We start from the raw sequence: 56,626 nt of genomic DNA, 5'->3' as shown, positions 1-56,626 counted from the left end.
TTAATGATGATGCCCCTTCCACAAACGGTAGTATGTCATCTATATGATATTGCTTCACAGCAACAAATATATAATCTAAATTTTGCGCTACCATACTTTCTATCGGTAAAACAGATGGATATACTGTTTCACATCTTCCATCTCTAATACAAGTTACACCTGTTTCCTTCAATTCTTCCGCCTGCTTAGCCGTCCTAGTAAACAACGTAACATCTTGGTTATTTTTTTGTAAATAAAATGTATACAATAGACCAATAGCACCTGGTCCGACAATTCCAATTTTCATTTTCACACAAGGAATTCACATTAAGTGCCCTTGCCTTCCCCCCTTTATATCTTTTTAAAGCACATGAGCACGCCCTATAATTCCGCTGTCCTTTGCCCAACAAATACACTCTCATTTTTCACTATGTATGTACTACCTATTAATACACTTCTACTCTTAGTTTAGCAAATCCTCAAAAAAATAAAAAAAGAAATATACTATCTTCTTCATAAAAATAAAAAAATGAGTTATAATATTATTGTAAATATTTTTACTTTTCTGCATTCAACGAGACAAGAAAAGGATGTGATGTAATGGGATTCCCAAAAGTTGAGCGCTTGCTCATCAATTATAAAACGTTAGATGAATTCAAAAAATTTAAAGGGTGCGGAGCCCAGGAACTATCTATGCTGGAAGAATTACAAGCAAACATTATTGAAAACGACAGTGAATCTCCATTTTACGGTATTTATTACGGTGGATCACTAATTGCACGTATGAGTCTATATATGAAAAGAAATGGCGGAGAACCATTCGAAATTACAGGTTCCTACCTCGAACTTTATAAACTTGAAGTATTACCAACTTTTCAAAAACAAGGATTCGGGCAAATGCTTGTAAATCATGCGAAACAAATGCAATTCCCTATTAAAACGATAGCACGTATTCATTCAGCTGGTTTTTGGGATAAATTAAATTTCAACCCCGTATCAGTAACTGATGGAGATTTTTATATTTGGCATCCAGAAGCAAATTTGAATGCGGTTACAAACGAAGAATCAGCTTAAGAAATAAAAAAACAGCTGTATAACAGCTGTTTTTTTATTTCTTAAGCTTCTCTAACTTCTCATTCGAGCGAGCATTGTTTCTTTCCGCTACCATTACACTTCTTTTTTGATCGATATAATCAAGTAATGTTCTATACTCTTCTTCATATACTGATAACCGCTCCAGAAGACGCTCTCTTTCTGTTTGTAATGATTCAACTTGTTGTTGCAACACCGTTAAAGAGTTTTCATCTTTATAATTTTGCAAGAAATTAATAACATCATTCAACGTAATTGACGTAGGTTCTAACACCTTTGTCTCTTTCACTTCATAATTTTCTACTTTACGAAGTTGCTTTGCTTCCTCAATACGTTCTTTAAATTGCTTTCTTACGTAAGAATTCCATCTAAACCCACATGCTGCTGGTGTACGAGATAAATTTTTTCCCACTTCCTTAAAGGCAGAAAGTTGTGTTCCACCTTCTCGAATATGCCGGAGTACTACTTCTGCCAGAAGCAAATCTTCATCATCAGTCCAAGCATCTTGTCTTGTTGTCGCCATCTCTCTAGTCCTCCCTATGCATTTTTTATTAAGCATATGCAGTTACTAGAAAAGATAGAATACAACAACTAAAGATTAAGACAAAAAAAATAAACGCAGAAGATATCTTCTGCGTTTATTTTCCCGCAATTACTTGCTGATTACTTCTTTACCTTTGTAAGTACCGCATGCTTTACATACACGGTGAGCTAATTTCGCTTCACCACAGCTTGGGCACTCTACCATACCAGGTACTGATAATTTGAAATGCGTACGACGCTTTCTTTTTACTGTTTTAGAAGTTCTTCTAAAAGGTACAGCCATTCTTCCCACCTCCTTAAAAGAAATAGTTATTTTCATATGAAGGCCTGAACCAGTCTTCCGATTATTTGTCAAAAAACTTTGCAAGTCCTGCCAATCTTGGATCAACAGTCTTTTCTTTGTCTTCTTCCGAAATCACTTGCCAGTCTTGACCTTGCGTCGGTGCTCCACCAGAAACATCATCACTGAAAATTTGCATTGGAATCTCCAAAAGTATATTTTCCTTGATTACGGGCAGTAAGTCAAGTACTTCTCCTTCTAAAGAGTGAATTTCAGCTTCAGTTTCAAATTCTTCTTGTGAAGTTTGGAACACCTCAGTTGTTTTAATGTCAAATGGTAATGTCACATCTACTAAAGAGCGAGAACATGGTAAAACCATGCTTCCAGTTATATGTAGATGAAACGTAAACTTACCGGAGCCAAAATCAACTCTTCCCGTTACATGAACAGGATTAATTTCACGAATATCTTTCTCGACCTCTTTTAGCTCACTTACATCTACCATCTCATCCAATGTCAATCCTTTATTTCTCAATTTATTCAATTGATGGATGGACCATTTCATATCATATCACCTCAAGGCAACAAACAAAATTATAGCTAGCCATTTTATATTTGTCAATGTTTTTTCTTTACACTATAATGAAGTCATCATAGTAAATAATATATAGAGTATCACGTTTTTCAAAAAGATGCTACATCGAAAGGAGAGATTACCATAAAAGCTGGTGGTATTGTTGTTGAATATAACCCTTTTCATAACGGTCATCTTTATCATGTGCAACAGACAAAAAAGTTAACACAATCGGATATAATAATTGCCGTTATGAGTGGTCCTTTTTTACAGCGTGGTGAGCCCTCACTCATTTCCAAATGGTATCGCACTAAAATGGCCTTAGCAAACGGCGTAGACCTTGTTGTAGAGCTTCCATACGTCTTTGCAACACAAAAGGCTGAAACCTTCGCAAATGGTGCTATTTCCATTTTAAATGCTCTACGTGTTTCTGAAATTTGTTTCGGTAGTGAGGATGGACAAATCGAAAATTTTTATAATACCATCTCCGTACAAAAAAACGAAGAAGAGACTTTTAACTGCCTTGTAAAACAATTCATGGGCGCTGGTAATAGTTATGCAAAAGCAACATCGGATGCTTTCTCACACATTTTAACATCCGAAAAAAACATAGATATGTCACAACCAAATAATATTTTAGGCTTCCAATATATGAAAGCAATCCTGTCACAAAATAGCTCTATACAAGCTCAAACTATAAAAAGATTTGCCGCTCATTATCATGATGAAACATTTAGTGACCAACATATTGCAAGCGCGACAAGCATCCGAAAACAACTCTTTAGCGAAGAAGGATTATTTACAGCAATTGAACCTTTTCTCCCACAGGCAACCACTTCGCTTTTAGCAAATTACAAACAAAACTACGGGATATTACATAATTGGGAACAATACTTTTCATTTTTCAAATATAAACTCATGACGATGTCTCCAGGGGACTTACGACATATATATGAAATAGAAGAAGGTTTAGAGCATCGTATTTTATCAAAAATACAAAACAGTTCCTCCTTCTATTCATTCATGGAAGCATTAAAAACAAAACGTTATACATGGACTAGATTACAAAGAGCTTGTACACACATTTTAACAAACACAACAAAAGAGGAAATACGTAGCGCAAATATAGAACAACACGCACCATATATTCGCCTGCTAGGCATGTCACAAAAAGGACAAACTTATCTTTCAAAAAACAAGAAAAAAATCGAACTTCCAATCCTTACTCATACAAAAACATTTGACCATGCCGCTTTAGATATAGAGAAAAAAGCAAACTCTGTATATTTCTCCATCATGCACGAACCGTTACGCACGCAACTATTAAAACAGGATATAACACACCATCCTATTCGCTATGATGAAACATCTACAAAATTCCTATAAAAAAACCTCTCTATTTCAGAGAGGTTTTTCCTTATCCATCTTTTCTAAATATGTTAACGCATCATCCAGCGTATCTACTGGTACAATTTTCATTTTTGTTTTAATATCCTTTGCAGTCTCAAGTGCATCTTTATAGTTCGATTTCTCCGCACCTTTTTCATTTGGCGCAAAGAACACTTCAGCCCCGGCATCGCTAGCAGCCACCACTTTTTGATTTATACCACCAATCGGGCCCACTTCTCCTTTTTCATTAATTGTACCTGTTCCAGCTATTTCATGTCCTTTGGTTAAGTCTTCTTCCACAAGTTGATTATATATTTCTAATGTGAACATTAAACCTGCAGATGGTCCACCAATTTCATGAGAATTAATTTTCACTTTCGGATCGACCACTAATTCTCTTTCCGTAACGATAGAAACACCTATACCGACACGTCCATTCCCATTAGGAATCGTCTTTACATTTAAATTCTCTTTCAATTGTTTTCCATTTCTCATGTACTCAATACTTACAGCATCGCTTTCTTTTTTTCCAGTCATATATTCAATAAATTGCTCCGTCTTTTCAAAAGTTTTTCCATCAACAGCTATAATAACATCACCAAGCTTAAGCTTTCCTTCTGACGGCATTCCTTTTGCCACACCAGCAACTAATACACCTTTATTTTCAAAAGATACTGAGCGATTTGCACGTTTATATGCATTATAAATTGCTGCATTTTGTGAATCTTTCATCGCATAATTTTGGCGAAATTGATATTCTTCATCACTCTCACCTTTTTGCAATATTTCTTCCGCTTTCGAAATATGTGTATATTTATTAAACTGTGCCGCTATTAAATTCACCACATTTGCTGGTCCCATTGAAACCGTAACAAGCATAAAATCACCAGATTCTTTCGTTCCACCCTCAACTTGAACGTAAGGCTCTAATTTGGCAGCCATTCCTGGTTTTGTTACATAATACGGTAAACGTACGTAAACAAGTAACATCGCCAATATAACCCCTATTAAGATTGCATATATAAACCGAAAACGCTTAAACATTATGTTTCTCCTTCCACTGCTCAATTAATAAATAAATATTTGAAACATGTTTTTCTGCTTCTACTTCTCCAACTCGAATAATATCTTCAATGTTTGTAAAAGCACGTGAACTAAATTGCTCTACAGCTGGTCGCATCATTAAATCCGATGCAATTTGCCGATTCATTACAAGCTCATGCTGCATAATTTCAATACTTTGCATGATTACGTCATAAATGGACGTAACATCGCCATTCACCTTAATTGGAGATACATCAACAGCGATAACAATATCGGCCCCTAACTCTTTCACAACCGATACTGGGATGCGATCAATGACTCCACCATCCACTAATAATCGTCCATCTATTTTTTCTGGTACAAACACTCCAGGAACAGATATGCTAGCCCTCACCGCATCTGCAACTGGCCCACTTGTAAAAACCACTTTTTCCCCCTTCAATATGTCAGTAGCCACAACAGCCGTCGGGATATCTAACTCTTCTAAATTTTTATTATATGTAAACATTTTAATCATATCTTTGACACGTTTTCCAGCAATAAATCCCATTTTCGGTACCGTGAAATCTAAATAATACTTCCGCTTAAAAACAGATGCCAATTTATACAATCTTTCAACGTTACTACTTGCCGCATAAAACGTACCTATTAACGCCCCCATACTACTTCCTGCAATCATGTGAATAGGGATACCCGCTTCCCTTAAAACCTTTATTACACCAATATGAGCAAACCCTTTCGCTCCTCCAGACCCAAGTGCTAAACCAATCTTTGGTTCTTTCATTTTTCTCACCCTTTAATTTTTTTCATTCCTTTTTCATACTTATGGTCTAAATTCACTACGTATCCACGTATACTGAAATGAACGTTTTTTGGGACAAAGGGGGATTTACTTACATGTATGAAAAATGGAAAACCGCTTTCCTTACCATATCAACGCTATTTTTAACCTTTTCTCTTGTACTCCACCCCCAAGCCGCTTTGCAAGCTTCTATTCGCGGGTTAAATATATGGTGGGAAGTTGTATTCCCTTCACTACTACCGTTTTTCATCATTGCGGAACTTCTAATTAGTATCGGTGTTGTAAAATTTATTGGCGTTATATTAGAACCACTCATGCGCCCACTTTTTCGCGTTCCAGGGATAGGCGGATTTGTTTGGGCGATGGGAATGGCTTCTGGTTTCCCTGCAGGCGCCAAATTAAGCGCTAGACTACGAAAAAGCAATCTTTTAACTCAGATTGAAGCGGAGCGCCTCGTTTCTTTCACAAATTCTTCTAATCCACTTTTTATTTTCGGTGCTGTTTCTATCGGTTTTTTTAATAATCCGAAATTAGGAATTATATTAGCCGCTGCCCATTATTTCAGTAACTTTGCTGTCGGATTAATTATGCGTTTTCACGGCGATAATACCGCTTACAAAAATAATACACACACTACAAAAAAACGTCGTTTTCAAAACCCTTTTTTAATTCTCCACGAGACGCGCTTACAAGAAAAAAGACCAATTGGTAAATTACTTGGGGATGCTATTGTTTCTTCTATTCAAACATTACTTATGATTGGTGGATTTATTATTTTATTCTCTGTGTTAAATAAAATGATTACTGTATTCCACATTACAGCAGCTCTTTCTTTTATTATGCAATATATTTTATCATTCTTCCAACTAAGTACAGATTTTAGTATCCCTATATTATCAGGTATTTTCGAAATGACACTCGGAAGCCAAATGATTAGTCAAATAAATGAAACACCGCTCTTACAACAAGCTATGGTAACAAGCTTCATTTTAGCATTTAGCGGTCTTTCTATTCAGGCACAAATTGCTAGCATATTAGCTGAAACAGATATCCGATTTAAACCCTATTTTTTCGCACGAATTATTCAAAGTATCCTTGCCCCTATTTTTACATTTGTATTTTGGACACCGTTTTATGAGAAAGTGAGTTCTTTCTCACCTATGCCACAAGATATTCCTGTATTTTTATCCAAGCACCCTTCTATACTACATGAAATTTGGACATCTTTTATACATTACGGACCAATTTTCACATTATTTTGTCTATACTTATATGTAATTTTATTATTTTTGCGCACGTATAAAGAAAAACCCCGTTCACTTTAACGGGGTTTGAAACTTTTCTTTTAAAGCACGCTCTACAATAGGAGGTACAAGATCTACTACACTTCCTCCATACCTCGCAACTTCTTTCACAATACTCGAACTTAAAAATGAATATTGGTTGTTTGTCATAATAAAAAATGTTTCAATATTTTCATCTAATTTTCGATTCATAGAAGTAATTTGCATCTCATATTCAAAATCAGAAACTGCTCGTAAACCACGTAATATTGCATTTGCATTACGCATCTTTGCATACTCTACTAATAGCCCACTATGCGAATCTACTTTTACATTCGGGATATCCTTTGTCGCTTCTCGAATTAGTTCTAATCGCTCTTCAACTGAGAAGAATGGTTTTTTTGATGAATTGTTTAAAACGACTACGTACACTTCATCAAATACTTTTGCTCCCCTTTTAATAATATCCAGATGCCCAAGGGTAATTGGATCAAAACTTCCTGAAGAAATAGCTATACTTGTCATTCTGTCCCCTCACCTTCATACTTATAAATCGATATTGCAGTAATCCCATAATTCTCAGCTCGTACTTTTACAAGCCTACCTATTGAATTAGGTAAAACCACATCATTACCATGCTCTGCCATAATTAATCCATCACTATGCAGCAATCCATGTTGATCCATTACACTAATTAAAGATACAATTTTTTGCTCTTTATATGGAGGATCTATTAATATAAGATCGAATGACATTTCACGTTTTATTAACGCCTTTACTGCACGTTCCGCATCATTTCGATATACTTCAGCTTGTTCCTGTATTCTACAACTTTCTAAATTTTGATGAATTACTTTTATCGCTTTACTATCCCGATCAACAAAAATTGCTTTATCGATCCCTCTGCTCAAAGCTTCAATTCCAAGACCACCGCTACCACCAAATAAATCAAGGGCGATACCACCATCAAAATAAGGACCTATCATATTAAAAATAGATTCTTTTACTTTATCTGTCGTTGGACGTGTTGTATTACCAGGAACCGCTTTAAGTGGGTGTCCTTTACATTTTCCTGAAACTACTCTCATCTGTTGTCACTACCTTTATTTCAATCTATCGAGGGATTATTGAAAGCCATTTCCACTTCGGTAACCGCTAACAAACCACATTCACCTAACTATAGGAAAACTCGGCCTTAAATAACCTCTCGTTATTTATATATATTCATCTCATCATTCACTAATATGAACCCAATATGTATATTAGTTCCACTTTATCTTTTTTATCCTATCACAAAATAAAAAAAAGAAAAATAAAAAGCCCAACATAAAATTTAATTTCATTATGTATATCTTCATTTAGATTGGACATAAATAATTATAACAACATCACCTTCGATGTTGTTGCCAACCGCGGAGAAGACTTACGTTTCCCCATAAGTTCTTCCTCCGGTTTCTCCTCTCCCTTTGCCTTCTTACTAGTACATGCTAGTATAAGAAGGGCCCTGCTATGCAGGGTTTTTTTTCTTTGTGTGCTTTTCATTTAAAAAGTGAAATGGTACAGTAAAAGAAAGAGGAGGAAAAGATATGATTCAACGCTTTATAGAACTTGGAGAAGGCTACTCTGATTTATATGAATTACTTGAAATTGCCAAAACAAATCAAGAACGTATAGCACATATGTTACAATTTGAAACGATAAAAAACGATAAAAAAGTGTGTTCGCTTGTTGTAATATTAAAACCAACTACTACTGGTGATTTCCAACCATTATACATATGTCGTGAAGGCATTCCTGTATTTGAAAATAAAAAAAGTAAACGTGTCATTTTATTTGAAGAAACGGCAGAACAACTTGGGAAAAAAGTGGCTACCTTTACTGTAAAACCATCTACAACTTTCCCAGAAAAAGAACTATTTTTTAATCATTTAATTGGTATTTTACGAATGAACAATTTCATTCCTCCGATGAAATAACACGTTATTTCAAGTGAAAAATCCCCCGCTAAATTTAGCAGGGGATTTTTTCTATTAGCTATAATCGTATTCTTTTGCTCGATCAGGACGGGAATTTTCAAATTCCGTTTTTAAATACGGGCGATACGACTGTTCTATCTTTTTCACAAAAGGAAGTTTGTTCAACTTATGCATCATATGCTCAATTTGTTCCATATCACAATATACTACAGCATATTTTAATCGTTTTGATATGTAATGTATGTTACCATATTTCCTTAAAATCTTGGCATGTTTCAATGAATGTAAATAAACAATCATACTTTGTCGTTGCCCGAACATAATCTTCTCCATCTTCTCCTTTTAAAAACATATATTTTATATTCTATGAAAACCGATCAGAAATTTATAACATTACAGGACAAACTCTGTATACGTTTTCTTCCAACTTCTAAAAAACGGGGTACATCACCCCGTTTTTTTACAACCACAACCTCCGCCAGTACCACAACCTCCACCACAGCCACCAGCATCAAAGAATGGATTTCCTGTTGGCACTTTAATGGAAGCAGACACTTCCGAACCGATTGCTACACTAACTTCGTCTAATAACTTCTGCAAAGCAGTTTCTGCTCTTTTAAAAGCTGCAACCTTATCATGTAAGTCCACAGAACGCTTTAATTCTCTCATTTTCATCGAAACGGTAGTATAGTCAGGATGGTATTTTCCAAAACGCTGTACTTCCTCATACCGTTCTTTCATCGCTGTAAATTGCTGAATTAGCTTCTGAAGTTCCATATCTTCATGTAATTCTCTATAATACTTACGATAATCTTCTGCTATATCTGAACAGATAATCGCTTTTGCAAGCTGCTCTGCCTTATCTAATATTAATACGCTTTCTAGCGTCGCTACAATCATGAGAGACACCTCCGAGTATCCATCATACCACATTTAGATTAGAACTACTAATTGAAGTGACTTACTCAAAAGAAAGATATAATGAAACTATTTTTACACTATATCCGTACACACTTATACATTAATATGTTCCGCTATATTATATTTAAGAACATCCCATTTTCCACTATTTTGTTTCACATAACTAATGCACGCATTTTTTAATGGTGTCTTAAATGTAATTTCATCTGGTTCAATGGCATGTAAAATCGCTTTTATCGCGTGTGAGTGAGCAACAATAATAATACGTTTGCCAAAATGAGTTGTCGCAACATCTTCTAAAGCAGCAAAGCAACGAGCTACAATCTCTTCATCTCGCTCCATACCTTCTACTTTACCTTCAGCAATCAACTCTCTAACAGCCGCAACCGGCTTCCCTGAAGCTTCCCCAAAATTCCGTTCAACAAATCGCTCATCTAATAAAATCGATTGTAATCCAGCTGCCTTTGCAATTTCATTAGCCGTTTCTTGCGCTCTAATTAACGGGCTACTTATAATGATATCCCACGTTTCTTTTTGTAAAGCAGCTGCACTTTGACTCGCTTGCTTCTTACCAACTTCATTAAGCGGAATATCTTCTCGTCCCTGAATAATTTCTTGAAAATTCCAATCAGTTTGTCCATGTCGTACTAAACAAATTTCCGTCATGCTGCAACTCCTTTTTAAATAATCAATCTCTATTGTAACAAAAGTTCTGCATGACGGACATATTTTTCACTTCCAATTAGGTTGCATTTTGTTGCTTCATATACTGAAACATATCAATCATAATCGAAGCAACGGCCAATTGATTTTGAAACTTTTCCACTTTATCTGGTATTGTTTTTTTGAAATGTTGCATCGCCGCTAACTCAAAAGCCTCTTTTTCTTCAGGATTTCGTGTTAATTTTCTATACCAGTATGGTTGTTCTCTAATATAGCGAGATAAATCCTCATCAGCCTTTATAAACTCCATAATTTCTGCTCTCATCATCTTTCCCCCTAATCCTTTTGAAAGAAAAACGGGTTATTTTCTGAAGTACTTTGCTCTTGCTGCGTACGGTTACCTTGAAATTGCTGAATAACTTGTTGCACGCTCCCAATTGCACTCGTCACATTAGCTAAATGGTTCTGCATTTGTTCCACGTCCAACTTTTTAAAAAAAGAAAGCATTTGCCCCATCACATCAGCAGTTTTTTCCTCTTCAGTTCGATTATCTTTTTCTTTTTTATTTTCTTTTACCGAAGAAAACGCAGGCGCTCCATCCGGTCTATACGTTGCCCATATTGGGTCCTCTTCACCAAGTAAGTACCATTCTTCATAAAATTGTTGCCATGTTTTGTGACCACTTCTAACCTCATGAACCATTTTAGGGTGATGGTTTACAAATTCTTTAAACTGTTGAACCGATGGATGTAACGGTCCTTTTGTTGTTGGCATAATCCTCACCTCTCCATGTATATCTACTATATAGTAAGAAAAAAAAGGCGCATGGTTCGCCTATTTTTAGACGATTCATGCACCTTTTTTTCTCCTATTTGCATACGGTCAGATTCCCACCTACAATTCAGTGAATACGAAGTAACTAATTTGGTGATGTAACACCCCACCGCTTACAGTTTCGCTTTATTTTCGAATAAAGTTTTGTGTATAAAATTTATCGTATACACCAACACCTAATCCTGTAAATTGTTCATTTAATAAATTCTTTCTATGCCCCTCACTATTTAACCACCCTTGCACTGCCGCAATTCCATCACTATGTTGCGCCGCTATGTTCTCACCAGCAAGTTGAAATCCTACTTTCCCGCGCTGCAAACGATCTCCTAGCGTACCTAATGTAGGTGAGTCATGAGAAAAATAATTATTGTCTTTCATATCTTTACTGTGACCAACAGCAACATCTGCTGTTTCCTGATCCCATGTTAGTAATGGTAATTTATGACGACTTCGAATGATATTTGTTAAATCAAAAATTTGTTGCATATTCCCATTTTCTACTTGTTTTATTTTTTCCGGAGTCAATGGTTGTTCTGCTATTAATTCACCTGAATAAACGAGCTGATACGGTCTTTGGCGTAATAAAGTTTCATCATCCATATAACGAACACCAACAAGCTCATGTGTAAATTGATCAAAATACAATTGCGCCCATCCATCTTCTACAGGTATTAACGGTTGTTCCATGACTTCGGTATCAGATAGCTCAAATTGATAACTATTTTTCCCTCTTTTTAATGAAATTTCATGCGAAAGCGGACTTTTTTTATATACTTCTTCATATTTTTCATTTATATAATAAGGTAGAACCTTAACTTGTTCACCAGCTGCGTACGCCGTTACAACTTTACGTTCAGAAACTCCAAATTGAACATACTGAGTTAAATCCTGGTTGTATACCCACCATTCATATCCGTATGCAGATGGCTCTATTCGAGAGGGTTCTCCCCACTTCGCTAATAAGTTTTCAGAGTCTTCACCAATCATATTTAAAACAGTATCTGGGGAGTCTTCCTTCATTTGCTTTTTCTTTTTCACAATTTTATTTTCTTGCTTTGATTGAGATGGGGTTAATATATATTGTGAAACGAGTAATTTCCCGTATAAATCAACAGCTAAAATTAAAAATGTAATCATTACGATACGCAATAATTTCTTCAAACGATATACCTCCTGAACAAAACATAAAATTGAGATATACACAAATCCATTTCTTTCTTTTTGTGTGTACCGTACTCTTTTCACTATATCATATTTTTGTGAAAAAAGTCTGGATTATCCCTTTTCTCTCAATATGAATTGCACTTTCTTATTATTCATACTATTATAAAAATAATGGTGTAACATTAAAAAAGGAGGTATTATATGCAATTTACAAATACGAAATTTAATGGAGCCGTCGTTGAATTAACTCTTTTAACTGAAATCATGGAAAACAACCACTTCGTACTTGCTGGACAGTGGGATTATGAACGGGTTACATACGATTATAAATTTGAAATATTAAAGGATGTTTATTATTTACGAGTACAAGGAGTTGCTATTGAAGGTGACATTGGCAGTAGACATGCTGAAGTAAAACTACTTCCCCCCTTATTAGGAAAACATTATTATCCTCACGGCGTTGAATATGGTGATGATGAGACTTTCCCAACGAATGTACTTCAAAAAAGCGAACAACTCCTACAAAATGTCGAAAAAGAGTTAAAAGAATTTCAAATTATTGATTAACAAAAATAAGCGCATCAATATGATGCGCTTGTTTTATTTCCCTTCCCTAAGAATGAATCGTTTTTTTTACTGGATATCCATAAATAGATCCATCTTTTACTTTAATCTCCTCTTCCCAAGGAACCTTATATTTACCTTCAGCTAAATCTTTTACAAACGTATATGGATTTTCTTTCACCCCACCAGGAGTTGCTACATATCCTCTTGAACCTAGATTATATATATTATTTTCCAATCCCCATCCTAATCTAGCTTGATCTGCTAGTTCTGGATATACTTCAGCAGTAACAATCTCCCAAGGATTTCGATGTCCCTGTACTAAAGTAGTCCCATCAAAATTACATACTTGTCCTTCACCAAAGTAATAAAATACACCATCATAACCCGCTAAGTTTACCGACAATGTATACATTAAATTCTGCCATGCATTTGAACGATTGGTTAGCATCCATTGTTCACTAACTTGTGTACTATATCCAGAAATACGAATTAAGACATTTGCACCTTTATAGGCCGCTTCACGAGCTACTTCAGGGAACATACCATCATGACAAATACAAACAGCTAATTTACTTCCTCCAGGTCCATCACAAACAGGTAAGCCTAAATCTCCAGCTTTCCAAGGCTCGACTGGCACCCAAGGATTTAGCTTACGATACTTCAAAATCATCTCACCTTGTGGATCAATAATAACTGCGGTATTATATGGCTCTCCACCATCAGGATTTTTCTCCATTATTGAAAAAACACCATATACTTTAGATTCTTTACATGCCTCAGCAAATAAGTCTGTTTCCGGCCCAGGCACTGTACATAAAAATTCTTCTGTAGTCCATTTTTTTGTATTTAGCCCTTGTGTACTATATTCAGGAAATACTATCAATTCTAATCCAGGGTAACCTGATTTGGTCGAATGAATTGTTTTTATGATTTGTTGAATTTGTTTATCAATGTCTGCACGTGACTCTACTACTGGTACTGGATATTGAATTAGTGCTGTCAAAAAAACACTAATCGGCTTTACCATACTTCCACTACTACCCATTTAAACTCCCCCTTAAAATAGTTCGTATTTATTAAATATAACAATATATATTTGTAACTCTCTAAAAAACTTGCACTACACATGGAATTATTACGCATGAAAACTAGTAGTAAATTTTATATCCACTTTTAGTACGCGCCTACACTAACTTAACATTAATAGTTAGAAAATTCAATCTTTTTAAAGTGACTAAGTAAAAAAGCGTATGGAATCCCATACACTTTTTTACTTAGTCTGTAAATATGGCGGCAATTGTTGCAACTGCTCCTTATCCTTTTCACGTTCTCTACGTGCCCATCTAAAGAATACATAACCTATAATTGTACCGTACACTATTTCCTGGACAATTTTCATTATGATACCACCAGTTTGCTGGTCTTGTACGACTGGCATCCAGTGCAGAAATTCTGGTCCCGTTATATTTAAATCAGATAAAGTACCCGCTGGTACACATAGTTCCATCGCTTTCATCCAAGCAGCCGGATCCGTATACGTTGCAAATAGAGGGGCTGTTGCAAAAATGATTAACGCACAAGCAGGCGTTAATAATATGCCGTTAGCAAACATATAACCAAGTTTCTTTATATCACTTAATGTTTGATATTCTGGTAATGGATTTAACATCGGCCACCACATCATGATTGCTGTAAAAAACAATATAGCGAGACAAATAGGATGAGCTATTTGACTTTGTTTTACTGTATCAAAAACAACTGGTAAATGATAAAAAGAAAACAGGCCGTTAAATACAAACAACGCAATAAGTGGTTTAGCAAATGCCTTTAATATAACTTGAACGAACTTAAAAGAAGTAATATAACGATATAACCAAATTGGTATACCAAGCAACAGTAACGGTGGAACCGCAATATACATGACTGCCATTTCAAACATATGAGCACTAAATATAATATGGCCAATTAAATCAATAGGCCCTCCCTTTACAAAATACAAAAGAACAATACCAGTCGTAAAATAAAAAATTTGCTTCTTACTTACCTTCGTCGCATTTTCAAATCGCATTCTATATGGCCCAATAATTAAGAAGTACCCAATAAGAATCGAAAGCATAAATAATAAAAAGATTGGACTCCATAAAGCCTGAAAACCAAATATCCACAAGTTACTCATTTTCACACCGACCTTCGTAAGGTTATCTCATAATATGAAGAGGGAGCTGTGACAACACAAGCTCCCTTATTTTTCACTTTTCAAATCCACACGATTGTCATAAAAGCTAAAATTGTAATTAACCCTATTAGCAGACCAGAGTAAAGAAAGAAACTTGCTGCTTCATGTCCTTTATGACTCATATGCATAAAATAATACAATTGAAAAATTACTTGTACCACTGCTAATAGTAAAATAAACGGTACAGAGAAAGTCGGACTAAAAGTTTTTGGATACGCCACCGCTACAAATGCAACTAATGTTAAAAAAATCATTAATGCAAACGTAATAACTTGATGCCTCATTTCCTCCGCACTTTTTCTCTTCCGATAAACAAGATCAACTTTAGGATTATTCGTTTGCTTTATCGCCATTGTTTATCCCACCATTCCCATTAAATATACTACAGTGAAAATAAACACCCAAACTACGTCAATAAAGTGCCAATAAATCGATGCAACATAAAACTTCGGTGCATTGTATAAATTTAGACCTCTCTTCGCATTTCTAAAGATTAATGTTAAAATCCAACATAACCCAAACAATACGTGGAGTCCATGTGTACCAACAAGAGCATAAAACGCAGAGCCAAAGGCACTACTTCTCATAGTATGCTTAAATTCATGTGTATAATGATAAAACTCATATATCTCAAACCCTAAAAACCCTAAACCTAGCAATACAGTTACTAGTAACCAAAGTTGCATTTTCTTAAAGTTAAAGTTTTTCATGTGATACATCGCATATACACTCGTTAAGCTACTCGTTAATAAAAGCATCGTCATAATAAAAACGAGTGGCATTTGGAACATCTCTTGAGATGTTGGTCCACCATTTGTAGAATTCTTTAACGCTAAATATGTGCCAAATAAGGAAGCGAACAACACTGTTTCGCCTCCAAGAAATAACCAAAAACCGACAAACTTATTTTTCCCTTCAAGGGTTGCTTTTTCAGGCTCTGCTGGAAATGTTTCATTCGTTAATTTTTCATCTACATGCATTATGCCTTGCCCCCCTTATCATCTAAATCTTCTTTATGAATATGATATCCATGATCATCGATTACTGAACGTAGGAACATTGCGCCAAATGTAATGATTAAACCAATAATTGCTACTAATAACCAAAACTTATCTTTTCCGCCCTGCATATACATCGCACCAAATGCCGCTATAAACAATCCGAAAGAAATGACAAATGGTGAAAACGAAGGATTTGGCATATGAATATCACCAACTGGTTCCGCTGCTGTCATCTCTTTATTACCTTCACGTTTTTCAATCCAAAACGGATCTAATCCGCGAACAAATGGTAATTGTTTAAAGTTATATTCTGGTGTCGGTGCCGGCATTGTCCATTCTAATGTACGTGCATCCCACGGATCACGACCAGCTTTTTCTTTTGATACTGTCGTTTTAATTACATTGAATAAAAGAACAATCGTTCCAAGAGCCATAAATACCGCTCCGATAGAACTAATCATATTCCCCATTTCCAACCCTTGCCCTTCAAGATATGTGTAGTAACGACGCGGCATACCAATCAAGCCAAGGAAATGCTGAATAAAGAACGTTAAATGGAAGCCGATAAAGAATAGCCAAAACGTTATCTTTCCTAATGTTTCATTTAATACTTTATTAAACATCAGTGGCCAATAATAATGAGCTCCTGCAAGTAAACCAAATACAACACCGCCAACGATTACATAATGAAAATGCGCTACTACGAAATAGTTATCATGAAATTGATAATCAGCTGGTGCAGATGCTAGCATAACCCCTGTAACTCCACCCATTACGAATGATGGAATGAAAGCTACTGCCCACATCATTGGTGTCGTGAAGCGAATACTTCCGCCCCACATTGTAAAGAGCCAGTTGAATATTTTAATACCGGTCGGAACTGCAATCGCCATTGTTGCAACTGAGAAAATAGCATTTGCAACTGGACCAAGCCCAACTGTAAACATATGGTGAGCCCATACCATAAATCCTAAAAATCCAATTAATACTGTCGCAAACACCATCGACGAATAACCGAATAATCGTTTTTTCGAAAATGTCGCGAAGATTTCCGAGAATATTCCGAAAGCTGGAAGTATAAGAATGTATACCTCTGGATGACCAAAAATCCAGAATAAATGCTCCCATATAATTGTATTCCCGCCCAGCGCTGGATTAAAGAAACTTGTTCCAAATAAGCGATCTAACATTAAAAGTCCTAATCCTACAGTTAACGGCGGAAAAGCAAATAATATAAGCGAAGATGTTACAAATGTCGTCCATGTAAACATCGGCATACGCATATACGTCATCCCTGGCGCACGCATATTAATAATGGTTACAAGGAAGTTGATACCTCCAATTAATGTACCAATACCTGAAATTTGCAAGCCAAGTACATAGAAATCAACCCCATGACCTTTAGAGGCTAAAGCTAAAGATGCATAAGATGTCCATCCTGCATCAGGTGCTCCACCTAAAAACCAACTTAAATTTAAAAATACTCCACCAAAGAAAAATAACCAAAATCCAAGTGAATTCAAAAACGGGAACGCAACATCACGTGCACCAATTTGAAGTGGTACAGCGGCGTTCATAAATGCAAACACGAGTGGCATAGCTGCGAGGAAAATCATTGTTGTACCGTGCATCGTTAATACTTGATTATAAGCATCCCCAACAAGAAAAGCGTTGTTAGGAATCGCTAATTGAAGGCGAATAAATAGAGCTTCTATTCCGCCTATTACAAAAAACAATCCACCTGCAATTAAATAGAGAATGGCAATCTTTTTATGGTCTACTGTCGTTAAATAATCCCATATGACAGCACCCATCCCCTGTTTTTTTGCTACAGAACTCACGTTTTCAACCTCCCCTTCGCGAATAATCCCTCTTTACTTTTCAACTTTTAACGTTTGTAAGTATGCATTTAATGCATCAATTTGATCATCCGTTAAGTTGCCATATTTGCCAGTCATTTTGTTTCCTGGCTTCATATTTTCAGGATCTTTCAGCCATTTTTTTAAGTTTTCTTCATTGTTTTCGGCAATACCGGCAACCATATCGCGATCCGCAAAGTTTGCTAAGTTTGGTGCGATACGAGCGGAAGGTGGTCTACTATCATTAGATCCAACTGCGTGACAACCAATACAGCTTTTATTAAATATTTCTTGGCCCTCTTGCGCCTTTGTTGAAGCTACTTCTTTCTTCCCATCAATCTTCTTCATATCAGCAAGCCATTTTTTGTACTCGCTTTCATCTAAAGCTTTCACTTTAAATTGCATTAAAGAATGTGATGGACCGCAAAATTCGGTACAAAAACCATTATAAGTGCCCGATTTATCTGCCTTTAACCACATTTTGTTCACATTGTCTGTATTTGTATCCATTTTCCCTGCTAAAGATGGAACCCAAAATGAGTGTTTAATATCGGCACCCTTCAAATTTAAATACACTTTCTTACCTGTGGGGATGACCAAATCTTGCGAAGTTACTATCTTTTCTGATTTGTAAGAAAATTCCCACCAATAAAGATTCGCTGTTACATCAACAACGATAGTATCTTTATCAATATTCTTTTTCTCCATCGCACTTACATCAGCAAGTTTGAATGTATATGTAACCGTTGGAACAGCTAAGATTAGTAAAAGAATAATCGGAATAACTGTCCATATAATTTCTAGCTTGTGATTCCCTTCAACTTGCTCTGGAATATGATCTTCCTGGCCTTTCTTTTGGCGGAAACGCACAATTACATACAAGAAAATAATAGTAACTACTAGCACTACTCCTACCATGATTGCACTCGCCAGTAGAAGTAAATCATATTGCATTTTTGCTACTTCTCCTTGCGGAATTAAAGTAGATTGAAAGGCTTTACCGCATCCCCCTAACAGTAAAGCCAGCAGTGAAACGAACGAAAGCAGTCGCCACTGTTTCTTCATACAAACAACCCCCACTTTCCTTGTGAATTAGATTGTACTTTATAGTTAAGTAAAGTAAATCTCAACGTAAAGAAATCCAATTATGTCGTTGTCTTAGAAGAATGTAACTACAATCATTGATACAAATAAGATTGTTAAATAATTTAGGGAATAAACAAACATTTGCACGGACCATTTGATGTCATCTTTCTTACGGAAGCCATAAAATCCTAAAACGATCCATCCGATGTTAAGCAGTGTTGCAATTACCATAAATGTTATCCCTAGTCCACTCATATAAAATGGTAGTGGTAATAAACATACTGTCCAAATCATAATTTGGCGTTTCGTAATTTCAAATCCATGAACTACAGGAAGCATTGGAATTCCTGCATTTCGATATTCATCAACACGTTTCATCGCTAATGCAAGGAAATGTGGGATTTGCCAAATAAACATAATTAAAAATAACATCCAAGCAATTGGATGACCTAAAGATGGATCGATTGCTGCCCATCCAATTAAAGGTGGAACTGCTCCAGATATACTACCTACAACAGTATTTAGTGTATACTTTCTCTTTGTCCATAAAGTATATAGGACAACATATGTGAAAGCACCAATAAATCCCATTAAAACTGCCATTGGTGTTGTTAATAATAAGAATACAAATCCAAGAAGTAATATAACTAGTCCAAATGTAAGTGCAAATCCTGGTTTATACTTTCCAGTAACCGTTGGACGTGTCTTTGTTCTTTCCATTAACGGATCGATGTCTCTATCGATGTAGTTATTTAAACAACATACCCCCGCCATAATTAATCCTGAACCAACGATTGTAAAAAATAGCTTATCCAGATTGTCCATCACACTTAATCCATTAAAGTGTAATGCCAACCAAAATCCTGTAAATACAGTAAGTGTATTTGAGTTTACAATCCCCATTTTAACGAGTGCTGATAAATCTTGTAACCGAGTTGTTTCCGGTACACTTGTAACAGCGGACTCATCATGCAGCTCACTTGTTGCATGGTTCATCACTCTAACCCCCTCTTAAAACTTTCATCTTTCTTTTTGCGCCTATTTCAAATGAAATAATTCGCTTCTATATAGCAATATTATTACAGTAGAAACATTGTTAACCCATTCTACTACTAATCTACGCCCATACTCCAATATATTAAATCATATTTCCCGAACATTTTGTGAAGAAAACATGAACTTTTTGTGTCGAATATAAAAAACTTCATTCTGACTTGTCCTTATCATAACATGATGTTACCTTCTATAATAAACTATTTTGTCCTATTTAACACGTATTCTCCCCATTTCTTTTCAAAATAGCCTATTTTCCAACCAATTTTTTCCTTGTGAACCCTGTTTTTACACCTATTTTCTCTCCCTTTCCTTCCCCCTCCATTTCTTTGCTATTTTATTATTTTTTATATATCATAGGAACTAGCGCGTTTTATTCTATACATAATGGAATGAAAATATTTCGCAATAACTTCATAGCAGAAAGATGGTGAAAGAGATTGCAACGCTTTATTAAATGGTTAGCAGTCATTACAAGCCTTGATTTATTAATAGTTTTATTAGGAGGCGCTTTAGTTACAAAAACAGGTTCTGGTCAAGGTTGTGGTAAATCATGGCCACTTTGTAACGGTGAATTTGTTCCATCTAATTTATCAATGGAAACTATTATTGAACTTAGCCACCGATTAACATCCGGATCAGCTGGAATTCTTGTCACACTCCTTTGTATTTTGTCCTGGAAATATTATAAACATGTGCGTGAAACAAAAACGTTAGCAATTTTATCCTTCGTATTTTTAGTTGCACAAGCATTAATGGGAGCAGCAGCAGTTGTTTGGGGACAAATGCCAGCTGTACTTGCTATCCATTTCGGTATTTCCTTAATTTCATTTGCTTCTGTCATTTTATTAACGTGTCTTATCTTTGAAATTGACCAAAAATTTGATGCACGTTCACTTATTATGGACAAAAAAATGAAATTTCATATTTATGGTGTAACAATTTACAGTTATATCGTCGTCTACACAGGCGCTTTAGTACGTCACGAACGAGCTAGCTTAGCCTGTCCAGACTTTCCTTTATGTAGCAAAAACAGACCTATGCCAACTCAACTACATGAATGGGTTCAAATGGGCCATAGAGTTGCAGCGATGTTAATTTTCGCTTGGATACTATACGCGATGATTCTCGCTATCCGCCATTACAAACAGCAACCTGTAGTATATTGGGGATGGATCATTTCATTTATCCTTGTTACACTTCAAGCTGTAGTAGGAGTTTTAGTTGTATTTACAAACGCTAGTTTAGCAATGGCATTGTTACATTCTCTATTCATTTCTTGCTTGTTTGCCGTACTATGCTATTTAGTTATGTTAGGAACAAGAAGTAAAGTGAATGCAAAAGAAGCCGAATCAACTTCTAAACAAACAAAATAATTTAAAACTAAAATCCCTTGCCAATTCGGCAAGGGATTTTTTGCAATAAGAAAAGAGCTGTATTTACACAGCTCTTTTCTTATTTTAGTGATCTAATTCAATAAGTAAATCACCTGTTTGAATTGCATCACCATCGTTAACATATACTTTTTTCACTTTACCATTAAACGGCGCTTGAACTGTCGTTTCCATTTTCATCGCTTCTGTAATTGCCATAGAATCGCCTTTTTTCACTTCATCGCCTTCTTTTACAACTACTTTAATTACCGTTCCTGGCATCGTTGCACTAATATGATTTGGATTCTCACGATTTCCTTTCACACGTTGTGCAACTGTTGCTTTTACACTCTCGTCTTTCACGATAATTTCACGTGGTTGACCGTTAAATTCCAAGTAAAGAACACGGTGTCCATCCGGCTGTGGTTCTCCAATTGATACAAGTTTAACCATCAATGTCTTACCCTGTTCAATTTCTACATCAATTTCTTCACCTAGTCTCATACCATAGAAGAACGTCGGTGTATCAAGTACAGATACATTTCCATAAAGTTCAGCAACTTTTTCATAGTCCATAAATACTTTTGGATATAAAGCATATGCAACTACATCAAAAATCGTTACTTCGCGTCCAATTTTATGGAATAATTCTTCTTTTAACGCTTCAAAGTCTACTGGCTCTAGTAATTCACCTGGTCTTACTGTTAATGGCTCTTTTCCTTTTAAAATAATCTTTTGTAATTCTTTCGGGAAACCACCGTACGGTTGACCTAAATCACCCGAGAACATTTCAACAACAGACCCTGGGAAGTCCATCGCATGCCCACGCTCTAAAACATCCTGTTCTGTCAGATGGTTTTGAACCATAAATAATGCCATATCACCAACAACTTTTGATGATGGCGTTACTTTTACAATATCTCCAAACATGTCATTCACACGGCGGTACATTACTTTCACTTCATCGAAACGATCTCCTAAACCAACCGCTTTCGCTTGTTGCTGAAGATTACTATACTGCCCACCCGGCATTTCATGCATATATACCTCTGTATGAGGCGCATTCATACCACTTTCAAACGGTGCATAGTATTTGCGTACATCTTCCCAATAATGAGATAGTTTTTCTAAAGAATCTATATTAACATCTGGTTGTCTTTCGTTTCCGCCTAACGCATAGTATAGCGTGTTCGCACTTGGTTGTGACGTTTGACCAGCCATAGAACTCACTGCTACATCGACGATATCAACACCTGCTTCAATTGCCTTGGTATACGTTAATATACCATTTCCACTCGTATCGTGCGTGTGCAGATGAATTGGAATCGACACTGTCTCTTTTAATGCAGAAACTAAATCATATGCTGCATTTGGTTTTAGTAAGCCCGCCATATCTTTAATACCTAAAATATGAGCTCCTGATGCTTCTAACTCTTTTGCTAAATTTTTATAGTAATTTAAATCATATTTACTACGCAGTGGATCATGAATATCTCCTGTGTAGCACATTGTTGCTTCTGCAATTTTACCAGTGTCTCGTACAGCATCAATTGCAACTCTCATGCCTTCCACCCAGTTTAAGCTATCAAAAATACGGAATACATCAATGCCAGCTTGAGCAGAACATTCCACAAATTTTTGGATTAAATTATCTGGATAGTTTTTGTATCCAACTGCGTTTGAAGAACGAAGTAACATTTGGAATAACACGTTCGGCATTTTTTCACGAAGATCTAGTAATCGTTCCCATGGATCTTCTTTTAAGAAACGATACGCAACATCAAACGTTGCACCGCCCCACATTTCCGCTGAGAATAGGTTCGGTAACATTCTCGCTGTTGGCTCCGCAATTTGATGTAAATCTTTTGTACGAATACGAGTTGCAAGTAATGACTGGTGTGCATCACGGAATGTTGTATCCGTTAAAAGTACACGTTTTTGATCCTGTACCCATTTTACTAATCCGTCTGCTCCACGCTCGTCCAAAATTTGTTTCGTTCCATTTTGAATTGGCTCTGAATGTTTTAAACATGGAATACGAGCATCTGGGAATATTGGTTTTTCTTTTTTCCCTACTCCTGGGAAACCATTTACTGTTACTGTGCCAATATAATTTAACATTTTTGTTCCACGGTCTTTACGTTTCGGGAACAAGAACAGTTCCGGTGACGCGTCAATAAACGACGTATCATATTCCCCTGATAAGAAGTTTTTATGTTTTACTACATTCTCTAAGAATGGAATATTTGTTTTAATACCACGAATACGGAATTCTTTTAAGTTACGTTCCATTTTTGCAGCAGCTTGCTCAAAAGTAAGTGCCCAAGTTGTAACTTTTACAAGTAAAGAATCGTAGTACGGTGTAATAACTGCACCTTGGAAGCTATTTCCTGTATCAAGACGCACACCAAAACCACCGCCTGATCGATACGCCATAATTTTTCCTGTATCCGGCATAAAATTATTTAGCGGATCTTCAGTCGTTACACGAGATTGAATTGCAAATCCATGCACAACTACTTCCTCTTGCTTCGGCACACCTACCATTTTGCTATGTAATGAATGTCCATCAGCTATTAAAATTTGTGATTGAACGATATCTACTCCTGTAATCATTTCTGTAATCGTATGTTCTACTTGAACACGTGGATTTACTTCAATAAAGTAAAACTCATCATCTTTTACAAGGAATTCTACTGTTCCTGCATTTAAATAGTTTACATTTTTCGTTAACTTCACAGCAGCATCACAAATACGCTGACGCAAATCATCTGAAAGTGATACACTCGGTGCTATTTCTACAACTTTTTGATGACGACGTTGTACAGAACAGTCACGCTCGTATAAATGAACAACATTACCTTCTTCATCTGCTAAAATTTGTACTTCTATATGTTTAGGTTTTTCAACGAATTTTTCGACGTAAACTTCATCATTACCAAAGGCTGCTTTCGCTTCTGATTTCGCTCGATTATATGATTCTCCTAATTCCTCACTAGTACGCACAATACGCATACCACGACCGCCACCACCAAGGGACGCTTTAATAATAATCGGGTAATCATACTTTTCAGCAAATTTTTCGACTTCTTCTAATGAATCTACTGGACCATCACTACCAGGTATAACTGGAATTTGTGCTAGCTGCGCTTGTGTTCTTGCTTTCACTTTATCTCCAAACATATCTAAATGCTTACTTTTTGGACCGATAAAGATAATTCCTTCTTCTTCGCAACGTTTCGCGAATTGAATATTTTCTGACAAGAAACCATATCCAGGGTGGATTGCATCTACATGATTACTTTTTGCAATCTCAATAATGCCTTCAATATCTAGATAAGCATCAATTGGTTTTTTTCCTTCCCCAACTAAATAGGACTCATCGGCTTTATAGCGATGATAAGAACCACTATCCTCTTTAGAATAGATTGCAACTGTTTTTAATCCTAGTTCCGAACAAGCTCGAAACACACGAATTGCAATCTCTCCACGGTTAGCTACCAATACTTTTTGAATACGTTGCAGCTTTGTCATGATTTTCCCCCTCTACTTTCCTACCACTCTAGAGATAAAATATATACACACCTTAAAAAGCGTGAAGTTCTTCACTTTCCACATTATATTATACTTAGAAAGCTTCACTTTATTTTTATCCATCATACCTTATTTTTTAACAAATGATAAGTTTTCTGTACAATTTGTTTCACAAAAATAGTATAGCATACCTCCTCCTTTTCTAACAACTTAATTGTATATCACATTAAACTTAATGTGATATATTTTTTAACTGAAAGATATATTAATACATCACATTTAAAACTACTTAAAAATAAAAAACACATCATGCTCTAAGCACAATGTGTTTTTATTTTACAACTACAAGATGTGGTCCATTTTGTTCTCTTTCTTTCATTACACCATTCTGTTGTTTCTCTTGTCGTTTCACGTGACTAGCAATATTGAGTAGTATTCCCATTGCAAGTAGATTAGCTATTAAGGAACTCCCGCCATAACTAATAAACGGTAAAGGTACTCCCGTAAGCGGTATTAATCCAGACATACCACCAACATTAACAAAAGTTTGTACTCCTATTAAACTTGCAATTCCGATTGCAATTAAACTTCCAAAAGGATCGTTACATTTTTGAGCAATCCTGAATGAACGAATAATAATAAGTAGCAAGCAAATTAAAATAATAGCTACACCAATAAAACCTAATTCTTCAGATATAATAGCCATAATAAAATCTGTTTGCGGTTCTGGTAAATATCCATATTTTTGCACACTATTTCCTAATCCTCTACCATTAAGCCCTCCTGAAGCAATTCCAATAAAAGAATTTACTAATTGGAATCCATCATTTTGAGGATCATTGAATGGATCAAGGAAAACTGAAAAACGTGCCTTTTGGTATCCACTTAATTTATAATTAGCCAAAAAATATAGAGCTGGAATCCATACTATAGAAGTTAAAACAATTCGTTTAATCCATAAATTAATCCGTACTCCTGAACAAAGAAACATAATCCCTACTGTTGCTGCAATTAACAAATCGGTACCTAAATCATTTTGCTTTAAAATTAAAAACATTGCCATTCCAACAAAACCAAGTGTAAGTCCCGACCCTTTAAAAACAGGTGTATTTGTCTCTTGTCTCCTTGCAAAAAAGCGAGCTAATATAATAATAATCGATAGTTTAACAAATTCAGCGGGCTGTATACCTAATATCCAACCTTTTGCACCATTTATTTCCTTACCAAAAATCAAGGCTGCTGCTAGTAAAGCAATACTCCCTAGCCCCATCGCCGATAAAATTATTCGTTTCCTCCAAAACTTATAAGGTAACGAAGCTACAATCACTAACAATACCGTTCCGATAGCTAAAGTTATTAATTGTTTTTTAAAAAAGTAATTTGCCGGCCAGTTATGCCTCGAAATCGCAACAATGGAACTAGAACTATATACCATTATTACTCCCAGCACACATAAGATAACAAGAGGAAGTAATAATGAATAATCCATTGATTTCCATACTTTTTTCATTTCATTTCCTCTTTCTGTTTCAATTTAATTATTGTTGTATTCCATATGTACATTGATTCTTCCTGCTTTATTATACAAATAAAAAGCTCAAACTAATTTAGTTTGAGCCCCCTTATTTGAACCCGTTATTGTTGTTTGTTTGTAAACGCTTCATGAAGTGCAGATAACTCACGTTCGAGCTCACCTAACATTGCTTTCCCTTGTTCTTCTGCAATAAGACCAAGGCGAACTGCAAAATCGACCTCGCGGGATAGTCCAAACATTTGTGTGTCTAACACTTCTTCATATAATGGACATTGCGGCATTGTAAGATGGTCCATTTGCACCTTAATAAGTCTTAAAATCTTCTCTGCATCCGCTTGTAGAAGGGCTAGTGCCTTTTCCTGATGATTTGCTACTGTCTCAGACGCCAAATTGATTCCCTCCGTTTCCGTCCTACTCTCCTATATCCTATCTATTAATATTAGCGATAGTTTTAATAAATTGCAATAGAAACATTTTTTGTGACAACAGTGTCTAATACTATTATACTGAAAAGTGGGAGTATAACACAAATGGGGGAACAACAATGAGCGAAATTTTATTTATTAACGGAAAAGTACGTTTTCCAATTACTATTGATCCAACTGTTTGGATCTTTGATGATCGAAAAGTAGATTTGACAACTTACTTTGATGAAACTAGAGAAAACACGTCTGAACTAGAAACTTATTTAAAAAACACTTCAGAACATTGGGATCGCGAAATCCGTGATGGTGCCGCTTTTCCCCCAATACAGCAAAGTGTGAAGAAATATAAAAAAGAACAGCTGATTACTGGAACATTTGGTATACCACTTCATCCATTCCTTGCTAACGCTGAAATTTTAGAGGACGCTACGCAAGTTGAAATTGAAACAGTAGAACAAACATTAATACTTCCATTAGAAACTGTCGAAAATGCTATTCTTGGTTTTTCAAAAGAAGGGAAGCCATTAAAAGAGGATGGACCTGTTCATCTATATTACAATGATGGATCTAATAGACAAAATCCAATCCGTAACATCCGTAAATTTACAATTATTTAAAGAAAAGGAGTGAGCTTAAGCTCACTCCTTTTTACAATAAATCTGCTGCTAGTTGAGCTAAATTAGATCGCTCCCCTTTAACAAACTTCACATGACCACTAATACGCTGTTCTTTAAACTTCTCTACAACATACGTTAAGCCATTATTATATTCATCTAAATATGGGTGATCAATTTGCTGAGGATCTCCCATCAATACAATCTTACTCTTTTCCCCTACCCTAGTTAATATTGTTTTCACTTCATGCTTTGTTAAATTTTGTGCTTCGTCAATGATAATGAACTGATCTGGAATACTTCTCCCGCGTATATAAGTAAGGGCTTCTACTTCAATCGAACCCATTCCAGCTAAAATAGCATCTAACTCTCCTGGCTTTTTCGTATTAAATAAATACTCTAGGTTATCAAAAATTGGCTGCATCCATGGTCTTAACTTTTCTTCTTTTTCTCCTGGTAAATAACCGATATCTTTTCCGACTGGAACAATTGGTCTTGCCACAAGTAATTTTTTATATAATCCTAAGTCTTCTGTTTGCATAAGTCCCGAAGCTAACGCAAGTAACGTTTTTCCTGTGCCGGCTTTCCCCGTTAACGTTACAAGCGGAATATCTTCACGAAGCAACAATTCTAATCCCATAATTTGCTGCACGTTTCGTGGTCGTATCCCCCACACTTGTTCATTGTGAAAAATAAGTTTCTTTACCTTTTTACCTAAGTGATCCACAATGCCAAGCGCAGAACTAGAGCCTCCCAATGCATCTTTCATTACTACAAATTGATTTGGGTAAAAAGGATGATTCGCAATTTCAGATAGAGGCAATTCACCTTTCTCATAAAAATAATCCAATTGTTCTTTTGATATATATCCTTCTAAAAAGCCAGAATATATATTTTCTACTTCAATTACGCGATCACTTAAATAATCTTCAGCCTTCAAACCAATTGCATCAGCTTTTACCCTTACGAGTACATCTTTACTTACTAAAATAACAGACTTCCCGTCCTCTTTTTCCTGTTCTTCTAAAGATAGATTTTTTGCTACAGCTAAAATTCGATTATCATTTGTTTTTTCTACAAAAATATCTTGTAGTTGCACAAATGAACGATGGTTCAATTCAATACGAAATGTTCCGCCGTTTTCTAGCGGGATACTTTCATGCAGCTTTCCTATTTCACGAAATTTATCTATTAACTTAGATACATAACGAGCGTTTCGTCCTACTTCATCCATATAACGTTTTTTCGAATCAACCTCTTCTAATACAACTGCTGGAATCACTACTTCATTGGTTTCAAATGAAAAAATAGATAAAGGATCCTGCAAAAGTACATTCGTATCTAACACATAAATTTTATCCAACCTGTTACCCCCTGACTCCACTTTTAAATTTGTAGAACAAGGGTTTCATCCATAAAATATGGACGAACCATTGTTATAATTATATGTACCGTGTAAACGAGGTAGAATCGAAAATCATAGTCATTAAACCTTTTATTTATTCTTTATTCATTTCTATTCAATATATTACTTTTTATTATAATTATTAACGTTAAATCACAATAACCGATTACAAAAGTGAATAAACGAATTTCCTATTTAGCACCTTTATAATTCTCTTATCCCTACTAACACTTCATTATCCAGCTTTTTCGCTGCCCGAAGATCATAAGTTTTTTCATATGTTGGTTCAATTGCAAGTTTCGCTCCATAAAACATAACATCACGCACTTCTTGCACATTTACTTCTATTACAGTTAATTTTAGAGAAATACCTTCCATTCTATCTGTCAAAATTTCACTTGCACCACTTATAGAAAATACGGATTCATTCGCCATTATAGTCAATACCACACCTGTATTATGACGTATATTTTCCACAATACGTGAACGTTGATCTACTGCAAATCGAATACTAGTTTTACTCACTGCATACACCCAAGAAATAGCACTTACGTTAGGAACTTGTTTTTCGAAATCTGTCGTTGCTATCATAACAATACACTCTTTACGCAACGTTTGTACTAAATCCTCTGTTAAGGTAGGCTCTACTACATTCGCCATATTTTCACCTCCAAACATACTTGGTATATCCTTATCATAACTTATTTTTTGAATTGCGAAAATATTATTTTTTCCCGCTATTATTCAAAAACATTATACTTCCATGATATACTTATACTGATAGAATTCGTATTGAGGTGACGAAATGAGAGTCAAATGTATGATTTGTGATAAAAAAGATATGTTAGATGATGAAAATCCTATGGCAAAAAAACTGCGTAATCGCCCTATTCATACATATATGTGCATGGAATGTTCGGAACGAATTGCAGAGCGTACAATGGAACGTCATGCAAGTGGTAATTTCCGATTATATCGTGATAAAAAAATCGAAGATGATTGGTAAAATGTAAATAAGTCCTTACTCATATAGATAAGGACTTATTTATATTTTTCTGGTTCACGATTCATCTGATCCAAAAAACAATCAATGGCTTCTAACGGAAACCTTGCAGATTTCCGTTCTCCATTTATTTCATATGTAATTAAATACATTTCCTCGTTCTTTTCGACTTCCACATTTCTTAATTTATGTTCTTCATATATCATATTTTGAAATAACAAATATGTTTCTTTTGCAGCACTATCATTTGGACGTGCTTCCGCAACTGTTTTAATTGTTAACCAATTATATAGTGCATCTTGTACTGAACGCATGAAAACTCCCCTTCCTCAGCCTGCTTTTTGTTGTTTCGCTTGACGCAAACGCAATCTATAAATTCCAAGTACAATTGCCGCTACAACTAGTCCTTCTCCAACAGGTAAAAACACAGCAAAAAAGGTTAATACTGTACATCCAATTGCTAATGATATGTATATCACAATATTTTTTAGTACAGACAACTTTCTAGCAAATCCTAAATTATAAACGAGACCACTTAATATAATAATCGTCCCATAAAGTAACCACATTCCTAACTCTGGATTTTCATCTACCTTACACAATTTTGCAAAAAAAGACATCCTTTCTAACACACTCTTCCCCCCTAGCAGTAAAATGCAATTTTCTTTATATACTTAATACAAGAGTAACTCGCAAAAAAAATACTGTCCACAAAAATGAGTAAATATTCTAAAAAATAAACAAAATAAAAAAACAACGACCTTTATAAAGGTCGTTGTTTTTTTATTTTTACGCTTCAACAGATTTCTTTTTCTTAGCAGCTCTTTCGCGCTCACTCTTATCAAGAATCTTTTTACGTAGACGAATTGATTCTGGAGTTACTTCACAGAACTCGTCATCGTTTAAGTACTCTAATGATTCTTCTAAAGTCATTAGGCGTGGTTTCTTCATTGTTGAAGTTTGATCTTTCGTCGCAGAACGAATGTTAGTTTGTTGTTTCATTTTCACAACGTTAACTGTTAAGTCGTTCTCACGAGTGTGTTCTCCTACAATCATACCAGCATATACTTCTGTACCTGGTTCAACGAAGATTACACCACGGTCTTCAACTTGCATAATACCGTATTGTGATGCTTTTCCTGTTTCAAGTGAAACTAGAACACCTTGACGACGTCCACCAACTTGTCCAGCGTGTACTGGTTGGTAGCAATCGAATGTATGGTTTAAAATACCGTAACCACGAGTTAATGTTAAGAATTCTGTTGTGTAACCAATTAAACCACGTGCTGGAACCATGAAAGTAAGGCGAACTTGACCGTTTCCGTTATTCACCATATCTAACATTTCACCTTTACGTGCACCCATAGATTCCATAATAGAACCAGTGTATTCTTCAGGTACATCGATTTGTACACGCTCTACAGGCTCACATCTTACGCCATCAACTTCTTTAATGATTACTTCTGGCTTAGATACTTGTAATTCATAACCTTCACGACGCATGTTTTCAATTAAGATAGATAAATGTAGTTCCCCACGTCCAGATACGATCCACGCATCAGGAGAATCTGTATTATCTACACGTAAACTTACATCTGTTTCTAATTGTGAACGAAGACGCTCTTCAATTTTACGAGATGTAATGTATTTACCTTCACGACCTGCAAATGGGCTATTATTTACAAGGAACGTCATTTGTAGTGTTGGCTCATCAATACGTAATAATGGTAACGCATCTTGATGTTCAACTGGACATACTGTTTCACCTACGTTAATGTCTTCCATACCAGAAACGGCTACTAAGTCCCCTGCTTTTGCTTCTTCAATTTCTTGTCGTTTTAATCCCATGTAACCGAATAATTTCGTTACGCGGAATTGCTTCACGCTTCCGTCTACTTTCATTAAAGCAACTTGTTGTCCAACCTTCATTGTACCGCGGAATACGCGACCAACTCCAATACGTCCAACGTAGTCGTTGTAATCAAGAAGTGCTACTTGGAATTGAAGTGGCTCTTCGCTGTTATCAATTGGTGCTGGAATATGTTCGATAATTGTATCAAATAATGATTTCATATTCTCTTCTTGATTTGCTGGGTTTGAATCTAAGCTTGCTGTTCCGTTCATTGCTGATGCAAATACAACTGGGAACTCTAATTGATCTTCGTTTGCACCAAGCTCAATGAATAAGTCGATTACTTCATCAACTACTTCATCTGGACGAGCGAAGTCACGGTCAATTTTGTTTACAACTACGATTGGAGTTAAGTTTTGCTCAAGAGCTTTCTTTAAAACAAATCGTGTTTGTGGCATACAACCTTCATATGCATCAACAACAAGTAAAACACCATCAACCATTTTCATGATACGTTCTACTTCTCCACCGAAGTCAGCGTGACCAGGTGTATCTAAAATGTTAATTCTTTTATCTTCATAGTGAATCGCTGTATTTTTCGCTAAAATTGTAATACCGCGTTCTCTTTCTAGATCATTTGAATCCATTGCGCGTTCTTCAACGTGTTCGTTCGCACGGAAAGTCCCCGCTTGACGTAATAACTGGTCAACAAGTGTTGTTTTACCATGGTCAACGTGGGCAATAATTGCTATATTACGTAAATCTTGTCGTTTTTTCAACATGTCCAACTCCTAATGTCTTTTTAATCCTTCTCTATTATAAGAGCGAAGGGGATACAATAGCAATTAAAATAAAAGCAAGAATGAAAATATAGTTGTATTCTTACTTTTGTGAAAGTAAAATGAGATTGGAGGGTGAAGAAATGGAACACATTCAATATCGCTTTTTATTAACTGCAATTATCGGTGTTATTTTCTTAATCGGTATCGGCATTATGATTGCTGAAAATAGTCCAATCGGTATTATTATTTGCATTATCGGCACATTTGTTACAGTTGGATACGGTTTTGTAACAAAAAGAAAAATGCGCAAATCACAATAACGCTAAAAAGTAAGAAGCTTATACACAGCCTCTTACTTTTTTTGTTGCTCTCATATAAACGATAACACTTCTTCATACACTCCTGGTTTTGCAACTAACACACTGCTCTTCTCTATGATAGAAAGTGGCGCTCCAGAGAATGTCGTCACCTTACCTCCAACTTCTTCTACAATTATCTGTCCTCCGCCAAAATCCCATGGTGATAATCTCGGCGTTATATATGCATCTATTCTTCCTGTTGCAACGTATACCATCTCTAACGCTGCACAGCCATATGATCTTGTGCCCCTTGCTTTCTTAACAAGTGCCATCATACTTTCCATATTAAGCAATGGATTATCTGTAAGCCATATCGCATTTAAAGCTACAATACCTTCCTCTACAGTTCCTTTTTTCAATGGAGGAATTGATATATCATTACAAAAAGCTCCAGATCCCTTGACTGCATGATATAGTTCATCATGCACTGGATCATATATAAGTCCAATCTTTCCGATACCGTTCTCATAAATCCCAATTGAAATCGCAAAATTTCTTTTTTGATGAACAAAGTTCATCGTGCCGTCAATTGGATCAATTAACCAAACAACCCCGTCAGAAGACGTTATCTCGTCTCCATAACCCTCTTCTCCTAAAATACTATGATTCGGGAATGTTTCTTTAATTTTCCCAATTAAAAACTGTTCTATCTCTCGGTCCATATTTGTAACTAAGTCAGCTGCATTTGATTTTGTTTCTATAATAAGTGCTTTTTTCATTGATGCCATTAAATGCTCTCCTGCATCCCGAATCCACCGTTTGGCGTGTGCATCAATGTCTTTCCATACTTCTTGCATGTTTAAACACTCCGATCTATACTGTTCACAGAAAAAACGAACCCTTTATAAGGTTCGCACCAACTAATTTTTTATACATATACTATTATTACGCTTCTAAACGAATCATTTCAAGTCTTAACACTTCTAACTTTTGTACACACTCTTCTTTTTTCTGTTTATCATCTTCCATCATCGCATCATATAAAGTTGCTAATTCATAATCTAGCTCCAAACGTAGCACCGGTATTCTCTTTTCAGCATCTGTTCTCTTTAACGCATTAATCACCTGTCTCATATTATTTGCCTCCTCCCAATATTCGTCTGCCCTCGGACTAGAATTAATTCAATTTTCTGATTTTTTGTTTTATACTATACTATGTTGGATAAATCATCTATGCAACAAAATTATATTTTTTTATTTAAATTTTTTTGTGCTGTTTTTTTTATGAATAGTACAAGCTATGCTAAAATAAAAGCAAAATAGGAGTTGGAGGAACAATCATGACAATACAAACATTCAAGTCAACTGATTTTGATGTCTTTACAGTTGATGGTCTCGAAGAACGAATGAGTGCAATTAAAACGAACATTCATCCTAAGCTAGAAGCTTTAGGGGAACAATTTGCAGAATACTTATCCAAACAAACTGATGAGAACTTTTTTTATCATGTTGCAAAACACGCACGCCGCAAAGTCAATCCACCAAACGATACTTGGGTTGCTTTTTCAACAAATAAACGAGGATATAAAATGCTACCGCATTTCCAAATCGGCTTATGGGGTACTCATGCCTTCATATACTTTGGTTTAATCTATGAGTGTCCACAAAAAGTTGAGACGGCTCATGCCTTCTTAGAACATTTAAATGATTTAAAAACAAATATTCCAAATGACTTCGTTTGGTCCATTGACCATACTAAACCAAGTGTGAAATTACATAAAACACTTGAAACCGAAGACTTACAAAAGATGATTGAACGACTAGCTACTGTAAAAAAAGCAGAATTATTAGTTGGTATTCATATATCACCAGAGGAGTTTTCAGCAATGACCAACGAACAATTCCTTGCTAAGATTGAATCTACGATGCAATCACTCCTTCCTTTATATGCACTTTGTAATCGATAGTAGAAAACGGACAATTTATATTGTCCGTTTTTAGTTGTTATCACATTATATCACTTCAGTTTTTATTTTTCAAAATATTTTTTACATTTTTACAAGCTTTTGTTCTTCGACTTCTTTTGCCCTTTGAATAGCACGATATATAGAGTATCCACTTACTTCTTGAAATTCTTTATCAATTTTCTTTTCTTCTGCTTTCGATGGAACAATCTCTTTAAAACGACGATATAAACCCATTAATTCTTCTCTTACAATCCCTTTTTCATAAGCTTTCTCAATCGCTTCATAAAACTTAACAATTGTAACCATTTCCTCATTTGACCAATCATAATCTAACGGATATTGATATTCCATTTCGCACCTCATTTATCATTTCTTCTTGTTTCATTATGCTATCTTAAAGAGAATATTTTATTCTTCATTATAGCCACTCTGCATTATACACTATTTATTCATTTTAATGGAATTGTCTTCCTCTATTCATTAGTTGAGGCTAACTATTAAACATACTCACCTTAAAAACATTTTTTTCTATACATCTATAATTATTGGTGATATAATGCTTTTGTTTTATAGAAAATAAAGTGAAGCTACCATCTCAAAAACGATTTTTTGAATGGCAGAAAAACAAGCCTTATTCTAAAAAAGACTAAACTTTTTTAGAGCAGGATTATATAAAACAAATTATACTAAATATTATGAAGAAGAAGGGGTGTATAGATTGTCCCAATACGAAACACCATTGTTTACCGCTTTAGTTGAGCACAGTAAGCGAAATCCAATTCAATTCCATATTCCTGGTCATAAAAAAGGACAGGGCATGGATCCTACATTTCGCGAATTTATTGGGCATAATGCATTAGCAATTGATTTAATTAATATTGCGCCACTCGATGATTTACATCATCCAAAAGGTATGATTAAAGAAGCACAGGATTTAGCAGCCGCTGCATTCGGTGCAGATCATACTTTCTTTTCTATTCAAGGTACAAGTGGCGCTATTATGACAATGGTGATGAGCGTTTGCGGTCCTGGTGACAAAATCCTAGTACCACGAAACGTGCATAAATCAGTAATGTCAGCTATTATTTTCTCAGGTGCAAAACCAATTTTCATGCATCCTGAAATCGATCCGAAGCTCGGTATTTCTCATGGAATCACAATTCAATCTGTCAAAAAAGCACTTGAAGAGCACTCAGATGCAAAGGGCTTACTTGTTATTAACCCAACGTACTTTGGGTTTGCTGCAGACTTAGAACAGATTGTACAATTAGCACATTCTTATGACATCCCTGTACTAGTTGACGAGGCTCATGGTGTTCATATTCATTTTCACGATGAATTGCCGATGTCAGCGATGCAAGCTGGGGCAGATATGGCAGCAACAAGTGTTCACAAATTAGGAGGCTCTTTAACTCAAAGTTCTATTCTTAATGTGAAAGAAGGCTTGGTGAATGTAAAACATGTCCAATCTATTATTAGCATGCTTACGACTACATCAACTTCTTACATCTTGTTAGCATCCCTTGATGTTGCGAGAAAACGTCTTGCTACAGAAGGAACAGCACTCATAGAACAAACAATACAATTAGCTGAACATGTTCGTGATGCTATAAATTCTATTGAGCATCTTTACTGTCCTGGAAAAGAAATGTTAGGTACAGATGCTACCTTTAACTATGATCCTACAAAGATAATTGTATCTGTAAAAGATTTAGGTATTACCGGCCACCAAGCTGAAGTATGGCTTAGAGAGCAATATAACATTGAAGTAGAACTCTCAGATCTATACAACATACTATGTCTTATCACTTTGGGAGATACAGAAAGTGATACAAATACACTTATTGCAGCATTACAAGATTTAGCAGCAACATTTAGAAATAGGGCAGATAAAGGTGTTCAAGTACAAGTAGAGATTCCAGAAATTCCAGTGCTAGCACTTTCTCCCCGAGATGCTTTTTATTCGGAAACAGAAGTCATTCCATTTGAAAATGCAGCGGGGCGTATTATAGCTGATTTTGTTATGGTTTATCCGCCAGGGATTCCAATCTTTACTCCGGGGGAAATTATTACACAAGAAAACTTAGAGTATATTCGTAAAAACTTAGAAGCAGGTTTACCTGTACAAGGTCCTGAAGATATGACATTACAAACATTACGTGTTATTAAAGAGTACAAGCCTATCAGTTGATAGGCTTTTTTTTCACCTTTTCTCCTTTTCTTCATACGATACTAAAGAATGTAACGTATAGGTGGGGATACTATTATGATTGTAATAGGCCGTTCTATTGTACATCCTTATATTACAAATGAATATGAGCCATTTGCAGCAGAGAAACAACAAATTTTATCAATAATGGCAGGAAATCAAGAAGTTTATTCCTTCCGAACAGCTGATGAACTCAGCTTTGATCTCAATTTACGAGTTAATATTATTATCTCTTCACTAGAGCTTTTTCAAAGTGGTTTTCAGTTTCGTACATTTCAACAATCCTTTTGCAACCCCCAGTATTGGAAAAGAACATCCCTTGGAGGATTCGAGCTTCTTCCAAACATACCACCTTCTATTGCCATACAAGATATTTTCAAAAACGGAAAACTATATGGAACTGAATGCGCAACCGCTATGATCATTATTTTTTATAAAGCTTTACTATCATTGTATGAGGAAGAAACTTTCAATCGTCTATTTGCAAACCTTTTACTTTACACATGGGACTACGATCAAGATCTAAGACTCATAACAAAAAACGGTGGCGATCTTGTTCCAGGTGACCTCGTTTACTTTAAAAACCCACAAGTGAATCCAGCTACGATTGAGTGGCAAGGAGAAAACACAATCTATTTAGGAAATTTCTTTTTTTACGGACATGGCGTAGGTGTAAAAACAAAAGAAGAAATTATTTATTCATTAAATGAACGACGAGTTCCTTACGCTTTTATTTCAGCTTTCTTGACCGATACTATTACCCGTATCGATAGTCGTATAATGAGCCAATACGCTTCTTCTAGTACACCACAGACCTCCATAAGCTTTATTCCGATTAGGGATGATGCAATCGTTGCAACAGTTGGTCATACAACTACAATTTATTAAAAAAGCGCCTACACATGTAGGCGCTTTTTCTTATTATTAAGCTTTTGTATGTTCTTTATGGTCACATTCGCAATGAGATCCACATTTCCCGTATAGTACTGTTGATTTTTCATCTTCAAAATGTCCAATTGTTCCTTCACATACTTGGCATACGATTGTTCCCATTTTCATTTCCCCCTGAGTTTTAATAGTAATCTATTTATTTATCATTAAGCTTTCGCATTATCTTTTCTAGCACAGTCACAATTTGTTCCACATTTTCCGTAAAGTACTGTCGTTTTCTCATCTTCAAAATGTCCGATTGTTCCTTCACATACTTGGCATACGATTGTTCCCATTTTCATTTCCCCCTAAGTTTATGGTCCTAAAAACTTTTAGCTGTCCATTTCCTCTCAATTATTGGGCTTTTGTATGCTCTGTGTGATCACATCCGCAAGATCCACATTTCCCGTAAAGTACTGTTACTTTCTCATCTTCGAAGTGTGCAATTGTACCTTCACAATCTTGACATACGATTGTTCCCATTTTTCATTTCCCCCTAAGTTTATAATCCCAAAAACTTTTTGTAACCGCTTAACTTTCTGTCTTTATTTTAATATGTTATACTTTTTACGTCAATAGGTTTTTAGTATAACACATTAAATATTTTCAATTTAAATTAGTATGCAATATTCAAATGAAAAAACAGCCATATTTATAAGTACGACTGTTTCACATTAATTATTCTTCATATTCCGCATGTAAAGAAGTTGACGGAACTAGAAATTTGAAAAATTGAGCTAACTCCTTTGCTTCCTCTTCTGATCCTAATTTAAAAATCTCCTGTATATATTGAACATTCTCTACATCATCTCGTCCGAGTAAAGTAGACCTTCCTGTTTGCATACAAACAATGAGCGGCTTTCCAAAAAACATATTTGTATAAATAACACCAAAATCATAACGTGTATCATGTGTCATAAACCCTAAAAATCGTACCTTCACACTTTCATGCTCATCATACAATTTTTCAAACATTGGTTTCCACCTTTCTATATCACGTTTCATTACTAGTATATTAAACAAAACATGTAATACTCCTTTTAATTGTCAAAAAATTCAGTAGGATGTAGAATGATAGTATTCTACTAAGTTAGGGGGAACTTATATGCAACACGCCTTTATTACGCTTGTACCTAAATCCAACCAACAATCAGTTTCAATAGATGATATAAAACAACTTTTTCATTATTATAAAACAGTTACTTCTAAAACTGGTGCCCAAATTAATTACACGTATACAAATACCGCTTTTCCTTATGAAATTTTAGATACATCTACAACAACATTAAAACTTCAATCCAATCACGACCGCTATGACTCAATTTATATTGGTGTTGGTATAGAAAATGAACAATCTTTCATCCAAGTTTCTTTACCACCTAATGCAACATTTGGTGACAAAGGGAAAGCAAATGAATTTTGCCGTTTTTTAGCGAAGAAATTAGAAGGAGAGTTACAATTATTTAATGGAAGAACAATGTATTTTTATAAACGCTAATTTAAAAAATAGATAATATGATTAAAAATAGTATACAATTTGAACATGTAAGAAATAAAGCTTGCTTTCTCACGTGCAATACAAAATATGCTATTACATAGGCTAGATATAGGAATACGAAAAAAAGAATAACTTTATAATGAAACTTATCACCATTCGATAATGTTAATACAGTGGAAAAGCCACTCCATAGTAGTAAATGATAAAATATAACATGTAATATTTTCATGGAACCTTCTCCTTTGACATGCTCTATTTTATTAATATATGGGGTTAAGTTTGAATCAATTACATATTATAGGATGATATACATTACCTTTGAAGTAAGTTACGCCTGAATCATTTGTTAAAGTATTATATATTCATTCGACAAGTACGTTTAAAGACCTTGCAGGTCATTTGATGAAAATAAAAATAGCCCCTCTCTTACAATAAGAGAGGGGCTATTTACATTACTTAATTATTTTACAATGTGAATTGGCATTCCAAGAGCAACTTCAGCTGCTTCCATTGTGATTTCACCTAATGTTGGGTGAGCATGGATTGTTTGAGCGATATCTTCAGCTGTCATTCCAGCTTCGATAGCTAAACCAATCTCAGAGATAATATCAGAAGCACCTGCACCTGCAACTTGAGCACCTACAAGAAGACCATCTTCTTTACGTGTTACAAGTTGTAGGAAACCGTCAGTGCTGTTTAATGATAATGCACGACCGTTAGCAGCGAATGGGAACTTAGATACAGTTACAGTCATTCCAGCTTCTTCAGCTTGTTTTTTAGTGTAACCAACAGATGCTAATTCTGGATCAGTGAAGCATACTGCAGGGATTCCGATGTAATCGATAGCTGATGCATGGCCACTAATTGCTTCTACAGCTACTTTACCTTCGTAAGAAGCTTTGTGAGCTAATGGTGGTCCAGGAACGATATCACCGATTGCATAGATGTTTGGTACATTTGTACGACATTGCTCATCGATTTCGATGATGCCGCGGTCAGTCATTTTAACTCCAACTTGCTCAAGACCGATTTCTTGAGTGTTTGGACGACGACCTACAGTTACTAATACGTAATCTGCTTCTACAGTTTGGATTTCACCGTTAACTTCAAAGCTAACTTTTACGCCAGTTTCTGTTTCTTCAACGCCTTTAGCCATAGCTTTTGTATGGATATTTACGTTACCTTTTTTCTGTAGAGCACGTTTAACAACAGAGCTCATAGCTTTTTCGAAACCAGCTAAGATTTCGTCGCCAGCTTCTACTACAGTAACTTCTGTACCGAAGTTAGCATATGCAGTACCTAATTCCATACCGATGTAACCGCCGCCGATTACAACAAGTTTTTTAGGAATTTCAGGTAAGCTTAAAGCACCTGTAGAGTTGATAACACGTTTAGAGTATTTGAATCCTGGAATTTCGATTGGTGTAGAACCAGTTGCAAGAACAGCATTTTTAAACGTATAAGTTTGAGCTGCATCTTCAGTCATAACGCGTAATGTATTAGCATCTACGAAGTAAGCTTCACCGCGAATGATTTCAACTTTGTTACCTTTAAGAAGGCCTTCAACACCGCCAGTTAATTTCTTAACTACGCCGTTTTTCCATTCTTGAACTTTTGTAAAGTCAACTTTTACGTTTTCTGCAGTAATACCCATGTCATCAGAATGCATTGCATTCTCATAACGATGACCTGCATTGATTAACGCTTTTGAAGGAATACATCCAACGTTTAAGCATACGCCACCAAGGTTAGCTTTTTCAATGATTGCTACCTTTTGACCTAATTGTGCTGCACGAATTGCCGCAACGTATCCACCAGGACCTGCACCAACAACGACTGTATCTAATTCAATTGGGAAATCTCCTACTACCATTGTTATTACGCCTCCATTACTAATAATTGTGGGTCATTCAATAGACGTTTAATTTGGTTTAACGCTTTTTGAGCAGTTGCACCGTCAATTAAACGATGGTCAAAGCTTAGAGATAATGCTAATACTGGAGCTGCAACAATCTCACCGTTTTTCACAACTGGTTTTTCAGCGATACGGCCGATACCAAGGATTGCTACTTCTGGGTGGTTGATAACTGGAGTGAACCATTGTCCACCTGCAGAACCAATGTTTGTAATTGTGCAAGAAGCACCTTTCATTTCAGCTGGAGCTAGACGACCTTCACGTGCTTTACCAGCAAGATCATTGATCTCGTTAGAAATTGTGAAGATAGACTTACGATCTGTATCTTTAACAACTGGTACTAATAGACCTTTGTCTGTATCAGCTGCGATACCGATGTTGAAGTAATGTTTATGAACTACTTCTTGAGATGCATCATCTAAAGAAGTGTTTAACATTGGGTATTCACGTAATGCAGATGTTAAAGCTTTAACAACGTACGGAAGGTAAGTTAATTTAATACCTTTGTCAGCTGCTACTGCTTTGAACTTCTTACGGTGAGCAACAAGTTCTGTTACATCTACTTCGTCCATTAATGTTACGTGAGGAGCTGTGTGTTTAGAGTTAACCATTGCTTTCGCAATCGCTTTACGGATACCACTCATTTTCTCACGAGTTTCTGGATATTCACCAGCTGGGATTGGTTGTGCTTTTGGTGCTTCTTCTTTCGCTGCTGCTGGAGTAGCTTCTACTGCTGCTGGAGCCTCAGTTGCTGCTACAGTTTGTCCACCATTTGCAAATGCATCGATGTCAGCTTTTACGATACGGCCATTCTTACCAGTACCAGATACTTTATGAATGTCTACACCTTTTTCACGAGCGTATTTACGAACAGATGGCATAGCGATTACGCGCTCATTTACTACTTCTGCAGTTGCTGCTGGAGTAGCTTCCGCTGCTGGAGCTTCTACTGCTGCTTCTTCAGCTTTTGGAGCTTCATCATGATCGTCACCTTTAAATTTAAGGTTTTCGTATCCAGGAGCATCAAATTTAATTAATGTATCTCCTACGATTGCAACTGTTCCTTCTTCTACAAGTACTTCAAGTACTTTACCTTTAACAGGAGAAGGGATTTCTACTACTGCTTTATCATTTTGTACTTCAAGAAGTACATCGTCTTCGTTTACTTCATCGCCTGGTTTAATAAACCATTTTACGATTTCACCTTCGTGGATACCTTCACCGATATCTGGTAGTTTAAATTCAAATGCCACGGAATTCAGCCCCCTGATTCATTTCATTATTATGGAATATGTACAAAAGAAACCAGCATGTGCTGATTTCTTTTGCACATGAAAAGCTAAAAATTAGAAGTTCATTACTTTGTTTACAGCTTCAACAATATCTTTGTGGTTTGGTAACCATACGCTCTCTGCTTGAGAGAATGGGAATACTGTATCAGCAGCTGCAACACGTACAACTGGAGCTTCTAAGTTTAAGATTGCACGGTCGTTAATTTCCGCTACAACGTTAGCTGCAATACCAGCTTGTTTTTGAGCTTCTTGAACTACAACTACGCGACCTGTTTTTTCAACAGAAGCGATGATTGTTTCGATATCTAATGGTTGAACTGTACGTAAGTCAACAACCTCTAAAGAGATACCTTCTTTTTCAAGTTCTTCAGCAGCTTTTAATGCAGCGTGAACCATAGCGCCATAAGCGATAACAGATACATCTGTACCTTCACGTTTGATATCAGCTTTGCCTAAATCAATTGTGTAATCACCTTCTGGTACCTCTTGACGGAATGAACGGTACAATTTCATATGCTCTAAGTAGATAACTGGATCGTTGTCACGAATCGCAGAGATTAAAAGACCTTTAGCGTCGTATGGAGTAGATGGAATAACAACTTTTAGACCAGGTTGTTGAGCCACTAATCCTTCTAAGCTATCAGCATGTAGTTCAGGAGTATGAACACCACCACCGAATGGAGAACGAACTGTTACTGGAGCAGTCCAACGTCCACCAGAACGGTAACGCATACGAGCTAATTGACCAGAAATTGAATCCATTACTTCATAAACGAAACCGAAGAATTGGATTTCTGGAACTGGACGGAATCCTTCAAGTGCAAGACCAACTGCAAGTCCACCAATACCAGACTCTGCAAGTGGAGTATCCATTACACGATCTTCACCAAATTCAGCTTGTAAACCTTCAGTAGCACGGAATACACCGCCGTTTACACCAACGTCTTCACCAAATACAAGTACGTTAGGGTCATTTTTCATTTCAACGCGTAAAGCATCAGTGATTGCTTGAATCATTGTCATTTGAGCCATGGCTTACTTCGACTCCTTTTCTTTGTAGATTTCATATTGTTCAGCTAAGTTGTAAGGCATTTTTTCGTACATGATTTCCATTAAATCAGTTACTTTTTGTTTTGGAGCTTGGTCAGCCTTAGCAATTGCTTGTTTGATATCTTCTTTTGCTTCTTCGATTACTGTCTCTTCAACTTCTTGAGACCATAGGCCTTTAGCTTCTAAGAACTTACGGAAGCGTACGATTGGGTCTTTTTGTTCCCATTCGTTTTCGATATCTTTTGTACGGTAACGAGTTGGGTCATCACCAGCCATTGTATGTGGACCGTAACGGAATGTTAAAGTCTCGATTAAAGTAGGGCCTTCGCCATTTACTGCGCGCTCACGAGCGAAAGCAGTCGCTGCGTATACAGCTAGTGGATCCATACCGTCTACTTGAATTCCGTAAATACCTGCTGCTACTGCTTTTTGTGCTACAGTTTTAGCTGCAGATTGCTTTTCTACTGGAGTAGAGATTGCATAACGGTTGTTTTGAACAACGAAGATTGCTGGAGCTTTAAATGCACCTGCAAAGTTCATACCTTCGTAGAAGTCACCTTGTGAAGCACCACCGTCACCAGTGTAAGTAATTGCAACAGATTTTTTACCACGTAGTTTCATACCTAACGCAACACCAGCAGTTTGGATGATTTGCGCACCGATAATGATTTGTGGAGCTAATGCATTTACATTCTCAGGCATTTGGTTACCCATGAAGTGTCCACGAGAGAATAAGAATGCTTGGTATAATGGTAATCCGTGCCATACTAATTGTGGTACATCACGGTATCCTGGTAAGATGAAATCTTCTGCTTCAAGTGCGAAATGACTTGCTAATTGAGAAGCTTCTTGTCCAGCTGTAGGTGCGTAGAAACCTAAACGTCCTTGACGGTTTAAAGAAATAGAACGTTGATCTAATACGCGAGTATACACCATACGACGCATTAATTCTTTTAATTGATCATCAGATAATTCAGGCATAGCTGCTTCATTCACAACTTCACCGTTTTCATTTAAAATTTGTAATGTTTCAAATTGAGCTGCGATAGCTTTCATTTGCTCATCAACATTAAATAGGGTCTTTTTTGTTTTAGTACCCATTCCGTTCACCTCTTCCTCTCTTGAACCATATTCTGAAACGCTTTCACTGGCTATTTTCCAGTTTAAAAAGCGCAACGATGTAAACCAACATGTTTGTCTGTCGGTTGAGAATAATTTTGTGTACCTAACAATCTGTACTAATGTTTTTTCAGAAACATATTAATACAATCTTGATCACGTTTTTTAGTTTACAACTATTCTAATTACGATGTCAATTACTTTGAATACGTTTTTTTATAAATAATATGCAGGTTTCTACTACACAAACGTGTTTTTATTTTTTACATCTGTATTAGTAAGCATTGACCTACTGTTATATTATTCCCTTTTTCACTTATTTTTTCTCTTAGAATAATATGTAAACGATTTAATTCTCTTTAGTTTTTCTCTCTTCGTAACAAAAATATACAAACTACTCTTCCTTTTTTAGGTAAATACCTATACATTTCCACCCTCTCTTCCATACATTATAGTAACCGCAGTATTAGCGGGAAATGATAAAGGAGGTCATCTCATGTACGGATACTCATATTGCTATCCAACTTGTTCATATCCTTCCTACGGTTATGGCGGTTCTTGTGGCGGGTCTGGACGCGGCTTCGCCTTAATCGTTGTGTTGTTTATTCTTTTAATTATCGTTGGTGCTGCTTGCATTCGCTAATGTAAAACGAAACAACTATGGAAAGAAAAAGACGGCTTTGCCGTCTTTTTCTGTTTATCACATACATAAATACTCTATAATAGAACGATTTCCAAAATGCCTTCCCTTTCTTGCCGATGACTTTTTCCATCTCCTTTGGTAGACTAAAGAGGAAAGGAGAGATTACATATGCTTACAATGAAAGATGTTATTCGCGAAGGAGATCCTATTTTGCGCAACGTTGCAGAAGAGGTGTCATTACCGGCAAGCGAAGAAGATACAACTACCTTAAAAGAAATGATTGAATTCGTAATAAATAGCCAAGATCCTGAAATGGCTGAAAAATATAGTTTACGCCCTGGAATCGGATTAGCGGCTCCGCAAATCGGTGTTTCAAAAAAAATGATTGCAGTTCATGTAACCGATGCGGACGGTACATTATATAGCCATGCATTATTCAATCCAAAAATCATTAGCCATTCTGTTGAACGTACATATTTACAGGGTGGTGAAGGCTGTCTATCTGTAGACCGCGAAGTACCTGGTTATGTTCCTCGTTATACAAGAATTACAGTAAAAGCAACTTCTATTAACGGAGAAGAAGTAAAATTACGTTTAAAAGGTTTACCAGCAATCGTATTCCAGCACGAGATTGACCATTTAAATGGAGTTATGTTCTATGACCATATTAATAAAGAAAATCCTTTTGCCGCTCCTGATGATTCCAAACCTCTAGAGCGATAATAAAAAGGCGGAAGTTAACTTCCGCCTTTTTATTATGAAATGGGTTCCATATTCACTTACAGCAATCCAGCCCACTTTAGTCCATGATATATACCGTCTTCACTAACATCCTTTGTCACATGATTTGCAAGTTTTTTTAAGTCTTCATGGCCATTTCCCATCACAATACCTGTGCCAACAGCTTCGATCATTTCTAAATCATTTAAGCCATCTCCGAATGCATACACTTGATCACGATTAAAACCTAACTTTTCAATATATTTCTCAATTCCTTTTGCCTTAGAACCACCATTAGGAATGATGTCCATTGAATATGCATGCCAACGAATAAAATGAAAATCTGGATAATGATTAATAAACTTTTCCTCTTCATTTACTTCACAAAAAAGTAGTGTTTGATAAATATTACGTTCCTCATAAAAATTAGGCTCATATGCTGGATGCTCAAAGTTTAAGCTTCCGAAGCCTTCTTTCACATAATCATGATATTCCACTGATGCTCTCATATCTTGATGGTCAAGGTATACAAGTGGATATCCTTCTTGTTTTGCAAACTGAGTAAACTTATGTAAAGCATCTGGATGTAACGGATTATCAAATATTACCTCATCTTCAAAGACAACATATTGTCCATTAAAACTAACATAATTATGTATATCAAGTTCCTTGCGAATATCTTCGAACATAAATGGCGCGCGCCCTGTCGCAATTGCTACATGTACACCTTTCTCTTGTAACTGTTTTACTGCATCTCGTGTAGATTGTGGAATTTTTTTATCATGATCTAATAACGTTCCATCAATATCAAAAAAGACAATTTTATCATTCATTTGTCAAAATCCTTTCTGGCACTCTATATTCCTATTTTGAATATCACTTTTCAAATTCTAAAAAAAAGTATAACATATTAAACATCTGTGAAGAAAGCGTTCCCTTTCTGACCTTATTTGTAAACTTTGCATATATATATATTAGTAAAACATGTGGATACTTGTTCGGATGAATTTTCTTTTCCATTCTTCCTCATACTATACCTATAACTAACGGCTACTAATCGTTACTATAGAATAACTTTCACTGTATGGGAAAGGACAAGATTCACCATTCACTTTTGTCCTATCTCTTATATCAGAGATAGAGTTTTCACTAGTAATAGGCATGTTTAAAATAAGGAAAGGAAGGAGTAATCATGCTGAAGAAGCTGAAGAAAAAGATCAAGCGTTATTTAAACGGTCTAGTCCGTAAAAAGACAATCGCTTAAATTATGCCCATTTAGGGCTTTTTCTTCATTCTCATTCGAAAAAACATGAAAATCGTGACTGTTTGCTTTATAATAAGTAACAGATAATGCAAAACATAGACAAGGAGAGGTTTTCCAAATGATTTTTAAAGTATTTTATCAAGAAAAATTAACTGAGGTTCCAGTACGTGAAAATACAAAAGTTTTATATTTAGAGGCTACGTCTGAAAAGGATGTTCGTACAAAATTAAATAAGTTCGCATATAATATCGAGTTTGTTCAGTCTGTTACTGGCGCTCATCTTGAATATGAAAAAGAAAACGCTGATTTAACATTAGCGGAAATCGTATAGCGATATGAAATTTCTAAAAAACGACCAAGTTGCTGTATTTGCTCTCGGTGGGCTTGGTGAAATCGGTAAAAATACATACGCTGTTCAATTTCAGGATGAAATTATTATAATTGATGCTGGAATTAAATTTCCAGAGGACGAACTTCTCGGAATCGATTATGTAATACCAGACTACACTTATTTTGTGCGAAACGAAGATAAAATTAAAGGGTTATTCATTACACATGGTCACGAAGATCATATCGGTGGAATCCCTTACCTATTACGTCAAGTGAACATTCCAATTTACGGTGGAAAATTAGCAATTGCGCTCATCAAAAACAAATTAGAAGAACACGGCTTACTTCGTAAAGCAAAACTTTACGAGATTCAAGAAGATGACGTTATTAAATTCAAAAAAACGTCTGTATCCTTCTTCCGTACAACTCACAGTATTCCAGATTCGTACGGCGTTGTTGTGAAAACACCTCAAGGTCAAGTTGTTCATACAGGTGACTTCAAATTTGACTTCACACCAGTTGGTGAACCAGCTGATTTAACGAAAATGGCTGAAATCGGTAAAGATGGCGTACTATGTCTATTATCTGATAGTACGAACAGTGAAGTTCCAAACTTTACTATGTCTGAGCGTCGCGTTGGTGATAGCATTCAAGACATTTTCCGTAAAGTAGAAGGACGGATTATATTCGCAACCTTTGCATCAAATATTCACCGCTTACAACAAGTTGTTGAAGCTGCTGTTGAAAACAACCGTAAAGTAGCTGTGTTTGGTCGAAGTATGGAAGCAGCGATTGAAATTGGACAAAACCTTGGTTATATTCGTTGCCCGAAAGATACATTCATAGATGCATCTCAACTAAACCGCTTACCAGCTAATAAAGTTGTTATTTTATGTACAGGTAGTCAAGGTGAACCGATGGCAGCACTTTCACGTATTGCAAACGGTACACACCGCCAAATTCAAATTATTCCTGGAGATACAGTTGTTTTCTCTTCTTCACCAATTCCAGGAAATACAATTAGCGTAAGTCGTACAATTAACATGTTGTACCGCGCTGGCGCTGATGTAATTCACGGTAAACTTTCAAATATCCATACAAGTGGACACGGTGGACAAGAAGAACAAAAGTTAATGTTACGTCTAATTAAACCGAAGTACTTCATGCCAATTCATGGTGAATATCGTATGCAACGTATGCACATGAACATAGCAAATGATTGTGGCATCCCTGAAGAAAATTGCTTCATTATGGATAATGGCGATGTTCTTGCTTTACGTTCGGATGAAGCTAGCGTAGCTGGAAAAATCCCATCTGGTTCGGTCTACATTGATGGAAACGGTATTGGAGATATTGGCAATATCGTATTACGAGATCGTCGTATCCTTTCTGAAGAAGGACTTGTAATTGTAGTTGTAAGCATTGATATGAAAGAATTTAAAGTTGCAGCAGGACCTGATATCATCTCACGCGGTTTCGTTTACATGCGTGAAAGCAGCGATTTAATCAATGATGCACAAACATTAATTACAACTCATTTAGAAAAAGTAATGGAGCGTAAAACAACACAATGGTCTGAAATTAAAAATGAAATTACAGACACATTAGCTCCATTCCTATATGAGAAAACGAAACGCCGTCCAATGATTTTACCAATCATTATGGAAATATAAGAAAAAGGACAATGCCATGAAGGCATTGTCCTTTTCTTTTCTCTTATCTTAAAAAGTGTTTAAATCGATCCACTTCATCGTCATGACCAATGACAATTAATATATCTCCTGCTTGAATACTCTCCGTAGCTCGAGGGGATACGATAACTTCTTTACCTCGTTTAATTGCTACAATATTCAATCCAAACTTCGCACGAATATCTAATTCAATTAAAGAGTGCCCATCAATTTTTTTATTCGCAATAATCTCTACAATACTATGCTCATCTGAAAGCTCAAGGTAGTCTAACACATTGCTTGATGCAATATTATTAGCAATCCTTTTTCCCATATCACGTTCTGGATGCACAATATGATCTGCACCTATTTTACTTAACACTTTTTCATGATAATCATTTTGAGCTTTTACAGTAATATTTTTTACACCCAGCTCTTTCAAAATCAAAGTCGTTAAAATACTTGAATTTAAATTATCTCCAATAGCAACGACTACGTGATCAAAATTTCGAATACCGAGGCTTTTTAATACCATCTCATCTGTTGAATCTGCAATTACAGCATGCGAAGCTATATTTGCAAATTCATTAATTTTATCCTCGTCTGAATCGATTGCCATTACTTCCATACCTAATTGAGCTAGTTCTCGGCAAATACTTCCACCAAAGCGACCAAGTCCAATGACAGCAAATTCTTTTTCTTTCTCACCCACAGGAATTCCTCCAATAACTTCAAGTACTATTTATTTTCAGTGTAACACACTTTATATGCGTCACAAAAACTGTAATTAGCTCTTATTTTTGTTTTTGTATATAAAAATATTGTTGCAAGTAAAAAGCGATACCAACAAGTAACATAGCAAATACAAATATATTTCCAAACGAACTAAATGTTTCAAAAACGAATAATAATGTTTCTTGACCAAAAAAGGCAAATAGAAGCTGTGTGAAGGCAAATAATAATGCCCATATGTAATGATGTTGATGGAATAAATAATGCGTTGCACCTAAAAAAGCAATAAATGAAAAGATAAAGATCCACCAGTTTTCTAAAAATAGTTGCCAATTAAAAAATTGATATCCATTTACTAATATCGCAATAAGCGCGATAACTGCCATCGTCGGCACACTCCAAAATAATGCCCGTCCTCTAAAGAAACGAGTGCCTTTAACGTCTCCTTTTTCATGTGCAATATATGTTAGTACTACTGTGCTTATATACAAAACAGAAAGAATTGTTAAAACGATAATGAGCCAAAAATGTAATTGATAATATTCATGCTCTATATTTGTCACGATTGCAGCTAACATGCACGGAATTAACATTCCCGTCCAACCATCTACTTTTCTTTCATTCCAAAAGACCGTATTACCAATCCTTATTCCTAACAACATAAAAATAATGATACCCAATACAAATAACGTAGTTTTATTCCCTACTAAACTCGTTGAGAAAGCAATTAATCCAATAAATAAAAAGAGCACAAACCCATTCATAATTTCTAGTACAGGTGATAAATATCTCTTTACCCATTTGTATGTTTCGTCATATTCATTATTATCTACTAGACGATAGGCATAAAAACTTATCCCAAAATAAACCGCCGCAATAATAACATACGCATATAAGACGAAACATAAAATCGCACTGCTAATTTGCACGTAATTCCCCACCCTTTTTTCTATGTTTCACATTGATTTTACACACTTTTCATACTAAAAGTAAACATATATAAGTTAGTCAGATAATTAATAATGAGCAGTGGCTAAAACCCCCTGCTCATTATTAAAACAGTACAATTAACTTTAATTCTTTTATTTGTATGTAAATGTCTAAAATCAATCTATACGAGCGTTACTTACACCTCAAAACAAAAAGTTTTTTGGAACCTTCATGAAAGCGGAAGTTTTATTTTCTATTCCCTTTCCACTTTACATATTGGCTTAGAAATGTAATTGCCTTTTCAATCACTTCTTCGTCTGGTTTTAATTTTGCATGATGTAAACCATATTCTGAATTTACTCCAAGCCAAAACATAAATCCAGGGATTTCTCGAAGCATATAACCAAAATCTTCACCTGTCATTGCCTCAGTACATGTAATAACATTCATATCAGTTTGTTTATGTACAAATTGCATAAACTCTCTCGTTAACTCTTCATGGTTATATACTTGATGATACATTGCTCCGTAATCTATAATCGCCTCACACTGGAAAGAAGCTTCGATACCTGCAACAATTGCCTCAATTCTGCTTTTCACACGCTTCATTGATTCCACTGATAATGTTCGAATCGTTCCTTCTAAACGAGATTTTTCTGCAATAATATTTTGAACCGTACCACCTGTAATTTTCCCGATTGTAATTACTGCACTATCAAGAGGATTTACATTGCGACTAATAACAGATTGAAGCTGTGTAACAAGATGACTCGCTGCAACAATCATGTCATTTGCAGTATGCGGATAGGCAGCATGGCCACCTTTTCCTTTTAAATCAATATATAATTCTGAAGTATTGGCAAATAACAGTCCTTCTTTCGTTGCAATTGTCCCTACAGCGTATTCTGGTGCAATATGAAGACCAAGAATTATATTTGGTTTCCATTCTTTTAACTCTTCACTTTCTAACATAGGAAGAGCACCGCCTGGTCCTTCTTCTGCTGGCTGGAATAGAAATACAAGGTCATCATCTATTCTTTCGCTCACAGCTTTCGTTAGAAGGCCTAAACCGATCGCTGTATGTACATCATGGCCACATGCATGCATCATTCCTTCATGAATAGAAGCAAACTTGTATCCAGTTTCCTCTGTAATTGGTAAACCGTCTATATCTGCACGATAACCTATTATTTTTTCGGGTTTTTTTCCATTTACTTTAACGATTACACCCGTTTTCCATGTCTTCACTTCCACAAATTCATGAGAAAGTGTTCCTATATAATCTAAAATATACTGTTGCGTTTTCCATTCCTTAAATCCGATTTCTGGAATTCTATGTAGATCTCTACGAATTTGGACAAATTTGCTTACTGTCATTTTTGCACCTCTATCTATAAAAAGCGTAAGAGCCCATTTACGCTCTTACGCTTTTTTACTTTTTATTTCTCTGGGTTTAATTGACGAAGCTCTTGTTTAATTTCTGTTTTTGCTTTTGTCTTCTCATCAATTTCTTTAATTACACGTGCTGGAGTACCTGCAACAACTGTGTATGGAGGCACATCTTCTGTTACAACAGCTCCCGCTGCCACAACTGCACCTTTACCTACTGTAACACCCTCTAAAACAACTACGTTTGCACCGATTACTACATCATCTTCAACGATAACTGGTTTTGCAGAAGGTGGCTCAATAACACCTGCAAGTACAGCACCTGCACCTACGTGACAGTTTTTACCGACTGTTGCACGTCCACCAAGTACTGCGTTCATGTCGATCATAGAACCTTCACCAATTACAGCACCAATGTTAATTGTTGCATTCATCATAATTACAGCGTTGTCACCAATTTCAACATGGTCACGAATAATAGCACCTGGCTCGATGCGAGCTTTAATACCTTTTAAATCAAGCATTGGGATTGCAGAATTACGACGATCGTTTTCTACAACGTAGTCAACGATGTGCTTATTATTCTCATCAAGAATTGTCTTAATTTCAGACCATTCTCCGAATAATACACCTGATTTTTTATTCACAAATGCTTGTACTGTTTCAGGGAATGTTACTTCTTTTAAATCCCCTTTTATGTATACCTTTACAGGAGTTTTCTTTTCACTTTTTTGAATAAACGAAATAATTTCGTTAGCGTCCATCATTTTCATTCTTGTTGCCTCCTAAATCCATTTATAATGTTACTCTACCAAACGGAAGAGCGAGTAGCAAGATAATAATCTTATTTTTCTCTTTGAATTTCTTCTATAATTTCTAAAAATGCTTGTACTTGTTTCAACTGCCTTGCCGAGTCACTTGTTAACAACCATGTTTCTCTCGTCAGTTGAACAGGTGTTTTATACATATTTTCCTGTACTTCCTTTAAAACAGTAGAAGGTAAAAGGGCATAACCTATACCATTTAAAACAAGTTGTTTACATGTTTCAATTTGGTCAACTACAATCGTTCGCTTAGGCGGATTAGAAAATAAACCATACCACCAATTTTGTATTTGTCCATAATAAGTCGAATCACTTTTAAATTGAATGAACGGCCTATTTGTTTCTTTTAACATCGAAATATCTTTTATTTCTTTATCAACTAAATACAGTTCATCTTCAAATAATTGTTGCTTCTGACCTTTATATTCTTGTGTTCCCCTCAGTATAGCAACATGAACGTCTCCTTCATAAAACTGCTTTTGCACTTCACTACTCCATCCAGTAAACAGCGATATCTTTACAGAAGGATATTTATGCACAAACTTTTTCAAAACAGGAGGGAGCCAATATTGACCAATAACTGATGCAACAGCTATTTTTAACGTTCCATGAGTTTCCGTTCTAAAAACAGCTAGCTCACTTTTTATATCTTCTTCCCTTTGCAACATTTCTTTAGCATAATTTGCTACTTTTTCCCCTTCAGGTGTAATTGTCAATCCTTTTTGTGAGCGAATAAAAAACTTCATTCCCCATTGTTTCTCCATAGATTGTAATCGTTGACTCAGCGCAGGTTGGGAAACAAATAAACGTTCCGCCGCTTTTCTCATATTTGATTCCTGAGCTAACACAACCATCATTTGAAAATCATCAATTTGCAACTTTCTCCCTCTTTCCTTAGCTTCCATACACCTTATTTCAATAAGCTTTTCATCCTTAATTTAGCCGAATGCTTTCATTCAGAAAATACAATTTCCGAGCGCAAACTTCCTTATGTTTTATGTCTTTTTAAATATAATACATACACAAGTGATATGCACGAAAAAAAAAGTGACTTCTTCGTTTCTATGAAGTCACTTTTCTCACGTTATCGATTATGTTGCCTTACTTTCTTATTCAACAATTTTAAAATAGCCCGACGTGTTAAAATCCCCTCAAAATAGCCTTCTTCATTAACAGCACAAATAAAAGGATGATCAATTGTCATTTCTAAAGCTTTTGCAAATGAATCTTCTAATTTAAGAACAGGTATATCTTCCTTCATCACCTGCTCTACTTTCATATCATCAAGTCTTTCAAACTCAATACGCTCTAATCCTAACATACCATCTAATATCATGGCAGTACTAATCAAACCATGTAGTTTATACATTGGATCTAAGACAGGTATCGCCGAATATCCAGATTTCACAAGAACGAGTAAAGCATGTTCTAAACTATTTCCAATTTGGACATGAGCTACTTTTTCCGATGAAATCATTAAATCCTTCACAAGAATTTGTTGAAATTCGTCTTTCGGAATACTAATCATATTACATCCCCCATTTTCCCTTTTTCCTGCTTATGTTCACAACTCTATTCACATTTTATGACAGCGTTTTCATATTATTATTTTGTCCTAAATTTATTTTAATAAAAATACAATCACACAGCTATTTTAGCATACAGTACAAAAAAAAGACTACCATTCCGGTAGCGCTTAATACCCTTTATTTTTTAATCTGTAAAATAACCTTGTGATTTTTTTATATTGCATCACATCTGTCTGTTTCAAACCATTCTCAATATCTGTAAGTTCCACAGCTAAAATTTCACTTGCATAATTTTGCTGAAATAAAATATCTAGTAGCAAACTTTCTTCTTCCTTCGTTAAAACAACTTCCCTTTGCATATACCCCTCTCCTTACACTCGCATCGTTACTCTTATTATATAAAAAATTCAACCTATTTAATAGATGTAATATTCAGTTTTTACTAAAAGATATGTAGCAATCGTAAATAGACAAAAAATCATTTCGTATATCGATTTGCATAGCTAAATGCCGCATAAGCATCCGGCTTAATTTTTGCAGTTAATCCCATCGCTCGAATTTTTTCTGTCATATCTAAAATAAATTCTTTTGTTAAACCATCATTCCCAATGTCTAAATGAATTTCCATTATGAATCCAGCCCCATCTTGAGCATAAGGGTGCAATAACTCCCATATTGTTTGTATATGAGTAGGCGTAAATAGACATGCGATTTCTTGACTAAACTGTGTTTCTAAATATATTTTCTCACGTAAGGTTGTTGGCTTATCTTTTACTGATCTATGGTGTAAACAACCCCAGGCACCTTTTCCAACACGATGAATATGGATTGCTGTAATAAACCTCGTATCCTTTTGATGGGCTTGCGAGTCTGTCCCAATGGATAATCGATATAAATTTCGTGGATCCTTTTCAATGAAACTACAAATACGGTTAAAAACCATATCGAAATTTAAATGTCTCTCTGAAACATTGTAAAATTTATGTGCACCGTCCATAGAGTCACGTCCTTTCAATTAGACAGACTTTTTGTATTCTCATTGTATGGGACAAAAACTAAAATTATAACTTCCTATCCTTTATTCGTTTCAATATTTCGAATTATAAAGCGACAAACTTGGCACGTATAAATTACATTTTGATTAGATTGAGCCGTTAATACATGAATAATCTCAGCAGAACTTTGACAATTAGGACAAATCACAACTGGTAAACGTTCCATATGATAACCTCCTAGTTATATTTCCCCCGCTATTTGCAGAACCCAGCGATTGTGAGAAATTTAGCTTCACATATTCAGCCGGTTGACGGGACTAATTATCCACATGGATAAGCAAACTTGCACGGATTAAATTTTCATTTTAATACCATTGTAGGAAAAATAAAAAACTTCTATACATTACGCCGGAAAGTAATAGAACTAAAAAAGGTACTGCCATGTGGCAGTAC

Annotated in this window: 68 protein-coding genes (1 of these 68 cut by a window edge); 17 read left to right on the top strand and 51 right to left on the bottom strand. The window is 35.6% G+C overall.

Annotated features, from left to right (window positions below; translation table 11 throughout):
• On the bottom strand, nt 1–286 hold the 5' portion of the coding sequence (gene panE, locus ACTFRH_RS16965; protein WP_002164156.1) for a 2-dehydropantoate 2-reductase. Its footprint begins 599 nt before the window's first position; 286 of the gene's 885 nt are visible here — the first part of the coding sequence; its start codon is at nt 284–286; its stop codon lies beyond the left edge, outside the window.
• Nucleotides 287–579: 293 nt separating this feature from the next.
• Here panE and ACTFRH_RS16960 point away from each other — a divergent pair, with 293 nt between their 5' ends.
• Nucleotides 580–1,053 (top strand): N-acetyltransferase, encoded by a 474-nt coding sequence (locus tag ACTFRH_RS16960; protein ID WP_440048762.1) that lies wholly within the window; start codon nt 580–582, stop codon nt 1,051–1,053.
• 34 nt (nt 1,054–1,087) lie between these two features.
• Here the strand turns inward: ACTFRH_RS16960 and ACTFRH_RS16955 are convergent, their stop codons facing one another.
• The 3 genes from ACTFRH_RS16955 to ACTFRH_RS16945 form a co-directional block, all read right to left on the bottom strand.
• Nucleotides 1,088–1,594 carry an RsfA family transcriptional regulator gene (locus tag ACTFRH_RS16955; RefSeq protein WP_089148356.1) on the bottom strand — a complete coding sequence of 169 codons (507 nt, stop codon included), beginning with the start codon at nt 1,592–1,594 and terminating at the stop codon, nt 1,088–1,090.
• A gap of 129 nt (nt 1,595–1,723) precedes the next feature.
• A complete protein-coding gene (gene rpmF, locus ACTFRH_RS16950) occupies nt 1,724–1,897 on the bottom strand; it encodes a 50S ribosomal protein L32 (protein ID WP_001984764.1) in 174 nt (57 codons plus the stop codon).
• 61 nt (nt 1,898–1,958) lie between these two features.
• Nucleotides 1,959–2,459, bottom strand: a complete 501-nt coding sequence (locus ACTFRH_RS16945; RefSeq protein WP_000872149.1) for a YceD family protein — start codon at nt 2,457–2,459, stop codon at nt 1,959–1,961.
• A gap of 213 nt (nt 2,460–2,672) precedes the next feature.
• On the opposite strand from ACTFRH_RS16945, the gene ACTFRH_RS16940 reads away from it, so the two are divergent.
• Nucleotides 2,673–3,854: a nucleotidyltransferase gene (locus tag ACTFRH_RS16940; RefSeq protein ID WP_003302498.1), complete on the top strand. Its 1,182-nt coding sequence runs from the start codon at nt 2,673–2,675 to the stop codon at nt 3,852–3,854.
• A gap of 15 nt (nt 3,855–3,869) precedes the next feature.
• Here the strand turns inward: ACTFRH_RS16940 and ACTFRH_RS16935 are convergent, their stop codons facing one another.
• The gene (locus ACTFRH_RS16935; RefSeq protein WP_000476298.1) at nt 3,870–4,901 is read right to left on the bottom strand and encodes a SepM family pheromone-processing serine protease; all 1,032 of its coding nucleotides are present in this window, start codon (nt 4,899–4,901) and stop codon (nt 3,870–3,872) included.
• Complete coding sequence (locus tag ACTFRH_RS16930; protein ID WP_000662590.1) at nt 4,894–5,685, bottom strand: patatin-like phospholipase family protein; 792 nt, start codon at nt 5,683–5,685, stop codon at nt 4,894–4,896. Before ACTFRH_RS16930 ends, ACTFRH_RS16935 begins: the two co-directional genes overlap by 8 nt.
• A gap of 113 nt (nt 5,686–5,798) precedes the next feature.
• Between ACTFRH_RS16930 and ylbJ the strand changes: the two genes are divergently transcribed.
• Nucleotides 5,799–7,028: a sporulation integral membrane protein YlbJ gene (ylbJ, locus tag ACTFRH_RS16925; protein WP_000273081.1), complete on the top strand. Its 1,230-nt coding sequence runs from the start codon at nt 5,799–5,801 to the stop codon at nt 7,026–7,028.
• Here the strand turns inward: ylbJ and coaD are convergent.
• Together coaD and rsmD are read right to left on the bottom strand one after the other, a co-directional pair.
• On the bottom strand, nt 7,020–7,511 hold the full coding sequence (gene coaD, locus ACTFRH_RS16920) for a pantetheine-phosphate adenylyltransferase (protein WP_000200601.1): 492 nt from the start codon (nt 7,509–7,511) through the stop codon (nt 7,020–7,022). The genes ylbJ and coaD overlap by 9 nt on opposite strands.
• Nucleotides 7,508–8,074: a 16S rRNA (guanine(966)-N(2))-methyltransferase RsmD gene (gene rsmD, locus ACTFRH_RS16915; RefSeq protein WP_001266977.1), complete on the bottom strand. Its 567-nt coding sequence runs from the start codon at nt 8,072–8,074 to the stop codon at nt 7,508–7,510. The genes coaD and rsmD overlap by 4 nt, the downstream gene beginning before the upstream one ends.
• 498 nt (nt 8,075–8,572) lie before the next feature.
• Here rsmD and ACTFRH_RS16910 point away from each other — a divergent pair, with 498 nt between their 5' ends.
• On the top strand, nt 8,573–8,962 hold the full coding sequence (locus ACTFRH_RS16910) for a DUF7147 family protein (protein ID WP_000616017.1): 390 nt from the start codon (nt 8,573–8,575) through the stop codon (nt 8,960–8,962).
• Between the two features lie 54 nt (nt 8,963–9,016).
• Here ACTFRH_RS16910 and ACTFRH_RS16905 read toward each other — a convergent pair whose 3' ends face one another.
• The 6 genes from ACTFRH_RS16905 to ACTFRH_RS16880 all read right to left on the bottom strand — a co-directional run bounded on the left by ACTFRH_RS16905 (nt 9,017) and on the right by ACTFRH_RS16880 (nt 12,541).
• On the bottom strand, nt 9,017–9,283 hold the full coding sequence (locus ACTFRH_RS16905; protein WP_002082261.1) for a YlbG family protein: 267 nt from the start codon (nt 9,281–9,283) through the stop codon (nt 9,017–9,019).
• A 126-nt stretch (nt 9,284–9,409) separates the two neighbouring features.
• The gene (locus tag ACTFRH_RS16900; RefSeq protein ID WP_000634363.1) at nt 9,410–9,862 is read right to left on the bottom strand and encodes a YlbF family regulator; all 453 of its coding nucleotides are present in this window, start codon (nt 9,860–9,862) and stop codon (nt 9,410–9,412) included.
• Nucleotides 9,863–9,976: 114 nt separating this feature from the next.
• Complete coding sequence (locus ACTFRH_RS16895) at nt 9,977–10,549, bottom strand: histidine phosphatase family protein (protein WP_000134949.1); 573 nt, start codon at nt 10,547–10,549, stop codon at nt 9,977–9,979.
• A 76-nt stretch (nt 10,550–10,625) separates the two neighbouring features.
• Nucleotides 10,626–10,871, bottom strand: a complete 246-nt coding sequence (locus tag ACTFRH_RS16890) for a YlbE-like family protein (RefSeq protein WP_001200990.1) — start codon at nt 10,869–10,871, stop codon at nt 10,626–10,628.
• A gap of 11 nt (nt 10,872–10,882) precedes the next feature.
• Nucleotides 10,883–11,320, bottom strand: coding sequence for a YlbD family protein (locus tag ACTFRH_RS16885; protein ID WP_001143346.1), 438 nt, complete (start codon nt 11,318–11,320; stop codon nt 10,883–10,885).
• Nucleotides 11,321–11,506: 186 nt separating this feature from the next.
• Nucleotides 11,507–12,541 carry a CAP domain-containing protein gene (locus tag ACTFRH_RS16880; RefSeq protein ID WP_000735380.1) on the bottom strand — a complete coding sequence of 345 codons (1,035 nt, stop codon included), beginning with the start codon at nt 12,539–12,541 and terminating at the stop codon, nt 11,507–11,509.
• 204 nt (nt 12,542–12,745) lie between these two features.
• Here ACTFRH_RS16880 and ACTFRH_RS16875 point away from each other — a divergent pair, with 204 nt between their 5' ends.
• Nucleotides 12,746–13,111 (top strand): YugN family protein, encoded by a 366-nt coding sequence (locus ACTFRH_RS16875; RefSeq protein ID WP_001160946.1) that lies wholly within the window; start codon nt 12,746–12,748, stop codon nt 13,109–13,111.
• 46 nt (nt 13,112–13,157) lie between these two features.
• Here the strand turns inward: ACTFRH_RS16875 and ACTFRH_RS16870 are convergent, their stop codons facing one another.
• From ACTFRH_RS16870 to ctaB, 7 genes are all read right to left on the bottom strand, one after another.
• On the bottom strand, nt 13,158–14,156 hold the full coding sequence (locus ACTFRH_RS16870; RefSeq protein ID WP_000535814.1) for a formamidase: 999 nt from the start codon (nt 14,154–14,156) through the stop codon (nt 13,158–13,160).
• Between the two features lie 225 nt (nt 14,157–14,381).
• Nucleotides 14,382–15,287: a cytochrome c oxidase assembly factor CtaG gene (gene ctaG / locus ACTFRH_RS16865; protein WP_000069029.1), complete on the bottom strand. Its 906-nt coding sequence runs from the start codon at nt 15,285–15,287 to the stop codon at nt 14,382–14,384.
• 80 nt (nt 15,288–15,367) lie between these two features.
• Nucleotides 15,368–15,700: a cytochrome c oxidase subunit IVB gene (gene ctaF, locus ACTFRH_RS16860; protein ID WP_000985708.1), complete on the bottom strand. Its 333-nt coding sequence runs from the start codon at nt 15,698–15,700 to the stop codon at nt 15,368–15,370.
• A 3-nt stretch (nt 15,701–15,703) separates the two neighbouring features.
• On the bottom strand, nt 15,704–16,327 hold the full coding sequence (ctaE, locus tag ACTFRH_RS16855; protein WP_000557861.1) for a cytochrome c oxidase subunit III: 624 nt from the start codon (nt 16,325–16,327) through the stop codon (nt 15,704–15,706).
• Nucleotides 16,327–18,162 carry a cytochrome c oxidase subunit I gene (gene ctaD / locus ACTFRH_RS16850; protein ID WP_153577875.1) on the bottom strand — a complete coding sequence of 612 codons (1,836 nt, stop codon included), beginning with the start codon at nt 18,160–18,162 and terminating at the stop codon, nt 16,327–16,329. The genes ctaE and ctaD overlap by 1 nt, the downstream gene beginning before the upstream one ends.
• Before the next feature lie 60 nt (nt 18,163–18,222).
• Nucleotides 18,223–19,272, bottom strand: a complete 1,050-nt coding sequence (coxB, locus tag ACTFRH_RS16845; RefSeq protein ID WP_000745265.1) for a cytochrome c oxidase subunit II — start codon at nt 19,270–19,272, stop codon at nt 18,223–18,225.
• A gap of 93 nt (nt 19,273–19,365) precedes the next feature.
• Nucleotides 19,366–20,289: a protoheme IX farnesyltransferase gene (gene ctaB / locus ACTFRH_RS16840; RefSeq protein WP_001015061.1), complete on the bottom strand. Its 924-nt coding sequence runs from the start codon at nt 20,287–20,289 to the stop codon at nt 19,366–19,368.
• 497 nt (nt 20,290–20,786) lie between these two features.
• Between ctaB and ctaA the strand changes: the two genes are divergently transcribed.
• Entirely contained in the window at nt 20,787–21,722 is a 936-nt protein-coding gene (gene ctaA / locus ACTFRH_RS16835; protein ID WP_001188744.1) for a heme A synthase, read from the top strand.
• 84 nt (nt 21,723–21,806) lie between these two features.
• On the opposite strand, the gene pyc is transcribed toward ctaA, so the two are convergent.
• The 3 genes from pyc to ACTFRH_RS16820 all read right to left on the bottom strand — a co-directional run bounded on the left by pyc (nt 21,807) and on the right by ACTFRH_RS16820 (nt 27,176).
• On the bottom strand, nt 21,807–25,253 hold the full coding sequence (gene pyc, locus ACTFRH_RS16830) for a pyruvate carboxylase (protein ID WP_000164057.1): 3,447 nt from the start codon (nt 25,251–25,253) through the stop codon (nt 21,807–21,809).
• Nucleotides 25,254–25,584: 331 nt separating this feature from the next.
• Nucleotides 25,585–26,763 (bottom strand): FtsW/RodA/SpoVE family cell cycle protein, encoded by a 1,179-nt coding sequence (locus tag ACTFRH_RS16825; protein WP_000758409.1) that lies wholly within the window; start codon nt 26,761–26,763, stop codon nt 25,585–25,587.
• A 125-nt stretch (nt 26,764–26,888) separates the two neighbouring features.
• Nucleotides 26,889–27,176 (bottom strand): YlaN family protein, encoded by a 288-nt coding sequence (locus ACTFRH_RS16820; RefSeq protein WP_000135694.1) that lies wholly within the window; start codon nt 27,174–27,176, stop codon nt 26,889–26,891.
• Between the two features lie 155 nt (nt 27,177–27,331).
• Between ACTFRH_RS16820 and ACTFRH_RS16815 the strand changes: the two genes are divergently transcribed.
• Nucleotides 27,332–27,829: a hypothetical protein gene (locus ACTFRH_RS16815; protein ID WP_001289812.1), complete on the top strand. Its 498-nt coding sequence runs from the start codon at nt 27,332–27,334 to the stop codon at nt 27,827–27,829.
• Nucleotides 27,830–27,860: 31 nt separating this feature from the next.
• Here ACTFRH_RS16815 and ACTFRH_RS16810 read toward each other — a convergent pair whose 3' ends face one another.
• Both ACTFRH_RS16810 and ACTFRH_RS16805 read right to left on the bottom strand, forming a co-directional pair.
• Nucleotides 27,861–29,189: a PhoH family protein gene (locus tag ACTFRH_RS16810; protein WP_000358083.1), complete on the bottom strand. Its 1,329-nt coding sequence runs from the start codon at nt 29,187–29,189 to the stop codon at nt 27,861–27,863.
• Between the two features lie 246 nt (nt 29,190–29,435).
• Nucleotides 29,436–29,891: a pyridoxamine 5'-phosphate oxidase family protein gene (locus tag ACTFRH_RS16805; protein WP_000024598.1), complete on the bottom strand. Its 456-nt coding sequence runs from the start codon at nt 29,889–29,891 to the stop codon at nt 29,436–29,438.
• 145 nt (nt 29,892–30,036) lie between these two features.
• Between ACTFRH_RS16805 and ACTFRH_RS16800 the strand changes: the two genes are divergently transcribed.
• On the top strand, nt 30,037–30,237 hold the full coding sequence (locus ACTFRH_RS16800; RefSeq protein ID WP_002082250.1) for a YlaI family protein: 201 nt from the start codon (nt 30,037–30,039) through the stop codon (nt 30,235–30,237).
• Nucleotides 30,238–30,272: 35 nt separating this feature from the next.
• Here ACTFRH_RS16800 and ACTFRH_RS16795 read toward each other — a convergent pair whose 3' ends face one another.
• From ACTFRH_RS16795 to typA, 3 genes are all read right to left on the bottom strand, one after another.
• Complete coding sequence (locus ACTFRH_RS16795) at nt 30,273–30,548, bottom strand: hypothetical protein (protein WP_001258154.1); 276 nt, start codon at nt 30,546–30,548, stop codon at nt 30,273–30,275.
• Nucleotides 30,549–30,563: 15 nt separating this feature from the next.
• On the bottom strand, nt 30,564–30,866 hold the full coding sequence (locus tag ACTFRH_RS16790; RefSeq protein WP_000893665.1) for a YlaH-like family protein: 303 nt from the start codon (nt 30,864–30,866) through the stop codon (nt 30,564–30,566).
• A 157-nt stretch (nt 30,867–31,023) separates the two neighbouring features.
• Nucleotides 31,024–32,868, bottom strand: a complete 1,845-nt coding sequence (typA, locus tag ACTFRH_RS16785) for a translational GTPase TypA (RefSeq protein WP_000914762.1) — start codon at nt 32,866–32,868, stop codon at nt 31,024–31,026.
• A gap of 140 nt (nt 32,869–33,008) precedes the next feature.
• On the opposite strand from typA, the gene ACTFRH_RS16780 reads away from it, so the two are divergent.
• Nucleotides 33,009–33,188, top strand: coding sequence for a DUF5325 family protein (locus ACTFRH_RS16780; protein ID WP_000400127.1), 180 nt, complete (start codon nt 33,009–33,011; stop codon nt 33,186–33,188).
• A 50-nt stretch (nt 33,189–33,238) separates the two neighbouring features.
• Here the strand turns inward: ACTFRH_RS16780 and ACTFRH_RS16775 are convergent, their stop codons facing one another.
• Nucleotides 33,239–34,024 carry an inositol monophosphatase family protein gene (locus ACTFRH_RS16775; protein WP_001158708.1) on the bottom strand — a complete coding sequence of 262 codons (786 nt, stop codon included), beginning with the start codon at nt 34,022–34,024 and terminating at the stop codon, nt 33,239–33,241.
• Nucleotides 34,025–34,112: 88 nt separating this feature from the next.
• Nucleotides 34,113–34,301 carry a hypothetical protein gene (locus ACTFRH_RS16770; protein ID WP_001250164.1) on the bottom strand — a complete coding sequence of 63 codons (189 nt, stop codon included), beginning with the start codon at nt 34,299–34,301 and terminating at the stop codon, nt 34,113–34,115.
• Between the two features lie 206 nt (nt 34,302–34,507).
• On the opposite strand from ACTFRH_RS16770, the gene ACTFRH_RS16765 reads away from it, so the two are divergent.
• Entirely contained in the window at nt 34,508–35,134 is a 627-nt protein-coding gene (locus ACTFRH_RS16765) for a YktB family protein (RefSeq protein ID WP_000155317.1), read from the top strand.
• Nucleotides 35,135–35,215: 81 nt separating this feature from the next.
• On the opposite strand, the gene ACTFRH_RS16760 is transcribed toward ACTFRH_RS16765, so the two are convergent.
• The gene (locus ACTFRH_RS16760; protein WP_000456557.1) at nt 35,216–35,485 is read right to left on the bottom strand and encodes a UPF0223 family protein; all 270 of its coding nucleotides are present in this window, start codon (nt 35,483–35,485) and stop codon (nt 35,216–35,218) included.
• Between the two features lie 367 nt (nt 35,486–35,852).
• On the opposite strand from ACTFRH_RS16760, the gene speA reads away from it, so the two are divergent.
• Complete coding sequence (gene speA / locus ACTFRH_RS16755) at nt 35,853–37,325, top strand: arginine decarboxylase (protein WP_000084899.1); 1,473 nt, start codon at nt 35,853–35,855, stop codon at nt 37,323–37,325.
• A 75-nt stretch (nt 37,326–37,400) separates the two neighbouring features.
• Nucleotides 37,401–38,231, top strand: a complete 831-nt coding sequence (locus ACTFRH_RS16750; RefSeq protein WP_000635343.1) for a protein-glutamine gamma-glutamyltransferase — start codon at nt 37,401–37,403, stop codon at nt 38,229–38,231.
• Between the two features lie 36 nt (nt 38,232–38,267).
• On the opposite strand, the gene ACTFRH_RS16745 is transcribed toward ACTFRH_RS16750, so the two are convergent.
• From ACTFRH_RS16745 to ACTFRH_RS16730, 4 genes are all read right to left on the bottom strand, one after another.
• Entirely contained in the window at nt 38,268–38,396 is a 129-nt protein-coding gene (locus ACTFRH_RS16745; RefSeq protein ID WP_000536796.1) for a GapA-binding peptide SR1P, read from the bottom strand.
• Nucleotides 38,397–38,440: 44 nt separating this feature from the next.
• Nucleotides 38,441–38,569, bottom strand: coding sequence for a GapA-binding peptide SR1P (locus ACTFRH_RS16740; RefSeq protein WP_000536803.1), 129 nt, complete (start codon nt 38,567–38,569; stop codon nt 38,441–38,443).
• Between the two features lie 58 nt (nt 38,570–38,627).
• Nucleotides 38,628–38,756 (bottom strand): GapA-binding peptide SR1P, encoded by a 129-nt coding sequence (locus ACTFRH_RS16735; protein ID WP_000536778.1) that lies wholly within the window; start codon nt 38,754–38,756, stop codon nt 38,628–38,630.
• 195 nt (nt 38,757–38,951) lie between these two features.
• Nucleotides 38,952–39,248 carry a DUF3055 domain-containing protein gene (locus tag ACTFRH_RS16730; protein WP_000462038.1) on the bottom strand — a complete coding sequence of 99 codons (297 nt, stop codon included), beginning with the start codon at nt 39,246–39,248 and terminating at the stop codon, nt 38,952–38,954.
• Nucleotides 39,249–39,378: 130 nt separating this feature from the next.
• On the opposite strand from ACTFRH_RS16730, the gene ACTFRH_RS16725 reads away from it, so the two are divergent.
• The gene (locus ACTFRH_RS16725) at nt 39,379–39,771 is read left to right on the top strand and encodes a DUF1885 family protein (RefSeq protein WP_001163299.1); all 393 of its coding nucleotides are present in this window, start codon (nt 39,379–39,381) and stop codon (nt 39,769–39,771) included.
• A 1-nt stretch (nt 39,772) separates the two neighbouring features.
• On the opposite strand, the gene ACTFRH_RS16720 is transcribed toward ACTFRH_RS16725, so the two are convergent.
• The 5 genes from ACTFRH_RS16720 to pdhA form a co-directional block, all read right to left on the bottom strand.
• Nucleotides 39,773–40,000: a hypothetical protein gene (locus tag ACTFRH_RS16720; RefSeq protein WP_000697469.1), complete on the bottom strand. Its 228-nt coding sequence runs from the start codon at nt 39,998–40,000 to the stop codon at nt 39,773–39,775.
• A gap of 231 nt (nt 40,001–40,231) precedes the next feature.
• Nucleotides 40,232–41,644 carry a dihydrolipoyl dehydrogenase gene (gene lpdA, locus ACTFRH_RS16715; RefSeq protein WP_000260108.1) on the bottom strand — a complete coding sequence of 471 codons (1,413 nt, stop codon included), beginning with the start codon at nt 41,642–41,644 and terminating at the stop codon, nt 40,232–40,234.
• Nucleotides 41,645–41,649: 5 nt separating this feature from the next.
• A complete protein-coding gene (pdhC, locus tag ACTFRH_RS16710; protein ID WP_000863422.1) occupies nt 41,650–42,939 on the bottom strand; it encodes a pyruvate dehydrogenase complex dihydrolipoyllysine-residue acetyltransferase in 1,290 nt (429 codons plus the stop codon).
• 93 nt (nt 42,940–43,032) lie between these two features.
• Entirely contained in the window at nt 43,033–44,010 is a 978-nt protein-coding gene (gene pdhB, locus ACTFRH_RS16705; protein ID WP_000068168.1) for a pyruvate dehydrogenase complex E1 component subunit beta, read from the bottom strand.
• A 3-nt stretch (nt 44,011–44,013) separates the two neighbouring features.
• A complete protein-coding gene (pdhA, locus tag ACTFRH_RS16700) occupies nt 44,014–45,129 on the bottom strand; it encodes a pyruvate dehydrogenase E1 component subunit alpha (RefSeq protein WP_000536895.1) in 1,116 nt (371 codons plus the stop codon).
• Nucleotides 45,130–45,643: 514 nt separating this feature from the next.
• On the opposite strand from pdhA, the gene ACTFRH_RS16695 reads away from it, so the two are divergent.
• A complete protein-coding gene (locus tag ACTFRH_RS16695) occupies nt 45,644–45,790 on the top strand; it encodes a YjcZ family sporulation protein (RefSeq protein WP_000274562.1) in 147 nt (48 codons plus the stop codon).
• A 168-nt stretch (nt 45,791–45,958) separates the two neighbouring features.
• On the top strand, nt 45,959–46,513 hold the full coding sequence (gene def / locus ACTFRH_RS16690) for a peptide deformylase (protein WP_000957048.1): 555 nt from the start codon (nt 45,959–45,961) through the stop codon (nt 46,511–46,513).
• A gap of 56 nt (nt 46,514–46,569) precedes the next feature.
• Here the strand turns inward: def and ACTFRH_RS16685 are convergent, their stop codons facing one another.
• Nucleotides 46,570–47,343 (bottom strand): Cof-type HAD-IIB family hydrolase, encoded by a 774-nt coding sequence (locus ACTFRH_RS16685; protein WP_000998266.1) that lies wholly within the window; start codon nt 47,341–47,343, stop codon nt 46,570–46,572.
• Nucleotides 47,344–47,892: 549 nt separating this feature from the next.
• On the opposite strand from ACTFRH_RS16685, the gene ACTFRH_RS16680 reads away from it, so the two are divergent.
• Together ACTFRH_RS16680 and rnjA are read left to right on the top strand one after the other, a co-directional pair.
• A complete protein-coding gene (locus ACTFRH_RS16680; RefSeq protein WP_000576435.1) occupies nt 47,893–48,105 on the top strand; it encodes a DNA-dependent RNA polymerase subunit epsilon in 213 nt (70 codons plus the stop codon).
• A gap of 4 nt (nt 48,106–48,109) precedes the next feature.
• A complete protein-coding gene (gene rnjA / locus ACTFRH_RS16675) occupies nt 48,110–49,777 on the top strand; it encodes a ribonuclease J1 (protein ID WP_000670377.1) in 1,668 nt (555 codons plus the stop codon).
• Between the two features lie 43 nt (nt 49,778–49,820).
• On the opposite strand, the gene ACTFRH_RS16670 is transcribed toward rnjA, so the two are convergent.
• From ACTFRH_RS16670 to ACTFRH_RS16630, 9 genes are all read right to left on the bottom strand, one after another.
• On the bottom strand, nt 49,821–50,486 hold the full coding sequence (locus ACTFRH_RS16670) for a potassium channel family protein (RefSeq protein WP_000504034.1): 666 nt from the start codon (nt 50,484–50,486) through the stop codon (nt 49,821–49,823).
• Between the two features lie 82 nt (nt 50,487–50,568).
• The gene (locus tag ACTFRH_RS16665) at nt 50,569–51,435 is read right to left on the bottom strand and encodes a hypothetical protein (RefSeq protein WP_001167319.1); all 867 of its coding nucleotides are present in this window, start codon (nt 51,433–51,435) and stop codon (nt 50,569–50,571) included.
• A 247-nt stretch (nt 51,436–51,682) separates the two neighbouring features.
• A complete protein-coding gene (locus tag ACTFRH_RS16660; RefSeq protein WP_000218669.1) occupies nt 51,683–52,813 on the bottom strand; it encodes an N-acetyldiaminopimelate deacetylase in 1,131 nt (376 codons plus the stop codon).
• A gap of 62 nt (nt 52,814–52,875) precedes the next feature.
• Nucleotides 52,876–53,598: a 2,3,4,5-tetrahydropyridine-2,6-dicarboxylate N-acetyltransferase gene (gene dapD, locus ACTFRH_RS16655; protein ID WP_000783241.1), complete on the bottom strand. Its 723-nt coding sequence runs from the start codon at nt 53,596–53,598 to the stop codon at nt 52,876–52,878.
• A 71-nt stretch (nt 53,599–53,669) separates the two neighbouring features.
• Nucleotides 53,670–54,554: a LysR family transcriptional regulator gene (locus ACTFRH_RS16650; RefSeq protein WP_001987174.1), complete on the bottom strand. Its 885-nt coding sequence runs from the start codon at nt 54,552–54,554 to the stop codon at nt 53,670–53,672.
• A gap of 179 nt (nt 54,555–54,733) precedes the next feature.
• Entirely contained in the window at nt 54,734–55,177 is a 444-nt protein-coding gene (gene cbpB, locus ACTFRH_RS16645) for a cyclic-di-AMP-binding protein CbpB (protein WP_000623581.1), read from the bottom strand.
• Between the two features lie 168 nt (nt 55,178–55,345).
• Nucleotides 55,346–55,537, bottom strand: coding sequence for an antirepressor AbbA (gene abbA / locus ACTFRH_RS16640; protein WP_001188692.1), 192 nt, complete (start codon nt 55,535–55,537; stop codon nt 55,346–55,348).
• Between the two features lie 119 nt (nt 55,538–55,656).
• Nucleotides 55,657–56,175 (bottom strand): ribonuclease H-like YkuK family protein, encoded by a 519-nt coding sequence (locus ACTFRH_RS16635; protein ID WP_000348491.1) that lies wholly within the window; start codon nt 56,173–56,175, stop codon nt 55,657–55,659.
• Between the two features lie 74 nt (nt 56,176–56,249).
• On the bottom strand, nt 56,250–56,399 hold the full coding sequence (locus tag ACTFRH_RS16630) for a hypothetical protein (RefSeq protein WP_000440541.1): 150 nt from the start codon (nt 56,397–56,399) through the stop codon (nt 56,250–56,252).
• Nucleotides 56,400–56,626 lie beyond the last annotated feature (227 nt).

Source organism: Bacillus cereus group sp. MYBK216-1 (assembly GCF_051916495.1).
GTDB lineage: Bacteria > Bacillota > Bacilli > Bacillales > Bacillaceae_G > Bacillus_A > Bacillus_A thuringiensis_K.
Note: the sequence above shows the minus strand (reverse complement) of the source record. Positions and strands in the feature narration are given on the sequence as shown.

Coding starts and splice junctions, on each gene's coding strand:
- ACTFRH_RS16960 (WP_440048762.1), top strand. CDS start 580: ATGGGATTCCCAAAAGTTGAGCGCTTGCTCATCAATTATAAAACGTTA.
- ACTFRH_RS16955 (WP_089148356.1), bottom strand. CDS start 1,594: ATGGCGACAACAAGACAAGATGCTTGGACTGATGATGAAGATTTGCTT.
- rpmF (WP_001984764.1), bottom strand. CDS start 1,897: ATGGCTGTACCTTTTAGAAGAACTTCTAAAACAGTAAAAAGAAAGCGT.
- ACTFRH_RS16945 (WP_000872149.1), bottom strand. CDS start 2,459: ATGAAATGGTCCATCCATCAATTGAATAAATTGAGAAATAAAGGATTG.
- ACTFRH_RS16935 (WP_000476298.1), bottom strand. CDS start 4,901: ATGTTTAAGCGTTTTCGGTTTATATATGCAATCTTAATAGGGGTTATA.
- ACTFRH_RS16930 (WP_000662590.1), bottom strand. CDS start 5,685: ATGAAAGAACCAAAGATTGGTTTAGCACTTGGGTCTGGAGGAGCGAAA.
- ylbJ (WP_000273081.1), top strand. CDS start 5,799: ATGTATGAAAAATGGAAAACCGCTTTCCTTACCATATCAACGCTATTT.
- coaD (WP_000200601.1), bottom strand. CDS start 7,511: ATGACAAGTATAGCTATTTCTTCAGGAAGTTTTGATCCAATTACCCTT.
- rsmD (WP_001266977.1), bottom strand. CDS start 8,074: ATGAGAGTAGTTTCAGGAAAATGTAAAGGACACCCACTTAAAGCGGTT.
- ACTFRH_RS16910 (WP_000616017.1), top strand. CDS start 8,573: ATGATTCAACGCTTTATAGAACTTGGAGAAGGCTACTCTGATTTATAT.
- ACTFRH_RS16905 (WP_002082261.1), bottom strand. CDS start 9,283: ATGTTCGGGCAACGACAAAGTATGATTGTTTATTTACATTCATTGAAA.
- ACTFRH_RS16900 (WP_000634363.1), bottom strand. CDS start 9,862: ATGATTGTAGCGACGCTAGAAAGCGTATTAATATTAGATAAGGCAGAG.
- ACTFRH_RS16895 (WP_000134949.1), bottom strand. CDS start 10,549: ATGACGGAAATTTGTTTAGTACGACATGGACAAACTGATTGGAATTTT.
- ACTFRH_RS16890 (WP_001200990.1), bottom strand. CDS start 10,871: ATGAGAGCAGAAATTATGGAGTTTATAAAGGCTGATGAGGATTTATCT.
- ACTFRH_RS16885 (WP_001143346.1), bottom strand. CDS start 11,320: ATGCCAACAACAAAAGGACCGTTACATCCATCGGTTCAACAGTTTAAA.
- ACTFRH_RS16875 (WP_001160946.1), top strand. CDS start 12,746: ATGCAATTTACAAATACGAAATTTAATGGAGCCGTCGTTGAATTAACT.
- ACTFRH_RS16870 (WP_000535814.1), bottom strand. CDS start 14,156: ATGGGTAGTAGTGGAAGTATGGTAAAGCCGATTAGTGTTTTTTTGACA.
- ctaG (WP_000069029.1), bottom strand. CDS start 15,287: ATGAGTAACTTGTGGATATTTGGTTTTCAGGCTTTATGGAGTCCAATC.
- ctaF (WP_000985708.1), bottom strand. CDS start 15,700: ATGGCGATAAAGCAAACGAATAATCCTAAAGTTGATCTTGTTTATCGG.
- ctaE (WP_000557861.1), bottom strand. CDS start 16,327: ATGCATGTAGATGAAAAATTAACGAATGAAACATTTCCAGCAGAGCCT.
- ctaD (WP_153577875.1), bottom strand. CDS start 18,162: ATGGGTGCTGTCATATGGGATTATTTAACGACAGTAGACCATAAAAAG.
- coxB (WP_000745265.1), bottom strand. CDS start 19,272: ATGAAGAAACAGTGGCGACTGCTTTCGTTCGTTTCACTGCTGGCTTTA.
- ctaB (WP_001015061.1), bottom strand. CDS start 20,289: ATGAACCATGCAACAAGTGAGCTGCATGATGAGTCCGCTGTTACAAGT.
- pyc (WP_000164057.1), bottom strand. CDS start 25,253: ATGACAAAGCTGCAACGTATTCAAAAAGTATTGGTAGCTAACCGTGGA.
- ACTFRH_RS16825 (WP_000758409.1), bottom strand. CDS start 26,763: ATGAAAAAAGTATGGAAATCAATGGATTATTCATTATTACTTCCTCTT.
- ACTFRH_RS16815 (WP_001289812.1), top strand. CDS start 27,332: ATGAGCGAAATTTTATTTATTAACGGAAAAGTACGTTTTCCAATTACT.
- ACTFRH_RS16805 (WP_000024598.1), bottom strand. CDS start 29,891: ATGGCGAATGTAGTAGAGCCTACCTTAACAGAGGATTTAGTACAAACG.
- ACTFRH_RS16800 (WP_002082250.1), top strand. CDS start 30,037: ATGAGAGTCAAATGTATGATTTGTGATAAAAAAGATATGTTAGATGAT.
- ACTFRH_RS16795 (WP_001258154.1), bottom strand. CDS start 30,548: ATGCGTTCAGTACAAGATGCACTATATAATTGGTTAACAATTAAAACA.
- typA (WP_000914762.1), bottom strand. CDS start 32,868: ATGTTGAAAAAACGACAAGATTTACGTAATATAGCAATTATTGCCCAC.
- ACTFRH_RS16780 (WP_000400127.1), top strand. CDS start 33,009: ATGGAACACATTCAATATCGCTTTTTATTAACTGCAATTATCGGTGTT.
- ACTFRH_RS16775 (WP_001158708.1), bottom strand. CDS start 34,024: ATGCAAGAAGTATGGAAAGACATTGATGCACACGCCAAACGGTGGATT.
- ACTFRH_RS16770 (WP_001250164.1), bottom strand. CDS start 34,301: ATGAGACAGGTGATTAATGCGTTAAAGAGAACAGATGCTGAAAAGAGA.
- ACTFRH_RS16765 (WP_000155317.1), top strand. CDS start 34,508: ATGACAATACAAACATTCAAGTCAACTGATTTTGATGTCTTTACAGTT.
- ACTFRH_RS16760 (WP_000456557.1), bottom strand. CDS start 35,485: ATGGAATATCAATATCCGTTAGATTATGATTGGTCAAATGAGGAAATG.
- ACTFRH_RS16750 (WP_000635343.1), top strand. CDS start 37,401: ATGATTGTAATAGGCCGTTCTATTGTACATCCTTATATTACAAATGAA.
- ACTFRH_RS16745 (WP_000536796.1), bottom strand. CDS start 38,396: ATGGGAACAATCGTATGCCAAGTATGTGAAGGAACAATTGGACATTTT.
- ACTFRH_RS16740 (WP_000536803.1), bottom strand. CDS start 38,569: ATGGGAACAATCGTATGCCAAGTATGTGAAGGAACAATCGGACATTTT.
- ACTFRH_RS16735 (WP_000536778.1), bottom strand. CDS start 38,756: ATGGGAACAATCGTATGTCAAGATTGTGAAGGTACAATTGCACACTTC.
- ACTFRH_RS16730 (WP_000462038.1), bottom strand. CDS start 39,248: ATGTTTGAAAAATTGTATGATGAGCATGAAAGTGTGAAGGTACGATTT.
- ACTFRH_RS16725 (WP_001163299.1), top strand. CDS start 39,379: ATGCAACACGCCTTTATTACGCTTGTACCTAAATCCAACCAACAATCA.
- ACTFRH_RS16720 (WP_000697469.1), bottom strand. CDS start 40,000: ATGAAAATATTACATGTTATATTTTATCATTTACTACTATGGAGTGGC.
- lpdA (WP_000260108.1), bottom strand. CDS start 41,644: ATGGTAGTAGGAGATTTCCCAATTGAATTAGATACAGTCGTTGTTGGT.
- pdhB (WP_000068168.1), bottom strand. CDS start 44,010: ATGGCTCAAATGACAATGATTCAAGCAATCACTGATGCTTTACGCGTT.
- pdhA (WP_000536895.1), bottom strand. CDS start 45,129: ATGGGTACTAAAACAAAAAAGACCCTATTTAATGTTGATGAGCAAATG.
- ACTFRH_RS16695 (WP_000274562.1), top strand. CDS start 45,644: ATGTACGGATACTCATATTGCTATCCAACTTGTTCATATCCTTCCTAC.
- def (WP_000957048.1), top strand. CDS start 45,959: ATGCTTACAATGAAAGATGTTATTCGCGAAGGAGATCCTATTTTGCGC.
- ACTFRH_RS16685 (WP_000998266.1), bottom strand. CDS start 47,343: ATGAATGATAAAATTGTCTTTTTTGATATTGATGGAACGTTATTAGAT.
- ACTFRH_RS16680 (WP_000576435.1), top strand. CDS start 47,893: ATGATTTTTAAAGTATTTTATCAAGAAAAATTAACTGAGGTTCCAGTA.
- rnjA (WP_000670377.1), top strand. CDS start 48,110: ATGAAATTTCTAAAAAACGACCAAGTTGCTGTATTTGCTCTCGGTGGG.
- ACTFRH_RS16660 (WP_000218669.1), bottom strand. CDS start 52,813: ATGACAGTAAGCAAATTTGTCCAAATTCGTAGAGATCTACATAGAATT.
- dapD (WP_000783241.1), bottom strand. CDS start 53,598: ATGAAAATGATGGACGCTAACGAAATTATTTCGTTTATTCAAAAAAGT.
- ACTFRH_RS16650 (WP_001987174.1), bottom strand. CDS start 54,554: ATGGAAGCTAAGGAAAGAGGGAGAAAGTTGCAAATTGATGATTTTCAA.
- cbpB (WP_000623581.1), bottom strand. CDS start 55,177: ATGATTAGTATTCCGAAAGACGAATTTCAACAAATTCTTGTGAAGGAT.
- abbA (WP_001188692.1), bottom strand. CDS start 55,537: ATGCAAAGGGAAGTTGTTTTAACGAAGGAAGAAGAAAGTTTGCTACTA.
- ACTFRH_RS16635 (WP_000348491.1), bottom strand. CDS start 56,175: ATGGACGGTGCACATAAATTTTACAATGTTTCAGAGAGACATTTAAAT.
- ACTFRH_RS16630 (WP_000440541.1), bottom strand. CDS start 56,399: ATGGAACGTTTACCAGTTGTGATTTGTCCTAATTGTCAAAGTTCTGCT.